This window comes from Vibrio coralliirubri (genome assembly GCF_024347375.1).
GTDB lineage: Bacteria > Pseudomonadota > Gammaproteobacteria > Enterobacterales > Vibrionaceae > Vibrio > Vibrio coralliirubri.
This window is the reverse complement of the sequence record NZ_AP025470.1, coordinates 460,193-517,863: the sequence shown is the minus strand read 5'-3', so window position 1 is coordinate 517,863 and position 57,671 is coordinate 460,193. Positions and strand designations below refer to the sequence as shown.

General features: G+C 45.4%; 51 protein-coding genes, 10 tRNA genes, 1 other RNA gene and 1 pseudogene (1 of these 63 cut by a window edge). 13 read left to right on the top strand and 50 right to left on the bottom strand.

Annotation, left to right across the window (positions count from 1 at the left end; translation table 11 throughout):
• Window positions 1–143 precede the first annotated feature (143 nt).
• From OCV20_RS02655 to pncC, 18 genes are all read right to left on the bottom strand, one after another.
• Window positions 144–1,274 carry a sodium ion-translocating decarboxylase subunit beta gene (locus OCV20_RS02655; protein ID WP_086774281.1) on the bottom strand — a complete coding sequence of 377 codons (1,131 nt, stop codon included), beginning with the start codon at window positions 1,272–1,274 and terminating at the stop codon, window positions 144–146.
• Between the two features lie 9 nt (window positions 1,275–1,283).
• Entirely contained in the window at window positions 1,284–3,068 is a 1,785-nt protein-coding gene (oadA, locus tag OCV20_RS02650; protein ID WP_050645369.1) for a sodium-extruding oxaloacetate decarboxylase subunit alpha, read from the bottom strand.
• Window positions 3,069–3,099: 31 nt separating this feature from the next.
• The gene (locus OCV20_RS02645) at window positions 3,100–3,357 is read right to left on the bottom strand and encodes an oxaloacetate decarboxylase subunit gamma (protein ID WP_004741884.1); all 258 of its coding nucleotides are present in this window, start codon (window positions 3,355–3,357) and stop codon (window positions 3,100–3,102) included.
• A 375-nt stretch (window positions 3,358–3,732) separates the two neighbouring features.
• Window positions 3,733–3,809 (bottom strand) — tRNA-Arg (locus tag OCV20_RS02640).
• An 81-nt stretch (window positions 3,810–3,890) separates the two neighbouring features.
• Window positions 3,891–3,967: transfer RNA gene (locus OCV20_RS02635), tRNA-Arg, on the bottom strand.
• Between the two features lie 57 nt (window positions 3,968–4,024).
• Window positions 4,025–4,101: transfer RNA gene (locus OCV20_RS02630), tRNA-Arg, on the bottom strand.
• A 58-nt stretch (window positions 4,102–4,159) separates the two neighbouring features.
• Window positions 4,160–4,236 (bottom strand) — tRNA-Arg (locus tag OCV20_RS02625).
• Window positions 4,237–4,315: 79 nt separating this feature from the next.
• Window positions 4,316–4,392 (bottom strand) — tRNA-Arg (locus OCV20_RS02620).
• 80 nt (window positions 4,393–4,472) lie between these two features.
• Window positions 4,473–4,549: transfer RNA gene (locus OCV20_RS02615), tRNA-Arg, on the bottom strand.
• Between the two features lie 67 nt (window positions 4,550–4,616).
• A tRNA-Arg gene (locus OCV20_RS02610) sits at window positions 4,617–4,693 on the bottom strand.
• A gap of 89 nt (window positions 4,694–4,782) precedes the next feature.
• Window positions 4,783–4,875: transfer RNA gene (locus OCV20_RS02605), tRNA-Ser, on the bottom strand.
• Window positions 4,876–4,919: 44 nt separating this feature from the next.
• Window positions 4,920–4,996 (bottom strand) — tRNA-Arg (locus OCV20_RS02600).
• A gap of 43 nt (window positions 4,997–5,039) precedes the next feature.
• Window positions 5,040–5,132: transfer RNA gene (locus OCV20_RS02595), tRNA-Ser, on the bottom strand.
• Between the two features lie 474 nt (window positions 5,133–5,606).
• A complete protein-coding gene (gene csrA, locus OCV20_RS02590; RefSeq protein ID WP_004415691.1) occupies window positions 5,607–5,804 on the bottom strand; it encodes a carbon storage regulator CsrA in 198 nt (65 codons plus the stop codon).
• 92 nt (window positions 5,805–5,896) lie between these two features.
• Window positions 5,897–7,078 (bottom strand): aspartate kinase, encoded by a 1,182-nt coding sequence (locus OCV20_RS02585; RefSeq protein ID WP_086774282.1) that lies wholly within the window; start codon window positions 7,076–7,078, stop codon window positions 5,897–5,899.
• Window positions 7,079–7,298: 220 nt separating this feature from the next.
• Window positions 7,299–9,881, bottom strand: coding sequence for an alanine--tRNA ligase (alaS, locus tag OCV20_RS02580; protein WP_086774283.1), 2,583 nt, complete (start codon window positions 9,879–9,881; stop codon window positions 7,299–7,301).
• Between the two features lie 332 nt (window positions 9,882–10,213).
• Complete coding sequence (recA, locus tag OCV20_RS02575) at window positions 10,214–11,254, bottom strand: recombinase RecA (protein WP_017056586.1); 1,041 nt, start codon at window positions 11,252–11,254, stop codon at window positions 10,214–10,216.
• 139 nt (window positions 11,255–11,393) lie between these two features.
• Entirely contained in the window at window positions 11,394–11,888 is a 495-nt protein-coding gene (pncC, locus tag OCV20_RS02570) for a nicotinamide-nucleotide amidase (RefSeq protein WP_086774300.1), read from the bottom strand.
• 124 nt (window positions 11,889–12,012) lie between these two features.
• On the opposite strand from pncC, the gene mutS reads away from it, so the two are divergent.
• Window positions 12,013–14,574, top strand: a complete 2,562-nt coding sequence (gene mutS / locus OCV20_RS02565; protein WP_086774284.1) for a DNA mismatch repair protein MutS — start codon at window positions 12,013–12,015, stop codon at window positions 14,572–14,574.
• Window positions 14,575–14,713: 139 nt separating this feature from the next.
• On the opposite strand, the pseudogene OCV20_RS02560 reads toward mutS, so the two are convergent.
• From OCV20_RS02560 to rlmD, 13 genes and pseudogenes are all read right to left on the bottom strand, one after another.
• A pseudogene (locus tag OCV20_RS02560) lies at window positions 14,714–15,471 on the bottom strand (sigma-70 domain-containing protein).
• Between the two features lie 98 nt (window positions 15,472–15,569).
• Window positions 15,570–16,484: a murein hydrolase activator NlpD gene (gene nlpD / locus OCV20_RS02555; protein WP_050620526.1), complete on the bottom strand. Its 915-nt coding sequence runs from the start codon at window positions 16,482–16,484 to the stop codon at window positions 15,570–15,572.
• A gap of 34 nt (window positions 16,485–16,518) precedes the next feature.
• Window positions 16,519–17,145: a protein-L-isoaspartate(D-aspartate) O-methyltransferase gene (locus OCV20_RS02550; RefSeq protein ID WP_017059029.1), complete on the bottom strand. Its 627-nt coding sequence runs from the start codon at window positions 17,143–17,145 to the stop codon at window positions 16,519–16,521.
• Window positions 17,146–17,889 (bottom strand): 5'/3'-nucleotidase SurE, encoded by a 744-nt coding sequence (surE, locus tag OCV20_RS02545; RefSeq protein ID WP_086774285.1) that lies wholly within the window; start codon window positions 17,887–17,889, stop codon window positions 17,146–17,148.
• Window positions 17,890–17,970: 81 nt separating this feature from the next.
• The gene (truD, locus tag OCV20_RS02540; protein WP_086774286.1) at window positions 17,971–19,017 is read right to left on the bottom strand and encodes a tRNA pseudouridine(13) synthase TruD; all 1,047 of its coding nucleotides are present in this window, start codon (window positions 19,015–19,017) and stop codon (window positions 17,971–17,973) included.
• 22 nt (window positions 19,018–19,039) lie between these two features.
• Window positions 19,040–19,519 carry a 2-C-methyl-D-erythritol 2,4-cyclodiphosphate synthase gene (gene ispF / locus OCV20_RS02535; RefSeq protein WP_004739053.1) on the bottom strand — a complete coding sequence of 160 codons (480 nt, stop codon included), beginning with the start codon at window positions 19,517–19,519 and terminating at the stop codon, window positions 19,040–19,042.
• 2 nt (window positions 19,520–19,521) lie between these two features.
• Window positions 19,522–20,223, bottom strand: a complete 702-nt coding sequence (ispD, locus tag OCV20_RS02530) for a 2-C-methyl-D-erythritol 4-phosphate cytidylyltransferase (RefSeq protein ID WP_048605788.1) — start codon at window positions 20,221–20,223, stop codon at window positions 19,522–19,524.
• Window positions 20,223–20,504, bottom strand: a complete 282-nt coding sequence (gene ftsB, locus OCV20_RS02525; protein WP_010435786.1) for a cell division protein FtsB — start codon at window positions 20,502–20,504, stop codon at window positions 20,223–20,225. The genes ispD and ftsB overlap by 1 nt, the downstream gene beginning before the upstream one ends.
• Window positions 20,505–20,747: 243 nt before the next feature.
• Window positions 20,748–22,046 (bottom strand): phosphopyruvate hydratase, encoded by a 1,299-nt coding sequence (gene eno / locus OCV20_RS02520; RefSeq protein WP_017059033.1) that lies wholly within the window; start codon window positions 22,044–22,046, stop codon window positions 20,748–20,750.
• Between the two features lie 81 nt (window positions 22,047–22,127).
• Complete coding sequence (locus OCV20_RS02515; RefSeq protein WP_048605791.1) at window positions 22,128–23,768, bottom strand: CTP synthase; 1,641 nt, start codon at window positions 23,766–23,768, stop codon at window positions 22,128–22,130.
• 150 nt (window positions 23,769–23,918) lie between these two features.
• On the bottom strand, window positions 23,919–24,716 hold the full coding sequence (mazG, locus tag OCV20_RS02510) for a nucleoside triphosphate pyrophosphohydrolase (protein ID WP_086774287.1): 798 nt from the start codon (window positions 24,714–24,716) through the stop codon (window positions 23,919–23,921).
• Between the two features lie 229 nt (window positions 24,717–24,945).
• A complete protein-coding gene (gene relA / locus OCV20_RS02505) occupies window positions 24,946–27,168 on the bottom strand; it encodes a GTP diphosphokinase (protein WP_050620522.1) in 2,223 nt (740 codons plus the stop codon).
• A gap of 134 nt (window positions 27,169–27,302) precedes the next feature.
• Window positions 27,303–28,622 carry a 23S rRNA (uracil(1939)-C(5))-methyltransferase RlmD gene (gene rlmD, locus OCV20_RS02500; RefSeq protein WP_086774288.1) on the bottom strand — a complete coding sequence of 440 codons (1,320 nt, stop codon included), beginning with the start codon at window positions 28,620–28,622 and terminating at the stop codon, window positions 27,303–27,305.
• A gap of 165 nt (window positions 28,623–28,787) precedes the next feature.
• Between rlmD and barA the strand changes: the two genes are divergently transcribed.
• Window positions 28,788–31,601, top strand: a complete 2,814-nt coding sequence (gene barA, locus OCV20_RS02495; RefSeq protein WP_086774289.1) for a two-component sensor histidine kinase BarA — start codon at window positions 28,788–28,790, stop codon at window positions 31,599–31,601.
• Window positions 31,602–31,726: 125 nt separating this feature from the next.
• Here the strand turns inward: barA and acpS are convergent, their stop codons facing one another.
• From acpS to rpoE, 11 genes are all read right to left on the bottom strand, one after another.
• A complete protein-coding gene (gene acpS, locus OCV20_RS02490; protein WP_017059039.1) occupies window positions 31,727–32,107 on the bottom strand; it encodes a holo-ACP synthase in 381 nt (126 codons plus the stop codon).
• A gap of 78 nt (window positions 32,108–32,185) precedes the next feature.
• On the bottom strand, window positions 32,186–32,923 hold the full coding sequence (pdxJ, locus tag OCV20_RS02485) for a pyridoxine 5'-phosphate synthase (RefSeq protein WP_048605801.1): 738 nt from the start codon (window positions 32,921–32,923) through the stop codon (window positions 32,186–32,188).
• A complete protein-coding gene (gene recO / locus OCV20_RS02480) occupies window positions 32,920–33,648 on the bottom strand; it encodes a DNA repair protein RecO (protein WP_050644141.1) in 729 nt (242 codons plus the stop codon). The genes pdxJ and recO overlap by 4 nt, the downstream gene beginning before the upstream one ends.
• A 102-nt stretch (window positions 33,649–33,750) precedes the next feature.
• Window positions 33,751–34,722 (bottom strand): GTPase Era, encoded by a 972-nt coding sequence (gene era, locus OCV20_RS02475; protein WP_017059042.1) that lies wholly within the window; start codon window positions 34,720–34,722, stop codon window positions 33,751–33,753.
• A complete protein-coding gene (gene rnc / locus OCV20_RS02470; protein ID WP_017059043.1) occupies window positions 34,715–35,392 on the bottom strand; it encodes a ribonuclease III in 678 nt (225 codons plus the stop codon). Before rnc ends, era begins: the two co-directional genes overlap by 8 nt.
• A gap of 26 nt (window positions 35,393–35,418) precedes the next feature.
• Window positions 35,419–36,315: a signal peptidase I gene (lepB, locus tag OCV20_RS02465; protein WP_017066013.1), complete on the bottom strand. Its 897-nt coding sequence runs from the start codon at window positions 36,313–36,315 to the stop codon at window positions 35,419–35,421.
• A gap of 245 nt (window positions 36,316–36,560) precedes the next feature.
• Window positions 36,561–38,354: a translation elongation factor 4 gene (lepA, locus tag OCV20_RS02460; RefSeq protein WP_048615653.1), complete on the bottom strand. Its 1,794-nt coding sequence runs from the start codon at window positions 38,352–38,354 to the stop codon at window positions 36,561–36,563.
• A gap of 137 nt (window positions 38,355–38,491) precedes the next feature.
• Entirely contained in the window at window positions 38,492–38,962 is a 471-nt protein-coding gene (locus OCV20_RS02455; RefSeq protein ID WP_086774290.1) for a SoxR reducing system RseC family protein, read from the bottom strand.
• Window positions 38,959–39,921 (bottom strand): sigma-E factor regulatory protein RseB, encoded by a 963-nt coding sequence (rseB, locus tag OCV20_RS02450; RefSeq protein WP_086774291.1) that lies wholly within the window; start codon window positions 39,919–39,921, stop codon window positions 38,959–38,961. The genes OCV20_RS02455 and rseB overlap by 4 nt, the downstream gene beginning before the upstream one ends.
• Complete coding sequence (locus tag OCV20_RS02445) at window positions 39,918–40,541, bottom strand: sigma-E factor negative regulatory protein (protein ID WP_048605810.1); 624 nt, start codon at window positions 40,539–40,541, stop codon at window positions 39,918–39,920. The genes rseB and OCV20_RS02445 overlap by 4 nt, the downstream gene beginning before the upstream one ends.
• Before the next feature lie 26 nt (window positions 40,542–40,567).
• A complete protein-coding gene (rpoE, locus tag OCV20_RS02440) occupies window positions 40,568–41,137 on the bottom strand; it encodes an RNA polymerase sigma factor RpoE (RefSeq protein ID WP_086774292.1) in 570 nt (189 codons plus the stop codon).
• A gap of 389 nt (window positions 41,138–41,526) precedes the next feature.
• Here rpoE and nadB point away from each other — a divergent pair, with 389 nt between their 5' ends.
• Window positions 41,527–43,143: an L-aspartate oxidase gene (gene nadB, locus OCV20_RS02435; protein ID WP_019826282.1), complete on the top strand. Its 1,617-nt coding sequence runs from the start codon at window positions 41,527–41,529 to the stop codon at window positions 43,141–43,143.
• Window positions 43,144–43,278: 135 nt separating this feature from the next.
• On the opposite strand, the gene OCV20_RS25870 is transcribed toward nadB, so the two are convergent.
• Entirely contained in the window at window positions 43,279–43,698 is a 420-nt protein-coding gene (locus tag OCV20_RS25870) for a protein YgfX (RefSeq protein ID WP_331250767.1), read from the bottom strand.
• Window positions 43,646–43,906 (bottom strand): FAD assembly factor SdhE, encoded by a 261-nt coding sequence (locus tag OCV20_RS02425; RefSeq protein WP_004735374.1) that lies wholly within the window; start codon window positions 43,904–43,906, stop codon window positions 43,646–43,648. The genes OCV20_RS25870 and OCV20_RS02425 overlap by 53 nt, the downstream gene beginning before the upstream one ends.
• A gap of 167 nt (window positions 43,907–44,073) precedes the next feature.
• On the opposite strand from OCV20_RS02425, the gene ygfZ reads away from it, so the two are divergent.
• The 3 genes from ygfZ to OCV20_RS02410 all read left to right on the top strand — a co-directional run bounded on the left by ygfZ (window position 44,074) and on the right by OCV20_RS02410 (window position 46,281).
• Window positions 44,074–45,045 carry a tRNA-modifying protein YgfZ gene (gene ygfZ / locus OCV20_RS02420; protein ID WP_086774294.1) on the top strand — a complete coding sequence of 324 codons (972 nt, stop codon included), beginning with the start codon at window positions 44,074–44,076 and terminating at the stop codon, window positions 45,043–45,045.
• 4 nt (window positions 45,046–45,049) lie between these two features.
• Window positions 45,050–45,511 carry an aminoacyl-tRNA deacylase gene (locus tag OCV20_RS02415; RefSeq protein WP_048605859.1) on the top strand — a complete coding sequence of 154 codons (462 nt, stop codon included), beginning with the start codon at window positions 45,050–45,052 and terminating at the stop codon, window positions 45,509–45,511.
• 563 nt (window positions 45,512–46,074) lie between these two features.
• On the top strand, window positions 46,075–46,281 hold the full coding sequence (locus OCV20_RS02410) for a DUF1107 domain-containing protein (protein WP_009847660.1): 207 nt from the start codon (window positions 46,075–46,077) through the stop codon (window positions 46,279–46,281).
• Window positions 46,282–46,392: 111 nt separating this feature from the next.
• Here the strand turns inward: OCV20_RS02410 and OCV20_RS02405 are convergent, their stop codons facing one another.
• From OCV20_RS02405 to OCV20_RS02395, 3 genes are read right to left on the bottom strand one after another with little or no spacing between them, the layout of a single operon-like run.
• On the bottom strand, window positions 46,393–47,616 hold the full coding sequence (locus tag OCV20_RS02405; protein ID WP_086774295.1) for an FAD-dependent 2-octaprenylphenol hydroxylase: 1,224 nt from the start codon (window positions 47,614–47,616) through the stop codon (window positions 46,393–46,395).
• Window positions 47,617–47,627: 11 nt separating this feature from the next.
• Window positions 47,628–48,806 carry a 2-octaprenyl-6-methoxyphenyl hydroxylase gene (gene ubiH / locus OCV20_RS02400; protein ID WP_086774296.1) on the bottom strand — a complete coding sequence of 393 codons (1,179 nt, stop codon included), beginning with the start codon at window positions 48,804–48,806 and terminating at the stop codon, window positions 47,628–47,630.
• Window positions 48,807–48,830: 24 nt separating this feature from the next.
• Window positions 48,831–49,406 carry a YecA/YgfB family protein gene (locus OCV20_RS02395; RefSeq protein ID WP_048605821.1) on the bottom strand — a complete coding sequence of 192 codons (576 nt, stop codon included), beginning with the start codon at window positions 49,404–49,406 and terminating at the stop codon, window positions 48,831–48,833.
• 308 nt (window positions 49,407–49,714) lie between these two features.
• On the opposite strand from OCV20_RS02395, the gene zapA reads away from it, so the two are divergent.
• The 5 genes from zapA to serA all read left to right on the top strand — a co-directional run bounded on the left by zapA (window position 49,715) and on the right by serA (window position 53,074).
• Window positions 49,715–50,023: a cell division protein ZapA gene (gene zapA, locus OCV20_RS02390; RefSeq protein ID WP_004735366.1), complete on the top strand. Its 309-nt coding sequence runs from the start codon at window positions 49,715–49,717 to the stop codon at window positions 50,021–50,023.
• Window positions 50,024–50,034: 11 nt separating this feature from the next.
• A non-coding RNA gene (gene ssrS / locus OCV20_RS02385) (6S RNA) lies at window positions 50,035–50,218 on the top strand.
• Between the two features lie 6 nt (window positions 50,219–50,224).
• Window positions 50,225–50,824, top strand: coding sequence for a 5-formyltetrahydrofolate cyclo-ligase (locus OCV20_RS02380; protein ID WP_086774297.1), 600 nt, complete (start codon window positions 50,225–50,227; stop codon window positions 50,822–50,824).
• A 102-nt stretch (window positions 50,825–50,926) separates the two neighbouring features.
• Complete coding sequence (rpiA, locus tag OCV20_RS02375) at window positions 50,927–51,583, top strand: ribose-5-phosphate isomerase RpiA (protein WP_048605825.1); 657 nt, start codon at window positions 50,927–50,929, stop codon at window positions 51,581–51,583.
• A 261-nt stretch (window positions 51,584–51,844) separates the two neighbouring features.
• The gene (serA, locus tag OCV20_RS02370; RefSeq protein ID WP_017059058.1) at window positions 51,845–53,074 is read left to right on the top strand and encodes a phosphoglycerate dehydrogenase; all 1,230 of its coding nucleotides are present in this window, start codon (window positions 51,845–51,847) and stop codon (window positions 53,072–53,074) included.
• A gap of 112 nt (window positions 53,075–53,186) precedes the next feature.
• Here the strand turns inward: serA and OCV20_RS02365 are convergent, their stop codons facing one another.
• Both OCV20_RS02365 and OCV20_RS02360 read right to left on the bottom strand, forming a co-directional pair.
• Entirely contained in the window at window positions 53,187–53,900 is a 714-nt protein-coding gene (locus tag OCV20_RS02365) for an oxidative stress defense protein (RefSeq protein ID WP_048611414.1), read from the bottom strand.
• Between the two features lie 111 nt (window positions 53,901–54,011).
• Window positions 54,012–54,908, bottom strand: a complete 897-nt coding sequence (locus OCV20_RS02360) for a LysR family transcriptional regulator ArgP (RefSeq protein ID WP_086774298.1) — start codon at window positions 54,906–54,908, stop codon at window positions 54,012–54,014.
• Window positions 54,909–55,050: 142 nt separating this feature from the next.
• On the opposite strand from OCV20_RS02360, the gene OCV20_RS02355 reads away from it, so the two are divergent.
• Both OCV20_RS02355 and OCV20_RS02350 read left to right on the top strand, forming a co-directional pair.
• Window positions 55,051–55,680 carry a LysE/ArgO family amino acid transporter gene (locus OCV20_RS02355; protein WP_086774299.1) on the top strand — a complete coding sequence of 210 codons (630 nt, stop codon included), beginning with the start codon at window positions 55,051–55,053 and terminating at the stop codon, window positions 55,678–55,680.
• A 108-nt stretch (window positions 55,681–55,788) separates the two neighbouring features.
• A protein-coding gene (locus tag OCV20_RS02350) for an IS3 family transposase (protein ID WP_261881422.1) occupies window positions 55,789–57,026 on the top strand; the annotation gives its coding sequence in 2 pieces (ribosomal slippage) (window positions 55,789–56,161 and window positions 56,161–57,026; 1,239 coding nt in all).
• A gap of 64 nt (window positions 57,027–57,090) precedes the next feature.
• Here the strand turns inward: OCV20_RS02350 and mscS are convergent.
• Window positions 57,091–57,671: the 3' portion of a small-conductance mechanosensitive channel MscS gene (gene mscS / locus OCV20_RS02345; RefSeq protein ID WP_048605830.1), read on the bottom strand. 286 nt of this gene lie beyond the right edge of the window; the window shows 581 of its 867 coding nt (coding positions 287–867); its start codon lies off the right edge, out of view — the gene reads right to left on this strand; the stop codon is at window positions 57,091–57,093.

Here is a 57,671-nt window from a genome sequence, read left to right as displayed (position 1 = left end):
TAGTGAGCAAGCACCCTAATTAATAAAAAGAAAGGGATGCGAAAGCATCCCTTTGACTATAAACCATTTAATAAGGCGAAGTTAACCGCTCATTCGTAAATTGACGACCAATTAACGTAACGATACATGACCCAGCAAAACCACTAGCCCACGAGAGCTAATAGAATACCCGCCGCAACCGCACTACCAAGTACACCGGCTACGTTCGGGCCCATTGCATGCATCAACAAGAAGTTCTGAGGGTTTGCCTCAAGACCAACCTTGTTCACAACACGTGCCGCCATTGGAACCGCCGATACGCCAGCTGCGCCAATCAGTGGGTTGATGTCCTCTTTCGAGAAGCGGTTCAACACCTTAGCCATCAATACACCACCTGCCGTACCGATACTGAACGCGACCGCACCCAAACCTAGAATACCTAGCGTTTCTAAGTTCAAGAACGTATCCGCTTGAAGCTTAGAACCAACACCTAGACCTAGGAAAATAGTTACAACGTTAATCAGTTCGTTTTGAGCTGTTTTTGAAAGGCGATCAACCACGCCCGCTTCACGCATTAAGTTACCCAAACAGAACATACCAACTAAAGGTGTTGCTGAAGGTAGGAACAAAATCGTCATCAGTAGTACAGCAAGCGGGAAAAGAATCTTCTCTGCTTTGCTAACGTGACGAAGTTGAGCCATCTTAATTTTGCGCTCTTCAGGAGACGTTAACGCTTTCATGATTGGTGGCTGAATAATAGGAACCAAAGCCATGTAGCTATAAGCCGCTACTGCAATGGCACCTAAAAGATCCGGAGATAGCTTGCTCGCCAAGAAGATCGCAGTTGGGCCATCGGCACCACCAATGATCGCAATTGACGAAGCATCAGCCATCGAGAACTCCATTCCTGGAACATAGTTCAGCAAGATCGCGCCAAATAGTGTCGCGAAGATACCAAACTGAGCCGCAGCCCCCAGCCACAACGTTTTAGGGTTCGCAATCAACGCACCGAAGTCCGTCATCGCACCCACGCCCATAAAGATCAGCAGTGGGAAAATACCCGTTTCAATACCAATGTAGTAAACGTAGTAAAGCAAACCGCCGGGATAAGTAAACCCAGCATTTGGAATGTTTGCTAATACAGCACCAAAACCAATAGGCAGTAGAAGTAACGGTTCAAATCCTTTACGAATTGCCAAAAACAACAGTAAGCAGCCAACCAGCATCATGCAGATCTGGCCGAACTCAAAGTTCGCAATCCCTGTTTCAGACCATAAGGTCATCAATCCTTCCATGGTACTCCCTTACGCTAAGCTTAGTAGTGGAGCGCCTACAGTAACTGCATCGCCTTCTTTAACATTCAATTCTTGAACGATACCACCACGAGCAGCACGAACTTCCGTTTCCATCTTCATCGCTTCTAGGATTAGCAGAACGTCGCCTTCAGCAACCTCAGCACCCGCCTGAACGTTTACTTTAAAGATGTTACCTGCCAATGGAGCTGGAACCGCTTCAGCGTCAGACGCTGCTACTGGTGCAGCCTGAGCCGCTTGAGCTGGCCTTGCAGATGGCGCCACCGATGTCAGTTCACCTTGTGGACCAACTTCAACATCGTAAACCTGGCCATCAACCTTCACGCTGTAGCTTTCAATACCACCAGAAGTTTGCACAGGAGCGGCAGCAACTGGAGCCGCAACTTCTAGCGTTGGTGCAGGTTCAAATGCTTCAGGGTTACGACGGTTCTTAAGGAACTTAAGACCGACTTGTGGGAAGAGCGCGTAAGTCAGTACATCATCAACCGTATCTTCAGCTAGAGAGATACCCTCTGATTTCGCTTTCTCTAACAGATCCGTCGTTAACGTATCCATTTCAGACTTAAGTAAATCAGCAGGACGACAAGTAATCGGCTCTGCGCCATCCAGTACTTTCGCTTGCAGTTCAGCATCCACTTCAGCAGGTGCTTGACCGTATTCACCTTTGAGTAGACCAGCAGTCTCTTTCGTGATGCTCTTATAGCGCTCACCGGTTAAAACGTTAATAACTGCTTGAGTACCGACAATCTGAGACGTTGGTGTTACTAAAGGAATGTAACCAAGCTCTTTACGTACGCGTGGGATCTCTTCTAGCACTTCATCCATGCGATCGGCTGCGCCTTGCTCTTTAAGCTGGCCTTCCATGTTAGTTAACATGCCGCCGGGAACTTGAGCGATCAGGATGCGAGAATCGACGCCTTTTAGCTGACCTTCCCATTTCGCGTACTTTTTACGTACATCACGAAAGTAAGCCGCGATTGGTTCGATTTGGTCTAGTTTAAGATTCGTGTCGCGTTCTGTACCTTCTAACATCGCAACAACCGTTTCGGTTGGCGTATGACCGTAAGTACAGCTCATTGAAGAGATAGCGGTATCTAAAATGTCGATACCCGCTTCAACGGCTTTAACCGCTGTTGCAGTCGATAGACCGGTTGTCGCGTGGCTATGCAGTGCTAGAGGAACGTCACACGATGCTTTGATACGTGTAATCAGCTCTTCTGCTTCATACGGCTTTAATAAACCTGACATATCTTTAATACATAGTGAGTGACAACCTAGGTCCTCTAGGCGCTTAGCCAAATCAACCCAAGTATCTGAGTTGTGAACCGGACTGGTTGTGTAAGACAACGTACCTTGAGCGTGGCCACCAACGTCGATCGTTGCTTTCACTGCTTTTTCAAAGTTACGTACGTCATTCATCGCATCAAAGATACGGAATACGTCCATGCCGTTTTTATGGGCACGTTCAACAAATTTTTCTACTACATCATCCGCGTAGTGACGGTAGCCCAATAGGTTTTGACCACGCAGTAGCATCTGCATTGGTGTGTTTGGCATCGCTTTTTTCAGCTCACGCAAACGCTCCCATGGATCCTCGCCAAGAAAACGGATACACGAATCAAACGTCGCGCCGCCCCAAGTCTCAAGTGACCAGTAACCGACTTTATCCAGTTCTGCCGCAATTGGCAGCATATCTTCGATACGCATACGAGTAGCAAATAGTGACTGGTGCGCGTCACGAAGTACCACATCTGTGATAGCTAGTGGTTTAGACATGCTCATAAACTCCTTTTTAATCCTTTAAATGCTACTTAGCAGTAGACGCACGGTATTGATGAACCGCGGCCGAAATTGCTGCCACTACCTGTGGACTAACAGCTGAAGGGTTTGATTGTGATTTTTGAATTTTTTTAGGTGCTGCGATCGGCTCTGGTACTTCTTCTGGTACCAGTTTTGACATCAACCGAACGAGGTAAACCAGAATAGTTAGGAAAATAAAGACAACGGACATCCCCGTTATCATTAGAGTCGCCGCATCTCCTAGCAGGCTTCCAATATTAGTCATGTTGCTTCCTTTCTTCGTCATCCTGACATACGTACAGGATTTCAGCGAATAGTGATCCCGACCCATGGATTATCTCGATTGGTAAAAGTTTGTCAATTTTGTTTAAGGTTCTGTTACGGATAACGCACACATAAGGTTAATTATTCGCCTATCAGATCACATAAATCTGTCAAATACGTCATTTTTAGATATTTAAACTGTGACTTAAACGGGGCTTTTCTGGGAATTGATATGAGAAAGGTGGAATAACAAAGAAGTAATCAAGAACTACTTTAAATACAACAAGTTAAACAACGAACAAATTTAACATTGTCGCAACAAATTTACAGCAGACATAAAAAAAGCCTCGTATAAACGAGGCTTTTTCTAATAATGTGGCGCGCTCTGGAGGATTCGAACCTCCGACCGCCTGGTTCGTAGCCAGGTACTCTATCCAGCTGAGCTAAGAGCGCACGGTTTTAATATCAATTCATTGTTACTAACAACAGATCAATATAAGGATTTCATTCTTATAAGAAAGAAACCCTAAATAGTGGCGCGTCCTGGAGGATTCGAACCTCCGACCGCCTGGTTCGTAGCCAGGTACTCTATCCAGCTGAGCTAAGGACGCACGGTTTTCGATATCAGTATTCCCAATATCAGGAGTTCACAAGGAAACCCTAAAGAGTGGCGCGTCCTGGAGGATTCGAACCTCCGACCGCCTGGTTCGTAGCCAGGTACTCTATCCAGCTGAGCTAAGGACGCGCAGTTTTCGATATCGGTATTCCCAATATCAGGGGTTCATAAAAGAAACCCTAAATAGTGGCGCGCTCTGGAGGATTCGAACCTCCGACCGCCTGGTTCGTAGCCAGGTACTCTATCCAGCTGAGCTAAGAGCGCACGGTTTTAGTATCAATTTGTTGTAAACAACAACTCAATACAAGGATTTCTGTTCTTATAAGAAAGAAGCCCTAAATAGTGGCGCGTCCTGGAGGATTCGAACCTCCGACCGCCTGGTTCGTAGCCAGGTACTCTATCCAGCTGAGCTAAGGACGCACAGTTTTTGATATTAATTCTCGACGAACGATTTATCAATATCAGGATTCACATTCTTATCAGAACTAAACCCTAAATAGTGGCGCGCTCTGGAGGATTCGAACCTCCGACCGCCTGGTTCGTAGCCAGGTACTCTATCCAGCTGAGCTAAGAGCGCACGGTTTTAGTATCAACTTAGTCAATACAAGGACTTTCATTCTTAAAAGAAATAAACCCTTAAATAGTGGCGCGTCCTGGAGGATTCGAACCTCCGACCGCCTGGTTCGTAGCCAGGTACTCTATCCAGCTGAGCTAAGGACGCACGGTGTTCATTCATTAAGAATGAAGTTGTGAAATATATCACATTCTTCTTGCTACGAAGAAAAAAAAAGGCCATCGGCCTGTAATGAATGGCGGTGAGGGAGGGATTCGAACCCTCGATGCAGCTACAAACCACATACTCCCTTAGCAGGGGAGCGCCTTCGGCCACTCGGCCACCTCACCTAATTCATTATTCTCACATCACTTACAAGTAAGAGAAGAGAGAATGGCGCGTCCTGGAGGATTCGAACCTCCGACCGCCTGGTTCGTAGCCAGGTACTCTATCCAGCTGAGCTAAGGACGCACATTTACATTGTCTAAATTGCTAATTTTAGACTCGCAAGAAATGGCGGTGAGGGAGGGATTCGAACCCTCGATGCAGCTACAAACCACATACTCCCTTAGCAGGGGAGCGCCTTCGGCCTCTCGGCCACCTCACCGTCTTGCGGAGGCACATATTACGTTTTACCGAAAATATGTCAAACACTTTATTGAAAAAAATTGGACAAAAACACTCAACCGTTTGCTATTTAATCAAAGCGCTTGCAAATTGAACTTATAAGATTCAAATCGCGCTTTTTCCCTTAAAAATTAAGGTGAAAGATTGGCAATAATAAACAGCCGAAAACAATTATCTAATTTCTCCAGCAGCAAGTGCTACCGCTGATGGCACAATACTACGGGATTCGTATTTTCGCCATAGGGGAAGCGAATAAATCTTGAGTTTTGCCAAACAAAATACAGAGCAACCGTTCTGTTCAACCTTGTCTGTATCTCGCAGTATCACAAAGCATTCACTTCACCACTTTGAGACCGATCCGTTATCCAACCCATCTATGTCCCAATGAGTGTTTCGGTTCCCCAAGATCAAAAAAGGCTAGCAACAATGCTAGCCTCTTCTCTACGCAAAAGTATTAGTAGTTGCCAGATGCAACGTTACCATTACCTTTTTCAGCTTGAATGCGCATGTAGATCTCTTCACGGTGAACAGATACTTCTTTAGGTGCGTTAACACCGATACGTACTTGGTTACCTTTAACGCCTAGTACAGTAACTGTTACTTCATCACCAATCATCAGTGTTTCGCCAACGCGGCGAGTCAAAATTAGCATTCTTTGCTCCTTGAGTAATCTCTAAATTTATCTAGCTACGAGAGCATTATCCAACAAAAGTTATATTTTCGTAAACTATCGATTGAGTTTATTTAACCAAAATGCACTTCTTTTTTAGGATAACCCTGTGTTTCACGCGCTACGATGTATGCATTGTGTAATATGTTAGCAGCCATATCGACTTGCGTTGGTGATATCACCAAAGTTAAAGACTGCTGCTGCAATAAGTGATGCTGTACATCAATTTCGCCTTCAGACAACAATCCATGTGAACTGACCACAATTTCTTGTGTTCGGCTTCCTACCACAGTTAACAAACTAACCTGTTCACTATTACGGATTTTCTCAGCAAAAACTAGTTTTAATTTGGCACTTATGTCTTGTTTAATAATGAGTGCTGCCCGTTCTGTTTCCTCGATCACACTACAGACTTCGATACCCAACAGTTGGCAATGTGAAATGAAAGACGGTAAATCTTCATTCAAACACTCGATACGTACCATATCTCTTTGGATGGCGATGCCAGCAATGTCATTCAAACAATGATTACCCGCGATCAATGTGCCCTCGCCTTGTTCAAAGCTTGAAAGCACTCGCAATGGCACGTTGTGCTGCCATGCATATTGAACACAAGGAAGGTGCAAAACCTTAGCGCCTCGGCGAGCCATCTCTTCCATAGAAGGAAAGTCTAAAGTATCTAATTTCTGAGATTGCTTTACGACTCTAGGGTCACAAGAGTAAACACCATCTACATCAGTATAGATCTGGCATTCTTTCGCCTGCAAGGCACCCGCAAGCGCTACCGCTGTAGTATCTGAACCACCGCGGCCTAATGTTGTGATATCACCTTTCGCATTGAACCCTTGAAAGCCTGCAACAATAACAATCTGGTTGTCATCTAGCAGAGCTTGAATCGGAGCAGTATCAATACGCTCAATCGCTGCATTATTATGATTAGAATCCGTGTGTATCTTGGCTTGGTAGCCAGTCATCGATGTCGCTTCATAACCTAACTTGTGTAACGTCATTGCTAACAAGGCCATGGAAACTTGCTCGCCAGCCGTTAACAACACATCCAGTTCTCTAGCGTTTGGTACGCTATCAACTTGCGTGGCTAAGTTAACTAATCGATTTGTTTCACCAGACATAGCAGAAACGACAACCACAATCTGGTTCCCTTCATTTTTCGCTTCAATGATTTTTTCTGCTACATGATGGATTCGTTCAATTGAACCCACCGACGTTCCACCAAATTTCTGCACGATAAGAGGCATTTTCACCCGTCCTCACCTTCCCAAGACCAATGTCTATATATGACAAAAAAACACATACTCCGCGTCAGGGCGAAGCAATAAAAAATTAACCAAGGAGTCTAACTCCACCATTAGACTTCTTGGTTAATCTCAATCAAACCTTGTTTAAACACACTTCCAATAAGCAAAATAAAAGATGCCCAATCAACTGATTGGGCATCTTTGTATCAATTACTTAAGCTTAAAGACGTTCTTCTAGCCAAGTACGCACAGATTTAAGCGCTTCTGGCAGTGCTTCAACGTCTGTACCGCCCGCTTGAGCCATATCTGGACGACCGCCGCCTTTACCGCCAACTTGCTCAGCAACCATCTTAACGAGATCACCCGCTTTTACTTTGCCGATTAGGTCTTTGGTTACACCAGCAATCAAGCCAACTTTACCGTCTGCTACGTTTGCGATCAGGATGATACCGCTACCTACTTGGTTTTTAGCGTTATCAACCATAGTACGTAAGTTCTTGTTGTCTGCGCCTTCAATTGCAGCAACCAGAACTTTAGTACCAGAGATGTCTTCTACTTTGCCCATGATGTTTGCGCTTTCTGCAGCAGCCATCTTTTCTTTAAGCAGTTGAATTTCTTTCTCTAGCGATTTCGCTTTCTTAGCTGATTCAGCAAGTTTCTCTTCGTAAGCGTTAGCCTGAGCTTCTACTGCATCTAGAGCAGCTTCACCCGTTACCGCTTCAATACGACGAATACCCGCAGCAATACCACCTTCAGAAGTGATCTTGAATAGGCCGATATCACCCGTGTTGCTTGCGTGGATACCACCACAAAGTTCAGTAGAGAAATCGCCCATAGATAGAACGCGAACTTCATCATCGTACTTCTCGCCAAACAGTGCCATTGCACCTTTTTCTTTCGCTGACTCGATGTCCATGATGTTGGTTTCAATCACGTGGTTCTTACGAACTTGTGCGTTAACCAAACGCTCTACTTCTTTAATCTGTGCCGGTGTTACCGCTTCAAGGTTAGAGAAGTCAAAACGTAGGTTGTCTGGCTTAACTAAAGAACCTTTTTGAGCGACGTGCTCACCTAGCACTTCGCGCAGTGCAGAGTGAAGTAAGTGCGTTGCAGAGTGGTTTAGTGAGATAGCAGCACGACGCTCAGCGTCAACCGTTGCTTCTACTTTATCGCCCTTAGCAAATACACCTTCAACTAGCTCACCGTGGTGCGCAAATGCGTTACCTAGCTTCTGAGTATCTTGAACTTTGAAAAGACCCGACGCTGTTTTTAGTGTACCAGCATCACCACATTGACCGCCTGACTCAGCGTAGAATGGTGTCTCTTCAAGGATGATGATTGCTTTGTCGCCAGCCGATAGTGAAGATACTTCTTCGCCGTCAACGAATAGCGCAGAGATTTCACCAGCACCTTCAGTTGCTGTGTAACCACAGAACTCAGTGTTGGTGTCTACTTTGATTGTCGCGTTGTAATCAGTGCCGAATTGGCCAGCTTCACGTGCACGCTTACGCTGTGCTTCCATCGCCTTCTCAAAGCCTTCTTCATCGATAGTAAAATCGCGTTCACGAGCTACATCGTTAGTAAGGTCAGCTGGGAAGCCGTATGTATCGTAAAGTTTGAAAACTGTTTCGCCGTCAAGCTCTTTGCCTTCAAGTGCATCTAGTGCGTCATTAAGAATAACCATGCCGCGCTCTAGAGTACGACCAAAGTTCTCTTCTTCAATGCGAAGTACTTTTTCAACAAGCTCTTGCTGTTTCTTAAGTTCATCTGCCGCAGAGCCCATCACTTCAGCCAGTACACCCACAAGTTTGTGGAAGAACACGCCTTGTGCGCCAAGCTTGTTACCGTGACGAACTGCACGACGAATAATACGACGTAAAACGTAGCCACGACCTTCGTTTGAAGGCATAACGCCGTCAGCGATTAGGAATGAACAAGAACGGATGTGGTCAGCAATAACGCGTAGCGATTGGTTAGATAGATCGTCATGACCCACAACTTCCGCTGTCGCTTTGATTAGCTTTTGGAATACATCAATTTCGTAGTTAGAGTGAACGCCCTGCATGATTGCAGAAATACGCTCAATACCCATACCTGTATCTACAGCAGGCTTAGGTAGCGGTTCCATTGTACCGTCAGCGTGACGGTTGAACTGCATGAATACGTTGTTCCAGATCTCGATGAAACGGTCACCATCTTCTTCAGGAGTACCAGGACGGCCGCCCCAGATGTGCTCACCGTGATCGTAGAAGATTTCAGTACATGGACCACAAGGACCTGTGTCACCCATCGTCCAGAAGTTATCAGACTCGAACTGTTTACCGCCTTCTTTGTCGCCAATGCGAACGATACGGTCAGCAGGAACACCTACTTTCTTGTTCCAGATATCGAATGCTTCATCATCTGTCTCGTATACCGTTACCAGTAGACGTTCTTTTGGCAGTTGAAGAGTTTCTGTCAGGAATTCCCAAGCAAAACCAATCGCTTCTTCTTTGAAGTAGTCGCCAAAGCTGAAGTTGCCTAGCATTTCGAAGAACGTGTGGTGACGAGCCGTGAAACCTACGTTTTCAAGGTCATTGTGTTTACCACCCGCACGTACACAACGCTGAGCCGTAGTTGCTCGAGTGTAGGCACGCTTTTCGGCGCCTAAGAAGCAATCTTTGAATTGGTTCATACCTGCGTTAGTGAATAGCAGGGTTGGATCGTTATGTGGAACTAACGATGAACTGTCTACGATTTGGTGTTCTTTGCTCTCAAAGAACTTAAGGAACGCGTTGCGAACCTCATCAGTGCTCATGTACATGCAGCTCTTCCTGAAAATAGTCGAGTTAGAATTTTGCGGTATTGTAGATCATGGTTAAGGCTTCGACTAGTTTTCTTGTAGAAAAGACACCCTTGGGCAGGATTTTAGTTGGAATTCGATAAAATGAAGAATATTCCACTATATCTAGCCGTGGAAAAGCAGAACTAAATTGACGACCTAGTACCGAAGAATCTCAGTCAACGAAAGAGAGTTGACCAAAGACATGCTCGACGGAGCTGCTCCAATAAAAAAGCCCCGCATAAAATATGCGAGGCTTTAAATTCTTTCAAAGCGGATGCTTCTTTCAAACATCCACTCTATAAAACGTTAGCTTATAGCTCTTCGTTTTCTTCTTCTTTCTCTACGTCCTTCTCTTCAAGAACAGCAGGAGTCAGTAGTAACTCACGAAGTTTAGTATCGATCTCTAGAGCAACTTCTGGGTTTTCACGTAGGTATTTACCAGCGTTAGCTTTACCTTGGCCGATCTTATCGCCTTTGTAGCTGTACCAAGCGCCCGCTTTTTCTACTAGCTTATTCTTAACACCTAAGTCGATAAGCTCACCTTCGCGGTTGAAGCCTTTACCGTAAAGGATTTGAGTCTCAGCTTGTTTGAATGGTGCAGCAATCTTGTTCTTAACAACCTTGATACGAGTTTCGTTACCAACAACTTCATCACCATCTTTAATCGCACCAGTACGGCGAATATCAAGGCGAACAGATGCGTAGAACTTAAGTGCGTTACCACCTGTTGTTGTTTCTGGGTTACCGAACATCACACCAATTTTCATACGAATTTGGTTAATGAAGATAGCCATACAGTTAGACTGCTTAAGGTTACCCGTCAGCTTACGCATCGCTTGAGAAAGCATACGAGCCTGAAGACCCATGTGGCTGTCGCCCATTTCGCCTTCGATTTCTGCTTTTGGTGTTAGTGCTGCTACTGAGTCAATAACAAGAACGTCGATTGCACCTGAACGAGCCAGCGCATCACAGATTTCAAGCGCTTGCTCACCCGTATCTGGTTGAGAAACAAGAAGTGCATCGATATCAACACCAAGCTTTTGAGCGTAGATAGGGTCTAGTGCGTGCTCCGCATCAACGAATGCACACGTCTTGCCCACTTTTTGTGCTGCAGCAATAAGCTCAAGCGTTAGCGTTGTTTTACCTGATGATTCTGGACCGTAAACTTCTACGATACGTCCCATCGGTAGGCCACCAGCACCTAGTGCGATATCTAGAGATAGAGAACCTGTAGAAATAGTTTCTACGTCCATTGTGCGGTTATCACCAAGACGCATGATAGAACCTTTACCAAATTGCTTTTCAATCTGACCAAGGGCTGCGGCTAACGCTTTTTGTTTATTCTCGTCCATTTCTATCTCCACATAATCGGTTGTCTCAACAAGCGATCTAGAATCTATTTCTAACCCACATAGGGGTGACTAATTGGCTTTCATTATACTGTTGATTCATACAGTGTCCATACCTGTATGAAAATAATTTGTACAAATGTTACTTACCTTCCATTGATAGGTAATCATAAATAACTTGCAGGGCATGGTGCGTGGCTTGTTGGCGTACTTGTGATCTGTCGCCTGTAAATACATGCGTTTCTACTTTATCCCAGCCATTTAACGCTTTCCACGCGAAGCATACCGTACCAACAGGCTTATCTTCGGTCGCGCCACCTGGCCCGGCAATGCCACTGATCGATACAGAGATAGTCCCGTTTGAATATTGCAATGCCCCGCTCGCCATTTCTATTACGACAGGCTCACTCACGGCACCGAACTCAATTAAGGTTTTAAGTTGTACACCTATCATCTCTTGTTTGGCTTCATTGCTGTACGTAACAAAAGCGCGATCAAACCACCCAGAGCTGCCCGCAATATCGGTGACTGCACTCGCGACACCTCCGCCAGTGCAAGATTCAGCCGTCACTAACACGTGTTTGTGTTTAGCGAGTAAATGTCCAAGCTGTTCACTAAGGTCTTGAGTCATCTGCATCATCAGCTTCCCTTTATTTACTGTCATATCATTTGGATTCGCATCTTTTCGCATCAGCCGCTTTTCGCACGAAACGCTTTCACGTATCCTAAGCCGCAATAGAAATAAACGAAAGAAGTTAACTGTGAAAGCCGATCAAAAACATACTCCCATGATGCAGCAGTACCTAAAACTGAAAGCAGAAAACCCAGAAATTCTGCTGTTCTACCGCATGGGCGATTTCTACGAGCTTTTCTACGATGATGCTAAAAAAGCTTCTCAACTCCTCGATATTTCACTGACTAAACGCGGTTCATCAAACGGTGAACCTATTCCTATGGCGGGTGTTCCTTATCATGCCGTTGAAGGGTACCTTGCAAAGTTAGTGCAACTTGGTGAATCCGTAGCAATTTGTGAACAGATTGGTAATCCAGCAACTTCAAAAGGCCCTGTTGAGCGCGCTGTCGTACGTATCGTTACACCCGGTACCGTGACCGATGAGGCATTGCTTTCTGAGCGCGTTGATAACCTGATTGCTGCCATCTACCATCACAACGGTAAGTTTGGTTACGCGACACTGGATATTACCTCCGGTCGATTCCAACTCTGCGAGCCAGAAACCGAAGAAGCAATGGCCGCAGAACTGCAGAGAACCTCGCCTCGTGAGCTACTGTTCCCTGAAGATTTCGAGCCAGTCAATCTAATGGCAAGCCGTAATGGAAACCGCCGCCGCCCGGTATGGGAATTTGAATTAGACACCGCTAAGCAGCAATTGAATAAGCAGTTTGGTACTCGCGATCTGGTTGGCTTTGGCGTAGAAAGCGCGAAACTGGGTCTATGTGCGGCTGGTTGTTTGATCCAATACGTGAAAGATACCCAACGTACTGCCCTTCCACATATCCGTTCACTGACGATGGATAAACAAGATCACTCGGTGATCCTTGATGCTGCGACTCGACGCAATCTAGAGATCACGCAAAATCTTGGTGGTGGTACTGATAACACCCTTGCCGAAGTACTTGATCACACTGCGACAGCAATGGGTAGCCGTATGCTTAAGCGCTGGTTACATCAACCGATGCGCAATATCTCGGCACTCGATCAGCGCTTAGATGCGATTGGTGAGATGAAAGATTTGGCTCTATTCACAGAGCTACAGCCAACCTTAAAGCAGATTGGTGATATAGAACGTATTCTCGCTCGGTTAGCACTTCGCTCTGCTCGTCCACGTGATATGGCACGTCTTCGCCAAGCAATGGAATATTTGCCAGAGCTTGCTGAAACACTGACGCAGCTGAAGCACCCATACCTGACTCAACTTGCTCAATATGCTTCTCCTGTGGATGAGGTTTCTGTGCTACTTGAGCGTGCAATCAAAGAGAACCCACCGGTGGTTATCCGTGACGGTGGTGTGATTGCAGAAGGCTACAATGCCGAGTTAGACGAATGGCGCGACCTTGCAGCAGGCGCAACCGAATTTCTTGATAAGCTTGAACAAGAAGAGCGTGAGCGCCATGGCATCGACACGCTTAAAGTTGGCTACAACAACGTACATGGTTTCTTCATTCAGGTAAGCCGTGGGCAAAGCCACCTTGTGCCGCCACACTATGTTCGTCGTCAAACCCTGAAAAATGCAGAGCGTTACATCATTCCTGAGCTAAAAGAGCACGAAGACAAAGTACTTAACTCTAAGTCGAAAGCGCTCGCTATCGAGAAACAGCTTTGGGAAGAGTTGTTTGACTTGCTACTACCGTATCTAGAGCGCCTACAAAACATCGCCTCTTCGGTATCTCAGCTTGATGTTCTACAGAACTTGGCTGAGCGTGCAGATACCCTTGATTACTGTCGTCCAACCATGACTGAGTCTGCTGGCGTACAAATTCAGGCCGGTCGTCACCCTGTTGTTGAACAAGTGATGGACGAACCTTTCATTGCTAACCCTATCGACCTGAATGATCAACGTAAGATGCTGATCATCACAGGTCCAAACATGGGTGGTAAATCGACCTACATGCGCCAAACGGCACTCATCGCATTGATGGCTCATATCGGTTGTTATGTTCCTGCAGAAAGCGCAACCATCGGCTCTATCGACCGTATCTTTACCCGTATTGGCGCATCCGATGATTTGGCTTCTGGTCGTTCAACCTTCATGGTTGAGATGACAGAAACGGCGAATATCCTGCACAATGCAACACCAAACAGCCTTGTGCTAATGGATGAAATCGGTCGTGGTACCAGTACTTACGATGGTCTGTCTTTGGCTTGGGCAAGTGCAGAGTGGCTAGCTAATCAAATCAATGCGATGACACTGTTTGCAACGCACTACTTTGAGCTAACTGAACTGCCTAACCAACTTCCAACTTTAGCAAACGTACACTTAGATGCGGTTGAGCATGGTGACAGCATTGCCTTTATGCACGCAGTTCAAGAAGGTGCAGCTAGTAAATCTTACGGTCTAGCAGTTGCAGGTTTAGCTGGCGTACCGAAAGCGGTGATCAAGAATGCTCGTGCGAAGCTGACTCAACTAGAAGCGTTAAGTATCGAGTCGCCAACATCGAAGCCAAGCGGTGTCGATATCGCAAACCAGCTGAGCCTGATCCCAGAGCCGAGTGAAGTAGAGCAAGCGCTAGCGAATGTTGATCCTGATGATCTAACTCCTCGCCAAGCATTAGAAGAACTTTACCGCTTGAAGAAGCTGCTTTAGTTTCTTACCAAGTAGCTTGTTATTGCCGTTTGTGATTTTGATTAGACGGCATGAAATACCAAAGCCACAAACAAAAAAACGCTGACTTAAAGTCAGCGTTTTTATTTGTCTTCTATTTAGAGAAGCATCATCCGTTCAATTAGTCGTTTTCTACGTTGAACAGATTTTCCATATTGAGACCTTGCTTGATAAGAATCTCACGTAGGCGGCGAAGACCTTCAACTTGGATTTGACGAACACGTTCACGAGTCAGGCTGATTTCGCGGCCTACTTCTTCTAATGTTGACGGTTCATAACCCAGTAGTCCAAATCGACGTGCAAGCACCTCTTTCTGCTTAGGATTCAGCTCATCAAGCCAGAAAATCAACGAGTTCTTGATATCGCTATCTTGAGTTGAAACCTCAGGATCTGAATTGTTGATGTCTGGAATAATATCCAACAGCGCTTTCTCACCGTCACCACCAATTGGCGTATCAACAGAGCTCACTCGTTCGTTTAGACGAAGCATCTTACTCACATCACCAACAGGTTTATCTAGCTTAGAAGCAATTTCTTCTGCCGTTGGTTCATGGTCAAGCTTTTGTGATAGCTCTAACGACGTGAAATTTTTACCACCAAACGCAGGTTACTTTCGATCATGCGTTTACGTGCTGCTTCATCACCGCGTAGAGCTCGACGTGCGTATAGCACTTCTTCTTCAGCGGTTAGTAGTGGTGAGAAACCGATTTCGCCTAAGTAGAGTTGAGTGGCATCTAAACTTTTAGACGTAACTTCAACTTCTTCTTTTGCTTCGGTTTTCTTAGTGACTGTTCGTTTTGCTTTTCCAAGAGCTTCCGGTTCCGTGGTTGCTTGGTCAAGATCGAACTCTTCTTTGGTTACTGCATTGCTTATACTCATAACGCCTCCCCCTGGCGAAATTAGCATGACATTACAACTTCATATGTCGCTAAATGACTATGTCACTCCATACAATACGTAATTTTTGCATATTGTATTTAAGGTAAATATCGTTTTGGATTAACGGATTTACCTTGGTAACGAATCTCAAAGTGCAGCCTAACACTGCTGGCTCCAGAGCTTCCCATTGTTGCAATCTTCTGCCCTGGTTTCACACTTTGCCCTTCAGATACTAATAGTCGGTCGTTATGCGCGTATGCACTTAAGTAATTATCATTGTGCTTCACAATCACTAGATTGCCGTAGCCTCGTAGTGCATTACCCGAATAAACAACCGTTCCCCCTGCAGTAGATACTATTGGCTGACCTCGCTGTCCTGCTATGTCTATGCCTTTATTTCCTTGTTCGCCTACAGAGAAATTCTTGATTACTCTCCCTTTAGTTGGCCATAACCATTTGGATACTTTATCACTTGTTGGTTTGGTGGACGGTGTAACATTCTGTTTACCTTTAGAACCAACATACTCCTTTGATTTGGATTGTTCAACCTTCTTTGGTGGATCTTTTTTCACCACTTTGGTGGTAGTTTGAGCTGGAGCCGGTTTAGAGTTTTTGCTCTTTTGTGGTGTAGTTTTCGGTTTACTTGCCGCAGATGACGTTGTGGATGCGGCGACAGGCGCAGCAACTGCTGCTGCCGCTACCGTTGACTTACCATACGCTGGAGCATTATAGCTAGGACGCCACAACTTAAGCTTCTGCCCTGGGTGGATAGTGTAAGGAGCAGACAACTTGTTATAACCGATAAGATCTTTAACGTCTTTATTGGTGACATAGGCAATGAAGTAAAGGGTGTCGCCTTTTTTAACTTCATAGTAACTGCCACGGTAACTACCACGATCTATCGATGAGTAATTCTTGTTTAGGCTTGAAACGGGCGCAGGCGAATTCGCTGCACACCCAACAAGGGCACAGCTAAGCAGTAAAGTACTTCCTTTTAACAACTTCGAACGCATCGACTCTCTATCCACCTACACCATTAGTCTTTTATTAAGCTAGCTCACCAGGAACAAGAGGTACAAATCTCACCATCTCGATAACACTCGATAAAAACTCATCGCCGTGTCGAACGATCTTCAATAGTTGCTGTTCGTCATCACCGACTGGAATCAGTAAACGGCCGCCATCTTTCAGCTGTTGCAGAAGCGCTTGAGGAATCGACTCTGCAGCGGCGGTGACAATAATCGCATCAAAAGGGGCTTTTGAAGACCAACCTTGCCAACCATCACCGTGCTTAGTTGAGATATTGTAGAAATCGAGTTGCTTCAACCTACGCTTGGCATCCCACTGTAGCGACTTTATTCTTTCAACCGAATAAACATGATCAACAAGTTGAGCCAATACCGCAGTTTGGTAACCAGAACCCGTTCCGATCTCCAAGACACGGCTATCTTGTTGTAATTCAAGCAGCTCTGTCATTTTAGCAACAATGTATGGCTGAGAGATTGTCTGACCCTGACCGATAGGCAGCGCATTATTATCATAGGCTTGGTGATACATCGCCTGCGATAAAAAGCTCTCTCTCGGCAGTTGGTAGATCGCATCAAGAACCTTTTGATCCTGAATACCATTTTCAATCAGGAAAGTAATTAAACGCTCAGCTTGCGGATTACTCACTTACTTCTCCCCTAACCATGTTGCCATCGCACCCAGCGACTCATGCGCCGTCAGATCAACTTGTAACGGTGTTACCGACACAAAGCCATGCTCAATCGCGTAAAAATCGGTACCTTCACCGGCATCTTGCTCTTTGCCCGGAGGACCGAGCCAATAGATATCATGACCACGTGGGTCTTTTTGCTTAATCATATCTTCAGCGTGATGACGAGCACCTAGGCGTGTCACCTGAGTACCGGACAGTTGTTCTAAGGCTAAATCAGGAACGTTTACGTTCAACAAGCGATTGGTCGGGATTGGTTTTGCTAAATGTTGTTCGACAATACGACGAGCAATCGCTGCCGCTGTCTTAAAATGTTTTTTTCCCACCAGAGAAAACGCTATCGATTGAACGCCTAGAAAGTGCCCTTCCATTGCTGCAGCCACAGTGCCGGAATAAAGCACGTCATCACCAAGGTTAGCACCGTGATTAATGCCCGTTAATACCAGATCAGGCATGTCATTCTTTAGCAGTTCATTTAACGCAAAATGCACACAATCGGTCGGTGTTCCTTGTACCGAATAGGTATTTTCAGCAATCTCTTGAACACGCAGAGGCTGTTCTAAAGTTAATGAATTTGACGCACCCGAGCGATTACGGTCAGGGGCAACAATGATAACTTCAGCAAGATCACGTAGCTCATTTGCCAGCTCATGAATACCTTGAGCGTGCACACCATCATCATTGCTGAGTAAAATCTTCATCTTGTATCCTTTCTTTTGTTCCCATGCCAAACCAAGTCACTTAAATTCCAATATCAAGTGACCCAGCTCCAAGCAGAATCGTTATTGCTCGTAGGTTCTTTCTACGTGTACTTCTTCAACCAACTCACGAACGATAGCGGTTGCGAAACAACCTGCATCTAGAGAGAACTTAAGAGTGATATTATCTTCGTTCACTTCCCAAGTTAGATCGGTTGGTTTTAACGATGCTTCACGACGGTCATGACGCATGCGGTTACCGCGAATCAGCGCCATTAGGTCAGGTTCAGAATCAAGATGTTTTTGCTCTAACGCTTGAGACTCATCAGTCGTTGGCAAAGCATTATCGCCAGCCAAAGCAACAGTAACCAATGCAGATCCATTCGCGATGTCTTGGTTTACTGCTTCGATATTGTCCGCAGTTACCGTTAGTTGAGCGCCGTCTTTCATGACAATATCGCCAACTAATGCTGATGCAAATGCATCTTGCTCAATACGGTCTGACAGGATCAGGTTGTAAATCCACGAGCGAGCCGCAGAAAGGTACAAGCTGCGCTTATTCTGGTTACGAGTACGAACGTTATCACGGCCCCAACGACGAGCTTCAGATAAGTTGTTACCTTCATTACCAAAACGCTGAGCACCGAAGTAATTTGGCACGCCGACTTGAGCTACTTTTTCCAAACGTTTTACGACATCATCACAGTCTGTTACTTCAGACAAAGTCAGCTCGAATTGGTTGCCAACTAAATCACCCGGACGTAACTTTTTGTTGTGTCGTGCTGTCGCCAAGATCTCAATGCTTGGGTACTGTGCTAAGAAAGCTGAAAAGTCAGGCTCACCTTTTGGCAGGTGTACACTCAACCACTGCTCAGTTACTGCGTGACGGTCTTTTAAACCTGCCCAGCTCACGTCTTTCGACTTAACACCACAAGCTTTAGCCAGCTCGTTTGCTACGAAGCTCGTGTTTTCACCAGTTTTACGAATACGAACCATTAGGTGCTCGCCTTCACCAGTAAACTCAAAACCCAAGTCTTCATTAACGACAAAGTGTTCGGCTTTTGCTTTTAGTTTTGCTTTCGCAGTTGGTTTACCGTTTAGATAAGCCAATGAAGATAAAATATCTGACATGCTGTTCTTTTCGTGTTGGTGCTTACGCACTTTTAGTAATTAGGACCACCGCTTCACATGCGATGCCCTCTTTGCGACCTGTAAAACCTAAACGCTCAGTGGTCGTCGCTTTTACATTCACATTGCTAATGCTGGTTTCTAGGTCTTGAGCAATAGCTTGGCACATAGAGTCTATATGAGGCGCCATCTTTGGAGCTTGCGCCATGATAGTAATATCAGCATTACCAATCACGTAACCTTGTTCTTTTACTCGACGGTAAACATCTTTCAGTAGTTCACGGCTATCCGCGCCTTTCCATTCGTCATCGGTATCAGGGAAATGACGACCAATATCACCCGCAGCAATCGCACCCAACAGAGCGTCACACAACGCATGAAGGGCAACATCACCGTCTGAGTGTGCAATAAGACCTTGCTCGTAAGGGATGCTTACACCACCAATAATTACTGGGCCTTCACCACCAAACTTATGTACATCAAAGCCATGGCCAATACGAATCATCATTATTCCTTATTCTGACTTAAATAGAACTCAGCAAGCGCCAAATCTTCAGGCTGAGTAATCTTAAAATTATCTGAACGCCCTGCCACTAAAGCGGGCGATAAACCTTTCCATTCAAAGGCTGAGGCTTCATCAGTAATTGAAGCTCCTTGTTGCAACGCCTCACTTAATGCCTTCCACAGAGGCTTTGCTCTGAACATTTGCGGCGTAAGTGCATGCCATAAATCGGCACGCTCAACGGTATGCTCAATCTGCCCTTGGGCACCACGCTTCATCGTGTCACGAACTGGAGCCGCTAAAATAGCGCCCACATCATGGCTCATTGCAGCGGAAATTAGCTTGTCGATGTCACTTAGCTGAACACAAGGTCTTGCCGCATCGTGAACCATTACCCAATCACTAAGCTGCTGCTCAGCGATATAGTTTAGCGCAGAGAGTACAGAATCTGCTCGCTCGCTTCCGCCTGACACTCTGATCACTTGTGGATTCTGGTTAAGTGCTAGCTCAGGGTAGTATGGGTCATCATCGCTGATCGCAACGACAATTTGAGCGACTTGTGGGTGAGACAGTAATTTCTCAACGGTGTGCTCTAAAATTGTTTTACCGTGAATCTTGAGATATTGCTTAGGGCGGTCTGCCTTCATTCGGCTACCGACGCCCGCTGCAGGTACAACGGCAATCACGCTTTGAAGTTGAGTCGACATTAATGGGATTCCTCGCCAATGATGCGATAAAACGTTTCGCCTTCTTTGACCATTCCAAGTTCATGACGTGCGCGTTCTTCTATCGCGTCTAAGCCTTGGCGTAGATCGTCAATTTCAGCAAACATTTCTGCATTTCGAATATGCAGCTTTTCATTTACTTGCTGTTGAACTTGGATTTCGTTGTTCACACCGTAGTAATCAGAGATACCATTTTTACCGAGCCACAGTGTGTGTTGTAGCCAGCCAAACACTATGAGCAGTACTAAAGCAAAAATTCGCATAACACCTTTCGCCGGTTGAAAAAGAAGGAACTAGAATAAGGCACATATATACCATAATGAGCTTATTGGTGCGAGATATGTGGTGTCAGGGAATCAATAAGTCGGGGAATTATTGTTATTCGAAACCTATGTGAGATTTCCTATTCCTTCCTTCGTCAGTCTAGGGAATGACGAATTTTAGACAAAAAAATGCCCCGCATAAGCGAGGCATTTAAAAAGCTTAGATTAACAATTCGCTAGGAATTATTGACCTTTAACTTCTTTAAGACCGTTGTAAGGAGCTTTAGAACCTAGAGCTTCTTCGATACGGATAAGTTGGTTGTACTTAGCAACACGGTCAGAACGGCTCATAGAACCAGTTTTGATTTGACCTGCAGCTGTACCTACCGCTAGATCAGCGATAGTTGCATCTTCAGTTTCGCCAGAACGGTGAGAGATTACTGCAGTGTAGCCAGCGTCTTTAGCCATCTTGATAGCAGCTAGAGTCTCTGTTAGAGAACCGATTTGGTTGAACTTGATAAGGATAGAGTTAGCTACGCCTTTCTCGATACCTTCAGCAAGAATCTTAGTGTTTGTAACGAACAGGTCGTCACCAACGATTTGAAGCTTGTCGCCTAGAAGTTCAGTTTGGTGCTTGAAGCCATCCCAATCTGACTCGTCAAGACCGTCTTCGATAGAAACGATTGGGAAGTTGTTCGCTAGCTCAGCTAGGTAGTGGTTGAACTCTTCAGAAGTGAAAGTTTTACCTTCGCCCTTCATGTTGTAGATGCCAGCTTCTTTGTCGAAGAACTCAGATGCTGCACAGTCCATAGCAAGAGTAACGTCTTTACCTAGTTCGTAACCAGCAGCTGCAACAGCTTCTGCGATAACTTCTAGAGCTTCAGCGTTAGACTTAAGGTTAGGAGCGAAACCACCTTCATCACCAACTGCAGTGCTGTAGCCTTTAGACTTAAGAACTTTAGCTAGGTTGTGGAATACTTCAGCGCCGATACGTAGACCTTCTTTAAGAGTTTTAGCGCCAACTGGTTGGATCATGAACTCTTGGATGTCAACGTTGTTATCTGCGTGCTCACCACCGTTGATGATGTTCATCATTGGTAGAGGCATAGAGAACTGACCAGCAGTACCGTTTAGCTCAGCGATGTGCTCGTATAGAGGCATGCCTTTCGCAGCAGCAGCAGCTTTTGCGTTAGCTAGAGATACAGCTAGGATAGCGTTCGCGCCGAACTTAGACTTGTTATCAGTACCGTCTAGGTCAAGCATGATTTGGTCAACGTCAGCTTGTGCTTTAGCGTCAGTACCAACTAGAGCTTCAGCGATTGGGCCGTTTACAGCTTCAATAGCTTTAAGAACACCTTTACCTAGGAAACGTGATTTGTCGCCGTCACGTAGCTCAAGAGCTTCGCGAGAACCAGTAGATGCGCCAGATGGAGCAGCAGCCATACCTACGAAACCGCCTTCTAGGTGTACTTCAGCTTCTACAGTTGGGTTACCACGTGAATCGATGATTTCACGACCTAGAACTTTAACGATCTTAGACATTGAATGTTTCCTTCTCGTTGAATATATAAATGTCAAATTTAAAGGTAGCAGCACAACTTACGCAGCTACCTGTATTCCTTTTTACTTCTCTAACTCGCCGCGCTGGAACTCGCCAGCCGCTTTAACGAAACCTGCAAACAATGGGTGACCATCGCGAGGTGTTGAAGTGAACTCTGGGTGGAATTGAGCAGCAACGAACCATGGGTGGTTCGGGTTTTCAATAACTTCAACCAGTTTCTTGTCCGCAGATAGACCCGATACTTTTAGGCCCGCTTTTTCGATTTGTGGACGAAGATTGTTGTTCACTTCGTAACGGTGACGGTGACGTTCATGGATCGTCGCGCTACCGTATAATTCGTAAGCTTTCGTCCCTTTCGCTAGGTGACAAAGCTGTGAACCAAGACGCATTGTGCCGCCAAGGTCAGATGTTTCTGTACGCTCTTCAACTTTACCTTCGCCATCAGTCCACTCAGTGATAAGACCAACAACTGGGTACTTAGTTTCAGTACAGAATTCAGAAGAGTGTGCCCCTTCCATTTTCGCAACGTTACGAGCGTACTCGATAAGTGCGACTTGCATACCTAGACAGATACCTAAGTACGGTACTTTGTTTTCACGAGCGTATTGAGCAGCAAGAATCTTACCTTCAACACCACGGTCACCAAAACCACCAGGAACTAGGATTGCATCTAGGCCTTCTAAAACTTCTACGCCACGAGACTCAACGTCTTGTGAATCTACGTATTTAATATTAACGCTTAGGCGATTTTTCAAGCCCGCGTGTTTTAGCGCTTCATTTACTGATTTGTATGCGTCTGGTAGTTCAATGTACTTACCAACCATACCAATCGTCACTTCACCCGTTGGGTTAGCTTCTTCGTAAATTACTTGTTCCCATTCAGACAGGTCTGCTTCTGGAGCTGTGATGCCGAAACGCTTACATACAAGTTCATCAGTGCCTTGAGCTTTAATAAGCTGAGGGATCTTGTAGATAGAGTCAACATCGCGCATAGAAATAACTGCATTTTCTTGCACATTACAGAACAGAGCAATTTTCTTACGCTCGTTCGAAGGAATGTTGCGGTCTGAACGACAAACTAGGATGTCTGGCTGAATACCGATAGACAGTAGCTCTTTTACAGAGTGTTGCGTTGGCTTAGTTTTCACTTCGCCTGCAGCTGCTAGGTATGGCACTAGAGTAAGGTGCATGAACATTGCGCGTTCACGGCCTAGTTCTACTGCTAGCTGACGAATCGCTTCCATGAATGGTAGAGATTCGATATCACCAACCGTACCACCAACTTCAACGATCGCGATATCGTGGCCAGATGCGCCAGAAATTACACGCTCTTTGATAGAGTTAGTGATGTGTGGGATAACCTGAATAGTTGCACCTAGGTAATCACCGCGACGCTCTTTAGCGAGTACGTCTGAGTAAACACGACCTGCAGTGAAGTTGTTACGCTTAGTCATCTTGGTGCGAATGAATCGCTCATAGTGACCAAGGTCAAGGTCTGTTTCAGCGCCATCTTCCGTAACGAACACTTCACCGTGCTGAGTCGGGCTCATAGTGCCTGGATCAACGTTGATGTAAGGGTCAAGCTTCATCATAGTCACTTTAAGACCACGAGCTTCTAAAATAGCCGCAAGAGATGCTGCAGCAATACCTTTACCTAGAGAGGATACAACCCCGCCAGTAACAAAAATGTAATTTGTCGTCATGTTTAACCTGAAATTGGTTGAATGAGGGAAATGGACTACTTCTGGACGGGATGAAAATATACCAGAAGCCCCTTATCGCCACAACGTGAAATCTATCACACTGCTATTTTTTATTTTTTGCTTCAAATCAATTCATGATAAAAGCTTTGGTTATCTTTTCTCCGCCACCTTGACTTCATCCCACATGGAATCAAGCTGTTGTAGTGAAAAATCGGTCAAAATTTTATCTTGCTGACGAACTTTTTGTTCCACCCCTTTAAAGCGACGTGAAAACTTCAGATTGGCTTTATTGAGAGCAGACTCTGGATTTTTACCCAAATGTCGCACCAAATTGACCGTCGCAAACAGCAAGTCTCCCAACTCTTCTTCAACCAAATCTTCGTTTGGCGTCACTTGAAGTGCTTCTTCCAGCACCTCATCAACTTCCTCTAAAACCTTATTCGCCACAGGGCCAATAGAGTCCCAATCAAAGCCATATTTCGCTACCTGTTTTTGAATCTTTGTAGCACGTGAAAGCGCAGGTAGAGAGTTTGGTATTGAGTCTAGAATACTTTCTTGAGTTTTGCCTGCCTGAGCTTTTTCTTTGGCTTTTTCAGCTTCCCAGTTGGCATTAATTTCTTCATCGCTCTCAAACTCGGTATCAGAAAACACATGCGGATGGCGGCGCGTTAGCTTCTCATTGATGCCATCGACCACATCAGAGAACTCAAACAGCCCCTGCTCTTTCGCGAGCTGGCTGTAAAAAATCACCTGAAACAACAGGTCGCCCAACTCTTCTTGTAGGTTCGGCCAATCTTTGTTGTGAATCGCATCCACCACCTCGTAGGTTTCTTCGATAGTATGCGGCACAATTGTTTCAAAATTTTGTTTCAAATCCCAAGGACAGCCACCTTCTGGATCGCGCAGCTTAGTCATGATCTGTTCAAGTTGTTCAATCGGGTGATTCATCGCTTTCTTCCTATTCACTGTCTTTGATTTTTAAATTTATAACGTCTTCTAAAACTAAAAAAGGTGAGCAGCCAAAACCACTCACCTTTGTTGATACTGTCTAATTCTCTAAATAATTGAAACTGTGGCTAGGCGACAAGCAAGCGAGACTCCTGAGCATAGCTTGCCTATGTGATTGAGCGAGTGCGCGCAGGCAACAACGCCATCAGCTTCAAGTATGACGAGAATTTTAGCCTAGGCGTTTTACGCTCATCACATCTTTGATTTGCTCAACTCGGCTGGTCACGCGACTCAGAATTTCAATATTAGTCACTTCCAAATCGAAATCCATTACCGATAGCTGACGTTTGTAATCGATGCGGCTCTTCATTGTGGTCACGCTGATCTTCTCGTTCGAGAACAGTGAGGTGATGTCTTTCAACAAGCCATTACGCTCTAGTGCTTCAACACGTAGCGTTAGGATGTATGAACCAACAAAGCCATTGCCCCAAACAGTATCAATGATACGTTCTGGCGCGTGCATACTAAGCTCGCCTAGTTGTTCACAGTCAGCGCGGTGCACTGAGATACCGCGGCCTTGAGTGATGTAACCTTTAATCACATCACCTGGGATTGGCTGACAGCAACGCGCTAGATGCGTCATTAGGTTATCAACGCCCTCAACCACTACCGCATCTTTCTTCGGACGACTCTGTTGTGCTGGCTTGTTTTCCGACTCAAGCAGTTTCTCTAGCGCTTTCTTGTCTTCTTCTTCCGCCGTAGGCTTATTCACCAACGCATTGATGTGATTAACCACTTGGTTAATACGTAAGTCGCCACTGCCAATACCAGCATAAAGCTCATCTGGCGTGTTGACGTTAAAGCGTCTCAGAGCGTATTGGTCGGCATCTTTTAGAGTTGCACCCACTTTCGCTAGTTCTGCCTCAAGGATGTCTCGACCCGCTTCGAGGTTCTTCTCTCGGCTTTGTGCACGGAACCAAGCGTTAATCTTCGCGCGAGCACGACCTGAATGAACAAAACCTGTGGTTGGGTTTAACCAATCACGTGATGGGTTCGGTTCTTTCTGAGTAATGATTTCAACCTGATCACCCATCGATAATTTATGAGTGAACGGTACGATACGGCCTGCTACTTTGGCACCGATACAGCGGTGTCCAACCATCGAGTGGATGTGGTAAGCGAAGTCCAATGGGGTTGCACCCATAGGTAAATCGACCACATCACCGCGCGGTGTAAAGGCATATACGCGATCATCGAATACTTGGCTACGAACTTCATCCAGCATCTCGCCAGAATCCGACATCTCTTCTTGCCAATCGATAAGTTTGCGCAACCAAGTGATTTTCTCGTCGTAACCACTGCGTCCGCTTGAAGCACCTTCTTTGTACTTCCAGTGCGCAGCTACACCAAGCTCAGAGTCTTCGTGCATCTGCTTGGTACGGATCTGAATCTCAATGGTCTTGCCTTCTGGTCCCAGAACCACGGTGTGAATAGACTGGTAACCATTTGGCTTAGGGTTCGCCACGTAGTCATCAAATTCACTTGGTAGATGTTTGTATTTGGTATGAACCACACCTAGGCCGGCATAGCAGTCTTGGAGCTGGTCGGCGATGATACGTACCGCACGTACGTCAAAGAGCTCATCGAAGTCCAAGCCTTTCTTCTGCATTTTACGCCAGATGCTGTAGATGTGTTTTGGTCGACCGCTGACTTCAGCATTGATGCTTGAACGGTTCATTTCCGCCGTTAAGTCGTCAACGAAGTCTGTGATGTATTGTTCACGTACGATGCGACGCTCAGACAGCTGTTTAGCAATCTGCTTGTAGGTGTCTGGCTGTTGGTAGCGGAATGCGTAATCTTCGATTTCCCACTTAAGCTGACCAATACCTAAACGGTTAGCGAGCGGAGCGTAGATGTTAGAACACTCTTTTGCTGCCGCGCGACGCACAGCATCAGGCGCTTTTTTCACCTCAATAAGGTTACAGATTCGTTCAGCGAGTTTGATGACTACGCAGCGGAAGTCGTCGACCATTGCCAGTAACATGCGGCGAACGTTATCAACTTGACCCGAGGCAGCACTGCCTTCAAGAGTCACGTTTAACTGGCCTAAAGCCGCCATTTCTTCAACGCCATCGATCAACTTTACGGTTTCTTTACCGTAGCTTTCTTCAAACGCTTCGCGCTCAAAAACGCCGCTTGAGACGACGGGGAAAAGTTGCGCTGCAATTAAAGTGGCACGGTCCATGGACAGCGTAACCAAGATTTCGATCATCTCGCGGCCACGCCAAAGCAAGAGCGACGCTTGCTCGTGATCTTTTAGTAGCTCTTCACAGTGACGATAAACTTTGATCAGTTTATTCGAGGTCTTTGCGTCTTGATTCAGTGACGCAATCCAACTTTCTAGCTCAAACTGTTCGCTTGGGTTTAAATGTGCGCTTCGTACCGCAACCATCATGCCTTCCTAGTTATTATGTTTTATACCCAATTCAATATGACTAACTGGTTCCAAGTTAGTTCGACCATATTGATATCAGCGCAGGCTTCCCTGCGCCTTTGTGATTCATTTGAAGCCTTGTTTAAGGGCCTCTAAGCCTTGATAAAGAGAGCCATCGATTCTAGATGACTGGTGTGTGGGAACATGTCCAACATACCCAGTTTGGCTAATTGATAGCCTTGTTTTTCTAAGCTCTCAGAATCTCTAGCTAGAGTAGCAGGATTACACGAAACATAAACCACACGCTTCGCTCCTAACGCTGAAATTTGATCAACGATCCCACTCGCTCCCGCACGTGCCGGGTCAAGCAATACTTTATCGAATTTCTCTTTTGCCCAAGGCTGTGAAGATAAGTCTTCTTCAAGGTTAGCTTGGTAAAACTCCGTATTGCCTAACTGGTTTAACGCTGCATTAGATGTGGCTTGCTGAACCATTTCATCAACGCCTTCTACACCAACCACAAACGCCGATTGTTGCGCGATAGGCAGACTGAAGTTACCTAGGCCACAAAACAGGTCGAGCACTCGCTCATCTGCTTGAGGCTCTAGCCACTCAATCGCTTGAGCTACCATCTGCTGATTCACTTTCTGATTGACTTGGATAAAGTGGTTTGGCTCAAAAGGTAAGGTAACACCTGTTTCGCTGTAGCTAGGCGCATCACCAACCAGACGGACCAACTTATCGGTTTCAGGCATCGAGTACAGCGTAGCGTCTTCTTCTTTTGCTAACGCAATCAGCGCTTGCTCATCTTTTTCAACCAAAGGCTTAAGGTGACGTAGCACCATAACAGGGCCAGTATCGCCCAACACCAATTCAACGTGTCCTAAAGACGTAAGGTTGTTGAAAGTGTTCAGTAAATTTTTCAGTTTTGGCAGCAATACATTGAGGCGAGGATCAAGCACGGCACAGTCGGTGATATTTTCAATCTGCTTACTCTGCTTCTTACGGAAACCAAACTGAAGCTGCTGTGTCTTTTTATCAACAAATAGGCTGATACGTGCGCGACGTCGATAACCGGTTTCATCACCAATAATAGGTTGTGCAACTTCAGTGTTAGCCGTTTGGTATTGGCTCATCAGATGGGTCAGAGATTGCGATTTATGCTCAACCTGAGAAGAGTAACCTAGGTGTTGAAGGTGACAGCCACCACACTGATTAAAGTGCTTACAAAACGGCTTTAAACGCTGCTCGCTCGGCTTCAATAACTTGATGAGCTTAGCTCGCGAAAACTTACTTTTGCTCTCAGTAAGTTGAATAACCACCTGCTCACCGGGCAATGCGCCATCAATGAAAACCGGTTTATTCTTTTGATAAGCGATGCCAGCGCCATTGTGATCCATTCGTTCAACCAAAACCGATTGATGCTTGGTCTCGAGTTGAGTTTTCTTTTTTGGTTGGAAAAAACGTGCCATTGCTTGTGCCTAATGTATCTTTTAATAAGTAATTGGTATCCAGGACTCACTATTATGTCTTGGAATCATTGTCGAACGTCACGGCTTTGATTAAGCTTACCGTTCACTTAACCGCCATTGTGTGCGTTATTTTCCCATATCCAGACCTCGATGTAATTAAAGAACATGACCAGATATGGCTTAAGAGCCCGTGTAATTACCTTAACTCTAGCTCCAACCCTGATTATTGGGCTGCTATTGAGTGCATTTTTCTCATTTAACCGCTATCAAGACCTTGAGGGTCAGGTGGTTAACACTGGTACTAGCATCATTGAACCACTTGCGATTGCGAGTGAATCAGGCATGAAGCTCGAAAGTCGAGAGTCTGTTCGTCAGCTTATTAGCTATGCGCATCGAAAAAACTCTAAGCTGGTGCGCAGTATCGCGGTGTTTGATGAACGTCATGAGTTGTTTGTAACCTCAAACTTCCATCCCGATTTTGAAAGCCTAACCTACCCCAAAGATAAACCGATCCCACATTTAAGCTCATCGAATCTGCTCGATAACACGCTGATCCTGCGGACGCCTATCATCGCCGAAGGCCAGTACATCAATTCAGCCAACGGTCAGTCTCAAGCCAATCAAGCGATCGGCTATATTGCGATTGAATTAGATCTGTCATCACTTCGATTACAGCAATATCAAGAAGTGTTCTCTGCCTTCTTGGTGTTGATTCTCGGGCTTGGTTTATCGGGCGTGTTTGCGTTCCGCTTAATGCACGATGTAACTCAACCGATCACGCACATGAAAAATATGGTCGACCGAATTCGTCGTGGTCACCTAGATGTACGTATCGAAGGTAAGATGCATGGTGAGCTAGACTCGCTGAAAAACGGTATCAACGCGATGGCGGTATCGCTATCAGAATATCACGTTGAGATGCAGCACAGTATTGACCAGGCCACATCAGACTTGCGTGAAACCCTTGAGCAACTAGAGATTCAAAACGTTGAGTTAGACATCGCGAAGAAGCGTGCTCAAGAAGCCGCTCGTGTTAAATCTGAATTCTTAGCGAATATGTCTCACGAACTGAGAACGCCTCTGAACGGTGTGATTGGCTTTACTCGTCAGATGCTCAAGACTCACCTATCGAACAGTCAAACCGATTACCTGCAAACCATTGAACGCTCAGCAAACAACCTACTTAGCATCATCAACGATATCTTGGACTTCTCGAAACTTGAAGCAGGTAAATTAGCCCTAGAAAACATCCCATTTGAGTTCCAAGCCAGCCTTGAAGAGGTAGTAAACCTTCAAGCAACCAACGCTCATGAGAAAGGCCTAGAGCTGACACTGAAGATCGATCCTAAAGTACCGCCAGGCGTGGTGGGTGATCCACTGCGTATTCAACAAATCCTGACTAACCTAGTGGGTAACTCAATTAAGTTTACCGAGCGCGGCAACATTGATATCAGCGTTGAGCTTCGCTCACAAAGCGAAGACAACATCGAGCTACAATTCATGGTCCGCGATACGGGTATTGGTATTTCTGAGCGTCAACAAGCTCAGCTGTTCCAAGCCTTCAGCCAAGCCGACGCAAGTATCTCTCGTCGTTATGGCGGTACAGGCTTAGGTCTGGTTATCACACAAAAACTGGTCAGCCAAATGGGCGGAGAGATCAGTCTAACCAGTCGTCTGCACCAAGGTTCCACCTTCTGGTTCACCTTGAGACTATCAACGACTGATATGCCGATGACAGAGCTGATTGAGACGCAGTGTCTGCAAGACAAACAACTGCTGCTTATCGAGCCAAACATGCAAGCGGCATCGATTACTCAGCAAATCCTAACTCAAGAAGGCTTAGTGGTAACGTATCGTTCGGTGATGCCAGACGAGACCACCTCGTATGACTACGTTCTGCTTAACCTAGCCGCCAACCAAGAATATCAATTTGATACCGTGAGTGGTTGGGCGATAGGTGCGAAGAAGATTGCTCAAAACGTGATTATTGGTACACCAAGTACCGAGCTAGCGTTAGGTGAGCAACTAATGAAAGAGGTCGATGTTCAGTGCATCACTAAACCTCTTTCTCGTAAGAAGCTGCTGCAAACTCTGGTATCGAATCAGGCACCAACCTTGATTGCACCAGCGATTGAAACACATTCAGAAGAGAAGCTTCCGCTTACGGTATTAGCGGTCGACGACAACCCAGCCAACCTAAAACTGATCACCGCACTGCTCAAAGAGCGAGTAGAAACCGTCATCAGTTGTACCAGTGGTCAGCAGGCAATAGACAAGGCTACAGAGACGCCATTTGATATAATCTTCATGGATATTCAAATGCCACAGATGGACGGTGTGACCGCCTGTCAGAACATCAAAAAACTGGCGAACAATGCGAACACACCAGTGATAGCCGTGACCGCGCATGCAATGGTTGGCGAACGAGATCGACTGCTTGAAGCGGGCATGGATGACTACCTAACCAAACCGATTGAAGAGCATGTTTTACAGCAGGTTCTTATTCATTGGAGCTCGACCTCTGAGGTTGAGCACATCGAAAAAATAGATCCGGACCACCCAGCGGTCTCTGCTGAAGTCGACAACGGTCCGGTGTCAGAAACTGAAGCCAGCGTACACACAAACATCATCATTGATTGGCAAGCTGCGATGAAGCAGGCCGCCAATAAAGAAGACCTCGCACGCGATATGCTGCAAATGCTCGTAGACTTTATTCCAGAGGTGTATGAGGCAGCAGACAAAGCGATAGAAGACAGTGACTACCCAGTTGAAGAGCTGATACACATCATCCACAAGATGCATGGCAGCAGCTCGTACAGCGGTGTACCAAGACTAAAATCGGTATGTGCGACGATAGAGAAAGAGCTGCGTTCAGGCACTTCTGTTGAAGACATTGAACCGGAGCTTTTCGAGCTTCAGGATGAATTAGATAAGGTTCAAGCAACCGCGATTCATTACTTGAAACCGACGAAGACCTAGCGGGCACTTGTTACTCACCAGTATTCGTTATAGGGTTTGCCCGCTAATAAAAAAGCAGAGCTCATGAGCTCTGCTTTTTTCTGTCTAGAGCCAAGAGCACTAGATATAAAGTAGCGATAATCTGTTTACGATTCGAGTAACACCGTTGCCACTGCGTAGTGACGCTCATCCGAGATAGTCAGATGAATTGATGTTGTGCCGTTCGCCTCTGCGATTTCACGCGCTTTTTTATGCAGGCTCAGAACTGGCTTGCCATGCTCATCGTTTGAAATCTCAAAGTCGTGGAAAGTCACACCCAGCGCGATCCCCGTGCCCAACGCCTTAGATGCCGCTTCTTTGGCAGCAAAACGTTTTGCAAGGTAACGCCCTTTTTGCTTGAGTTGCTGGAATACTTCAAATTCAGAATCGGTCAAAATACGCTGAGCAAAAGCGTCACCACTTCGTGATAATGCCTTTTCAACACGCTCAATTTCTGCGATATCTGTACCTAATCCAACAACAGCCATGCTTACCCTACTACTAAACTTCTATCTATTAATTCTACTAATTCGTCGCTTACGACTTAACGCTTACGGTTTAGAAAACTAAGCGTTGTTGCGTGCTGTTTCCATCACGGCTTTCATGTCTGCAACGGCTTTGTTCAAACCATCAAACACTGCACGTCCCATGATCGAGTGACCGATGTTCAGCTCGTAGATCTCAGGAAGAGCCGCAATCGGTGCAACGTTGTGGTAAGTCAGACCATGACCCGCATTGACTGTGATACCAAGATCGTCCGCGTAGCTTGCGCCTGCAGCAATCTTTTTCAGCTCGTCTTGTTGGTCTTCCTCTGTTTTAGCATCGGCGTAATGACCAGTGTGCAGTTCAATGAACGGTGCGCCACACGCTTTTGCTGCGTCGATTTGCTCACGGTCAGCATCGATAAACAGAGACACCTTAATGCCAGCAGCAGACAGTTTTTCCGTCGCCGCTTTGATCTTTTCAAGTTGACCAACCACGTCCAAGCCACCTTCAGTGGTTAGCTCTTCACGCTTCTCTGGAACCAGACAAACAAACTCAGGATTAGTATCGAGGGCAATTTGAACCATCTCATCCGTTACTGCCATCTCCAAATTCATACGAGTTTGAAGTGTTTCAGCCAGAATACGTACATCGCGGTCAACGATATGACGACGGTCTTCACGCAGGTGAACAGTAATGCCGTCAGCACCCGCACGTTCAGCAATTTCAGCTGCGTGTACTGGATCTGGGTATTTAGTACCACGTGCATTACGTAGTGTTGCAATATGGTCGATATTAACGCCTAAAAGGATTGAGCTCATTTTCCAATACTCCGTGCTCTAGAGAGGGCTATTGTTGGCATAAATAGCTCTCTACTTTTTAATGGTTTGCCGCCAAGATACGGCTTTAAGGCTATGCGTGTAAAGCGTTTTGCCGCTTTTAACTGCTCTTTAGTGATAAACCTACGTTCACTGATTGCGATAAGTTCATCGCCCATAAAAGTCAGGTTGTCTCGACGCACCGAAGCGATGAAACCTTTCTGCTCTCGATAGCGATAAGTCATGCTCGGATCGATCGCTTCGCCAGTGCCCGCGCAGTGTAAAAAGTCGACGCCATAACCCATAGCGGATAATAGAGCCAGCTCAAAGCGACGCAGTGCTGGCTCAGGGTTATCATTATGCGCCAGCTCTGTTAAAGCATGAAGATAGTCGTGAAAAAGCGCAGGCATCGGTACTTCTGCCATCAATACCCGACCAATAAGCTCGTTCACGTACATGCCTGAATACAGATTAATACCGGCGAGAGGAAGCCCCAAGCTAATCGCTTCAGCTTGGCGTAAGGTTTTCATCGAACCATTACCAGACCACTTCAGCAGTAGCGGCGTAAAAGGTTGTAATGCACCTTTCAAATTGGAACGCTTGCTGCGAGCGCCTTTAGACATCAACGTCACCCGACCGAACTCTTCGCTGAAGACGTCCAAGATCAGGCTCGACTCACTGTATGGTCGACGGTGCAACACAAAGCATCGCTGTAACCCTTCGCTCAATCACTTACCCTTATTACAGATACAAAAAGAGAGAGTTTGCACTCTCTCTTGGATTTATCTTCAGTTCAACTTTCTTAATCTCAGAAAGTGACGTTCAATATATTATAGATCGTCGATGTAGCCTAACGAGCGAAGTGCACGCTCATCATCAGCCCAGCCAGATTTAACCTTGACCCAAGTCTCTAGGTAAACCTTACGGCCGAATAGCTCTTCCATATCGATACGCGCTTCACGACCAATCGTTTTGATCTTCTCGCCCGCTTTACCAATCACCATTTTCTTCTGACCTGTACGCTCAACAAGAATCAGTGCATTGATGTGGAAGCCATCGTTATCTGGGTTGTAATCGAAACGTTCGATTTCAACCGTTACCGAGTAAGGTAGCTCATCACCCGTAAAGCGCATCAGCTTTTCACGGATAATTTCAGAGGCCATAAAACGTTGCGAGCGATCAGTCACGTATTCTTCAGGGAAGTGGTGTGTCGCTTTAGGTAAATGTTCACGTACGTGCTTACGCAGTACATCAATGTTTTTACCTTGCTTCGCTGAGATTGGCACTACATCAATGAAGTCCATCTTCTTAGAGACTTCCATCATGTGCTGCATCACGTTAGTACGGTCTTGAACGTTATCTACTTTGTTGATGCAAAGTACAACTGGGAAGTCAGTCTTCTTCAGTTTGTTCAGAACCATCTCATCGTCGTCAGTCCAGTGAGTACCATCGACAAGGAAGAATACTAGGTTCACATCACTCAGTGAGCTGTTCGCCGCACGGTTCATCAAGCGGTTGATGGCACGCTTTTCTTCAATATGAAGTCCAGGAGTATCAACAAAGATCGCTTGGTAATCACCCTCAGTTTCAACGCCCATAATACGGTGACGTGTCGTCTGTGGTTTACGTGATGTAATAGAAATCTTCTGACCCAGAATATGGTTCAGAAGCGTCGACTTACCTACGTTTGGGCGACCGACAATAGCGATGAAGCCACAGTGTTGGTTTTCCGGTAGGCCTGTTTTTTTGCTATCAGATGAAAAGAATGCATCGATATCGAAATCTTGGTTGTTATCAGACATTGCTTAGTTGCTCTAATGCTGTTTCAGCAGCCGCTTGTTCTGCCTTGCGGCGGCTAGTGCCTTTACCGATAACAGGTTTATCCACACCTGCCACTTCACACTCAACCGTAAACTCTTGGTTGTGTGCTTCACCTTTAATATTAGTCACTGTGTAGACAGGTAGGGGATTTCTTCGACCTTGCAAAAACTCTTGTAGGCGAGTTTTTGGATCTTTTTGAGATACTCCAGGCTGAATAGCATCTAGGCGAGATTGGTACCAGCTTAAAATAATGCCGCGAACCGTCTCGGTATCACTATCTAAATAGACAGCGCCGATGATCGCTTCAACCGCATCCGCTAGAATAGAATCACGACGGAAACCGCCACTCTTCAACTCACCTGGACCTAATTTTAAGTAATCTCCTAGTTCGAATTCACGACCTAGTTCTGCCAATGTATGACCACGTACTAATGTTGCGCGCATGCGGCTCATATCACCTTCGTTTACCTTAGGGAAACGGTGGTAAAGATCATCAGCGATAACAAAACTTAAAATTGAATCGCCCAGAAACTCAAGACGTTCGTTATGTTTACCTGCGGCGCTGCGGTGAGTCAGCGCCAAGTGGATAAGATCGGCATCATTAAACTGATAGCCAATCTTTCTCTCTAGTTTATCAATTGGAGAATTCATGCTCTCTCGATGTGTTATGTGATCGATTAATGAATCCCACCGATGCGATTAAAACGCACACCAGTAGGAATCCATGTTGGAAGTACACTGTCTGAACCGCGTTCAAACTCGAAGCTGATCCAAATAGCAACGGCCTTACCAACAAGGTTTGCTTCAGGGACAAAGCCCCAGTAACGGCTATCTGCACTGTTGTCACGGTTATCACCCATCACAAAGTACTGGCCTTCTGGAACGACCCATTCGTTAACACCATTGCGAGGCTGATATGCTTGCACACGATCACGGCGTAATGGGTTAACTAAAATCTGGTGCTCTACGTCTCCAAGCTGTTCGTTCAGCTGAATCAGAGGCACACCATCTTGAATAAATTGGCTCTCTTCAACATTACTTAGTTTCACTGGTTCACAGCTACTTGTACCCTTCGCCTGAATGCAGATCTCTTTACGACTGCTGTAGCGAATCGTGTCGCCAGGCATACCAACAACACGCTTAATGTAGTCGATGTTTGGCTGAGGTGGGTACTTAAATACGATTGAATCACCGCGTTCTGGCTTGCCTGTTTCTACCAATTGAGTGCGCCATACTGGGTCTTTTAGACCGTACGCGTACTTCTCTACCAAGATGAAATCACCGACCAAAAGGGTTGGCATCATCGAGCCAGAAGGGATTTGAAACGGTTCATAGATGAATGAACGCAAGATCAAAACAAATGCAATTACCGGGAAAATGGACACACTGTTCTCAACCCACCAAGGCTGAGCCGTAACTTTTGCGCTGGTTTCAGCGTCTAGGCCATTCGATTGTGCTTCAACGTCAGCAAGTTTTTGCTGGCGCTTCTTCGCCCACACAAACTTTTCCAACGCCCATACAATACCGGTCACTAGAGTTACGATCACTAAGATAAGCGAAAATGTATTAGCCATTGATATCCCTTAAATTTCATTTCTTTAAAAATAACGAAAGTGAAAGAGTATAACCCTTTCACTCTGCTTAATATTTCTAATCTGTATCAATCATGCTGACTAAATGCTGGGGAGATTACGCAGGAAAAATCGTTTAGTTCGAGGCGCAAAGTGCAGTGACTAGTGGGCCTAATTGCAATCTTTGCAACAAAGAAATAAACGATTTTAACCAGTAATGTTCAGCAGATAGTTAGTGCGATTGATACCTAGTCTTTACCAACATGAAGAATTGCTAAGAATGCTTCTTGAGGCAGTTCAACGTTACCGATCTGCTTCATACGCTTCTTACCTTCTTTTTGTTTCTTAAGAAGTTTCTTCTTACGACTGATATCACCACCGTAACATTTTGCGATTACGTTCTTACGCAATTGTTTCACTGTAGAACGAGCAATGATGTGGTTACCAATCGCTGCTTGAATCGCGATATCGAACATCTGACGAGGGATGAATTCTTTCATCTTCTCTACCAGTAGACGACCACGAGACTGAGCAATATCTTTGTGCGTAATGATCGCTAGTGCATCAACCGTTTCGCCATTCAGCAGTACGTCTACACGTACCATGTTTGATGGCTCGTAACGTTGGAAGTTGTAATCCAAAGATGCGTAACCGCGAGACGTTGACTTCAGACGGTCGAAGAAGTCTAGAACAACTTCTGCCATAGGAAGGTCGTACGTTACAGCAACTTGGTTACCGTGGTAAACCATGTCGACTTGTACGCCACGCTTCTCAACACACAGTGTGATTACGTTACCTAGGTAATCCGAAGGTACCAGGATATTACAGCGTGCAATTGGCTCACGAATTTCTTCTAGGTCATTAACCGCTGGCAGTTTAGCCGGGCTATCAACGTACAGAACTGTTTTATCTGTTTTTACGACTTCATACACTACTGTTGGAGCAGTCGTGATTAAGTCTAGGTCATATTCACGCTCTAGACGCTCTTGGATGATCTCCATGTGAAGCATTCCTAAGAAGCCACAACGGAAACCAAAACCAAGTGCTGCCGAACTTTCTGGTTCGAAGAACAGTGACGCATCGTTCAGGCTTAGTTTGCCTAGTGCATCACGGAAGTTTTCGTAGTCATCAGATGAAACAGGGAACAGGCCTGCGTATACCTGAGGTTTTACTTTTTGGAAACCAGGTAAACGTTCAGTGCTGCCGCCTTTTGCAAGCGTCAGCGTATCACCAACTGGTGCACCTAGGATGTCTTTAATACCACAAACAACCCAACCTACTTCGCCAGTATTTAGCTCTGTCGTGTCGATTTGCTTAGGCGTGAAGATACCTAGACGGTCAACACCCCAAACTTGGTCTGTCGACATTACTCGAATCTTGTCGTTCTTCTTCAGCTTACCGTTTTTAATACGAACCAAAGAAACTACGCCAAGGTAGTTATCGAACCAAGAGTCAATGATCAACGCTTGTAGAGGCGCTTCAGGATCACCTTCCGGTGGTGGGATTGCCGTTACGATGTTTTCTAGAACATCATCAACACCCAAACCTGTTTTCGCAGAACAGCGAGTCGCTTCCATCGCATCGATGCCAACGATCTCTTCTATTTCTTCAGCAACACGCTCTGGTTCAGCTGCAGGTAAGTCAATCTTGTTCAAGATTGGCACTACTTCCAGTTCCATTTCGATTGCTGTGTAACAGTTTGCTAGAGTTTGTGCTTCAACACCTTGGCCAGCATCCACTACAAGTAGTGCGCCTTCACAAGCCGCTAGAGAACGAGATACTTCGTAAGAGAAGTCTACGTGTCCAGGAGTGTCGATAAAGTTAAGTTGGTAAGTTTCACCATCTTTAGCTTTGTAATCTAAAGTCACACTCTGCGCTTTAATTGTAATACCACGCTCGCGTTCTATATCCATAGAATCGAGGACTTGAGCTGCCATCTCACGTTCACTTAATCCTCCACAAACTTGGATTAAGCGGTCAGAAAGGGTCGACTTACCGTGGTCGATGTGGGCGATAATCGAAAAATTACGAATGTGCTTCATAGGCTTGGTGTGACTAAACTCTTTGAATAGGGATAATAAGAAAGCCGCGACGCGTCCAATCTACAGTCAGCATTGGTGGCGGCATTTCAATCAAGTTGGCAGATTCTACCCAATTTAAGGGCAAGAAGCATCATAAATTAGACGAGAGACTCACCTAGGATTCGAATCAAGACGACTTCTTGCTTGGATTTGTCTTCCATGGGTTTGGCTAACCGCTTCGCTAAGGCAATCCCACCAGCAGTAAACAGTGCTGCACTTAAGATAACAATGCCCTCCCCCCATTGGAGTAAGGGTTGTAACAAGAGTTGTCCAAAACCAGCACCAATCATCAGCATGAAAAGTGGGATGAGATAAACAATCGCCGCCGACTGAAGTAGGCTTTTTTCTGGAAAGCCAATTTCTACGATTTGTCCTGCTTTGACTAAGCTTTTGGTTTTAAGCTGCCAAAACAAAGATTTATTGCCAACAGCCTTGGTCACAATACCCGTACCGCAGCTTTTTTGAGAAGAACAGCTGCTACAACTGGTTTGTTGTTCGCAGCTCAATTGAACAAAGTATTGCTTACCTTTTTGTTCAACCGAGCTAACGGTCGCCAGCGCGGTCATCATTGCGCTTGTACCGATTTATTGAATGTAACTGACTGAGCAATACGTTTTGCAGTTGCCGGCGGAATGTCACCAACCACTGAGATCTCTTTGTCGCCAATCACTAAGCTGTGCAAGGTTCTACGCCCTTGACGTACTAGCTGCCCTTTCAATGAATGCTCGTCTTTTTCAGCGATATAAACCGAAAAGCTAAACAATCCATCACTGAAAAGCTGACTTTCAACCATTTTATCGGTCGCAGCCATTTGATAGCGGCTAAGCTCTTTTGACTTAAACCCTTCAGGAATCCAAGACGCTTGCCAGTTAGTTTCACTCACTAAGCCTTCCGGCAATGATAAAACTTTCGGCAATTGAGCTTGGTTCAAGCCACCCATTGCCTCCGCTATCTTATCGTTCACCACGTAAGAGATAGTGCGGTACTGTTCAAGCACTTCGCCATCACGATCCAAAAGGTCGGCACGCAAAGGAAGACTCGTTTTTTCGTCGACCCAAACCACGTAAGAGTAGCGAAGGCCGTCTTTCGGCACGACACGCAGCACTTGAGTTGTGCTGCCTGCTTCACGAGAGCGCCCAACTTTCACAAAGTCGTAGTACTGATTCAGAGATTCGATATCTCGATTAATCATCGGAATAACAGGCGCAACCATGCTGCCAGACTGAATCGTAAATGGCTCTGTACCCGGTTCGATGTAGCTAACTTCGTTGCCACGTCGAATGACTTCACGAACAGGGCCACTTAGATAAACAAGGTGTGCAAGTTGTTGGTCGTCGTTAACCGCATGGCGATAAACAAGAGGCTCAATACTGCTCTTCTTTATCAAAATGTAGGAGAGTTCGTAATTTAGATGCTGACTGGCCTCGTTCATTTGATGCAACAAGGCCTTTGCAGTGGTTTCCTCTGCAAAGGTTGTTGGAGACATCAAGCTGAACAGTGTCAGTGCACTGACCAGGATTTTCTTCATTCAATGTCCGATTCTAGATGTGCATCTTGCATTGGCGATGCATCACTGTTTAATCTTAGCTGCAGCTCATAATCTTCTAACATTGCATGAACGCGTTTGCGCTGCTCTTGCAAGTTAGCTTCAGATGCTGGTTTCTCAACAGAGTCACGCGTTAAGCTTACTGGTTCCGCAGAACCCGCAAATGGAATCGTCTGGAGTACAGGCAACTGCTCTGGTGCTGCAGGATCGCTGCCACCATATTGTTGAACACCTAATACAACAGCTAATGAAACACACGCTGCCACGGCAACTTGTCCAAACTGTTGTAACCACGCCGGAAGCTGACGCTTCGCTTGCTGAGGTTTAGGTTGCTCTTCAATTGGAGCAACAGTAGGTTCAACATTCACTTGGTGCAGGTTCGACATTGAACCATGTGCAGGCTCGTTCTCAAGCGCTGCCGCTACACTATTAGCAATGTTCCACTCTGGAGTTTCTGGCGCATCCCCACGCATAACATCACCAATTAAATGGTAACTCTGCCAGGTATCCATGCTTTCTTGATCGGATTCGAGATCTACAATGAGAGCTTTATCGATCGTTTCACCATCCATGAGTGCCGAAAGCTTTTCTTTATCAGCCATTATTTTCACCATAATTATTACAAGTTCTAGCGTTGCAAAAGAGGTTTAATTTTCTTTTCCACCGCTTCACGAGCTCGGAAAATACGCGAACGTACGGTTCCTACAGGGCAATCCATTACTTCTGCAATCTCTTCGTAGCTCAAACCTTCGAGCTCTCGCAACGTCATTGCAGTTTTTAAGTCTTCTGGTAGCGCTTCAATCGCTCCAAAAACGACTTGTTTCAATTCTTTTGACAGCGTTAAGTTCTCAGGGTTCGATATTTCTTTTAACGCGCTGCCTGTTTCGTAATATTCTGCATCTACATCTGTTGCTGGCGGCCTACGGCTTTGGGCAACGATATGGTTTTTAGCGGTGTTCACGGCAATTCGGTACAACCATGTATAGAAAGCACTCTCGCCACGAAAGTTAGGTATCGCGCGGTAAGCTTTAATAAAAGCTTCTTGTGCTACATCAGGTACATCACCGGAATTATTCACGTATCGAGAGATAAGATTACAAACTTTGTTTTGATACTTAACCACTAGTAAGTTAAATGCCTGCTTATCTCCACTCTGAACTCGCTCAATCAACACTTGATCGGTTAGCTGCTCGTTCATTCGAGCGGGTACTCCTATTGTTATAACCCTCACCTTCACAGATATGGGTACTAATTATGCGAAATGTAGTATTGACACCACCGTCTACAAGAGCACTATTGTGACTAAGCCAAATACCGAAAGTTCCAACTTTCTTAAAATTATTTGCCATTATTGTTTCACAATGTGATGTAATAAAAATAGCTATCCCTATCAATTTGGGGAAACTTGAGCAAAAGCAATGGTATTGAGCAATTAAATATTTCTAGATAGCTGTCTATATATTGATTTTGCATAGCGTTTAAGGATGACTCTGGAGAGATTATAACAGTCTTACCCAAACTCCTAAAACAAGACAAAGTCAATTGAGAGTGGACAACTCGACTATAGCCCGGGATTTAATAAGTTTTATGAACGCAAACCGTGAACATCAGTGTGATGTATTAGTGGTAGGAAGTGGTGCGGCAGGCTTGTCATTAGCCTTACGCGTAGCAGAACATGCAAAAGTAATTGTATTAAGCAAAGGACCACGCAGCGAAGGATCGACGTATTACGCACAAGGTGGTATCGCCGCGGTGTTCGATGAGTCGGACAGTATTGAGTCTCATGTAGAGGACACTCAAATAGCTGGGGCTGGGTTATGCGAAGAAGATACAGTTCAATTCATTGCCGAAAATGCGAAAGAGTGTGTGCAATGGCTGATTGATGGTGGTGTTCCATTTGATAAAGATGAGAACAGCACAGAAGGCCAACCAAAATATCACCTCACTCGTGAGGGTGGCCACAGTCACCGCAGAATTCTGCACGCTGCCGATGCAACTGGCATGGCGATGCAAACCTCACTACAAGATAACGTCAACAACCACCCAAATATCGAGATCTTCGAGCGCCACAATGCGCTGGATTTGATCACGGAAGATAAGATTGGTGGTTCAAAAGACAAGGTGATCGGTGCCTACATTTGGAACCGTAACCAAGAACATGTTGAAACCGTGCGCGCTAAGTTTGTTGTATTAGCAACAGGCGGCGCTTCAAAGGTTTACCAATACACCTCTAACCCAGATGTTTCTTCAGGTGATGGTATTGCTATCGCTTGGCGTGCGGGTTGTCGTGTGGCAAACCTTGAGTTCAACCAGTTCCACCCAACTTGTTTATTCCACCCAGAAGCACGTAACTTCCTATTAACGGAAGCACTGCGTGGTGAAGGTGCCTACTTGCGTCGTCCAGATGGTTCTCGCTTTATGAAGGACTTCGATGAGCGCGGTGAACTGGCTCCACGTGATGTGGTTGCCCGTGCAATTGACTTCGAAATGAAGCGCTTGGGTGCCGACTGCATGTATGTTGATATCAGCCACAAGCCTGAAGAATTCATCACAACGCACTTCCCGATGATCCATACTCGCTTGATGGACTTGGGCATCGATATGACCAAAGAGCCGATCCCTATCGTTCCAGCTGCTCACTACACGTGTGGTGGTGTCATGGTGAATAAGCAAGGTCAAACCGACCTAACGAACTTGTATGCGATTGGCGAAGTGAGCTACACCGGCTTACACGGTGCAAACCGTATGGCTTCTAACTCATTGCTTGAGTGTGTGGTTTACGCATGGGCAGCAGCAAAAGATATCGTTGAGAACATCGACCAATCTCAATTGTGTGCAGAACTGCCAGCATGGGATGAAAGCCAAGTCACCAACAGTGATGAAGAGGTGATCATTCAACACAACTGGCACGAACTGCGCCTGTTCATGTGGGACTACATGGGCATTGTTCGAACGGATAAACGACTAGAGCGCGCATTGCGTCGTATTCAGATGCTGCAACAAGAAACTCATGAGTACTACAGCTACTTCAAAGTTTCGAATAACTTATTAGAACTGCGTAACTTGCTACAAGTGGCAGAACTAATGGTTCGTTGTGCAATGCAACGTAAAGAGAGCCGCGGCCTTCACTACACGTTGGATTACCCTGAACTTGCTGAAGACAGTGGCCCAACGATTCTGACGCCAGAGAAACGCCAATCATAATAATGGGTTAAACGTGCTTAGCGAATTAGCCGTCAGCGGAAAATGATTAAACGAAAGGGAGCCGAGTGCTCCCTTTTCTTTTGTCTAACGCTTTCTTTTATCTAATACTTTCTTTCATCGAATAGTTTGGCTTCTCTAGCGTGCTCGTTGTAAGTTCGCCAGAAAATGACGATATTCGCGCTCGCAACAGCTGTCCCGCCAAAGCAGTACCGAATACCCGCATTCAAACTGCAATTTAACGAAGAACTGCGCCCAGATTCTATCAACGGACTTGAGTCGGTAAGTTCGGTCATTGAGTCGAATATCACCATCCTCTTTGTAATCAAAACGCCCATAGGCATTATTTAGAATCACATGGTTGTTTCTGAACAAGCGGATCATTATAGCTAAGCAATAAAGGCTGGCGGCAAGTGGAATAGAAGACAGGATGATGAAAAACAAAAGGCACCCAAAAATAGTGCCTTTTGCTAATAATGCGGAATACGAAGGGTTAAGCTGAAGCTTAACGAACCTTGCTGAGGTTGTGTGCGACAATTTTATCAACCATTGATGCATGGCCTAGGTTTTCACTGCGTCCGTGTCCCATTACCCAAGTAAACAAATCTGGGTCATCACACTCTAATAGAGAAACAAACTCGCGCTGTTCCTGCTCTTGCAATGAATCAAAACACTCTTCGAAAAATGGCATGATGACTACATCAAGTTCTAACATGCCGCGACGGCAACCCCATTTAATTCGTGCTTTCTGCTCTGCAGTGTACATTGGCTATCCTCACCTATAATTTTTCTTTCTCGGAGTGTAACAAGTCATACGCCCTGCAACTACTATGTGAGTCACAGTCCCTATCTAAGCTCACAAAAAAACCTAGGCTGACAAAGAAACAGAACCGGATTAACATAGAGGCAAATAAAATTCTTAGGAAAGATAAAATGGATTGGAAAAACACATTTCAGCCACTCGCTCATACGCAAAATGAATCGCTTCCAGAACTGATGATGACACACGTGTCAGACTGGAGTGCAATTACCATGATAGGCGATGACAAAAAGTCGTACCTACAGGGTCAAGTAACGTGCGATGTCGTCACTCTTCCTAATGATGAATCCACGTTAGGCGCGCACTGTGATGCAAAAGGAAAGGTATGGAGTATCTTCCGCCTGTTCCATCACAATGGCGGTTACGCGCTCATGCAGCCTAAATCTGCGATTGAAGTAGAACTGGTCGAAATCAAAAAATACGCCGTGTTCTCTAAGGTTGATATCGAGCAAACGACAGATGTTGTTATCGGTGTGATGGGCGCATCTGCGGATCAATACATTGATTCAATTTCAGAAAGCCAAGGTAACGTGCGTGCTATCTCTGGTGGCACAGCGGTTAAAGTCTCTGACAATCGCTGGGCGTTGCTTATTACGGAAGAAGTTGCTGCAACTTTAGTCTCAAGTAGTCCAGCAGAAAAAGTATCAGAAGCACTTTGGCAATATCATGAAATTCTAGATGCTCAGCCTAACCTATCGAAAGCAGAGCAAAACGAGCACATCCCTCAAGCGCTTAACCTGCAAGCGATTGGCGGAATCAGCTTTTCAAAAGGCTGCTACACAGGTCAAGAAACGGTAGCTCGTGCCAAGTACCGTGGCATGAACAAGCGTGAGATGCGTATTGTTTCAGGAACGACAGCAGAAGTATTGTCTCTAGAGCACCCTATTGAACTAGAGCGTAGCGTGGGTGAGAACTGGCGTGGCGCAGGCCGACTATTAAATGTCTATCAATTTGCGGATAACCAAGCGATGGGTTTGATGGTACTGCCAAACAACCTTGATGACGATGTTCAGCTTCGACTGACCGCGCAGCCTGATCAAACATGGAATATCCTGCCACTGCCGTACAGCCTTGACGACGAGTAACCACGTGGAAACGCTGATTACACAATGGCTGGATCAACAGCAGGTGAACTATCGCCTGCTGATGCAAAGCAAGCCAACCACCAGCATTGAAGAAACCGCACAAGAGCGAGGCATCGACGCCTCTCAAATGGTGAAGTGCATCCTGCTCAAGGATATGGGCAACCAGTATGCGTTAGCCTGTACTGCTGGCGATCGCTCTGTCGACCCCAAGAAAGTACGCTCGGTATTGAATTGCCGTCGAATGACCTGCGTGTCGCTCGCTGATGTTGAAGCGATCACTGGCTTTAAAGTGGGTTGCGTTGGCCCGCTTGCTCTAAAGAGACACATGCCGATCATTTTTGATCCTTCCATTCAGAACAACTCGACCGTGACCATTAGCTCCGGCGATCGAATGGCTGGCGTTGCGCTGGATCTCAATGATCTTATGGCGCTATGTGCACCGACTGTCGCGGACATCAGTCGATGATCGTTTCGATCAGATCATGCTTCGCAAACTTCATTTAAATATTTCATTGAGTACATTTTTAGTGTGAACTTCGTCATAAGAAGAACACACCATTAATAAATAGTTACTCAAAATAAAAGCATAAGTAGTCACAAAGTTAAATTTGCGTTATTGTAAATTTACTGACTAGCTATTAAGCAAATCAGTGCAAGTGAATCCACTGAGTAACATCAGTATCCACTTTTGTGTAATGCATCTGTGACTATTCGCCCGTTTTAGACGGGCTTTTTTTTTGTCCGAAATTTACAATTTGATTACACAAACCAAAAAATCCCGCCTATTCTTATACTTGTAACATTATCACTGCTTAATACCGAACAGGAAAGTTCACGGCAGTTCACTACTCAGTATTATTTTGGGGAGGAGCTCACGTAAAAATAGATATTTACTGAAGAAAGTGCTTAGAACAGCACAAATATCTAATTAACGTCAACTCTACTGCATATTACTCCATGCTTATCACAATTATTATCTCGGAGTTTTTCTATAATATGCAGGCTAGGTAAATATAAGGATAATTAAGAATGAGACTGTTTAAGCGCTATACACCGAGTATGATTGCTAAACATGTAAGTCGACTTTTCAAAGGACGAATCTACATTTACGGCGTAGGAAAATTTGAGTTTGATAACGGTAAGCTAGTGCTACCAGACCGAGCAGAAAAACGTCACTTTCAAACCGTGAAAGAAATAAATAGTGAAATCATGAAACTGCGCTGCGCGTACGCATGACCTAATTATCTACAGAATTAAAAACAAAAAGGGTTGGCATTATGCCAACCCTTTTTTCGTACCAAGTTTAGTATCAATGATGATTCGATAAATCACCAGAACACTATGTCACTATCGATGAATCACTGGACGCTTAGCTAAGTCAGGAAGATTGCCTGACAAACCCAATGCGCGCTTCATGATCTCATCTTTCGCACCCGGTAATTGTCCCGCAAGCTTCATACCAATGCCACGAATCAACTTCTTGGCTGGGTTATCGCCTTCAAACAGATCTTTAAAGCCCTGCATTGAAGCAATCATTTTCGCCGCCTCTGCTTTTCTCCAGCGCTCGTAGCCGCGAAGATTACGCTTGGTGCCAATGTCTTCACCCGCAGACCATAGCTTTAACAGCTCTTGCGCTAAGCTTGCTGCGTCTAATAGGCCAAGGTTCACGCCCTGCCCTGCTAATGGGTGAATGGTATGAGCAGCATCACCAACCAAAGCCACACGCTCTACCGCAAAGTCACGTGCATAACGCATACGCAGTGGGAAGGCAAAACGGTCACCAACCACTTCGCACAATCCAAGCTTCGAGTCGAACTCTGCCGTTAGCTGCTTATTAAAATCAGCATCCGACATAGATACCAGCTTCTCGGCACGGTTTGGTTCCGTAGACCAAACAATCGAGCTCATGTTACTTGGTTGCATTGGTAGGAATGCCAATGGGCCTTGAGGCGTGAATATTTGACGAGCAACGCTGTGGTGCGGCTCTGTGGTTTTGATGTTCGCGACAATCGCACTGTGTCCGTAATCCCAATGTGTTAGTGGGATATCTTGCTGCTTACGAACCCAAGAGTTTGCGCCGTCTGCTCCCACAACTAACTTAGCTGTCAGTGCTTGACCATTGTCCAATGTTAACCAAGCTTCACTTTCACCAATCGCCATCGTTTTACACGTTGCGGGCATGTACAGGCTGACATTGTCTTGCTTCTTAACCTGGTCAAGCAGTGCTAGTTGAATCACACGGTTTTCAACGATATGACCAAGATTAGGCTGAGCCAAGCGTGTCGAGTCAAACTCAATACGAGCAAAGCTGTCTTGCTCCCACACTTCCATCGCTTGATAAGGTGCAGCGCGTCTTTGTTCGATACCTTGCCATGCGCCTAAGTTACGAAGAATCACTTCACTAGAACGACTCAACGCGGATACACGTACATCAGGCAGCTCACTCAGCCCTTCGCTGGGAGCCCTGCCTTCAATGACAGCAATTCTTAAGTCACTGTCTTTTAGGGCAGCAGCGAGCGCTAGGCCAACCATGCCACCACCAACAATCGCGATATCAACACTTTGCATCATTATTTATTACCTTATCTTTCTACTAGGCCAAGCGTATGACGCAAAAGTGGACCTTTAAGTGGTGGAAGGTTATCTATTACGGCTAACCCAAGATTACGCCCAATGCGAGCGGTCATATAATCATTTGAGAACAGGTGAACTAGGCTTGAAGTCAATGTGATCGTGGCTTCTCTGTCTTGTTCTCTACGCTTTCTAAAGTTAACAAGACCATTGTAACGACCCACATCATCTAGTTGAGTACACAACTCTTCTGCCAAGGAAGCCACATCTCGAATACCTAGGTTAAAGCCTTGCCCCGCAATTGGGTGAAGCGTTTGAGCAGCATTACCAACAATGGCAAATCGATGAGAGATATTTTGTTGTCGGTGACGAAGAATGAGAGGGTAGCTCGCACGCTTGCCGACTTTCTCTAATCGGCCAAGTCGCCAGCCAAAGTCACTCTGCAGCTGCTCAAGAAATTCATTGTCGTTTAGCGTCATCACTTTTTGTGCTTGCTCTGGTGTTAAACACCAAACCAGAGATAAACGGTTGTCACTCATTGGTAATAGAGCAACTGGCCCATGATGGGTAAAACGCTCAAATGCGCGACCTTGGTGAGGTTCACTCGCCACGATATTGGCAATCACAGCGACTTGCTCAAAGTCGTGCTCACTCAATGAGATATTGAGCTGTTGGCAACAGGTTGAGATTGCACCGTCAGCAGCAACCAATAACTTAGTGGTTACTGTTTGCCCACTTGTCAGTTCAATCGTCGTCAACGCTTCTTCACGTTCAACTTTACTGACAGACTCAGGGCAAAGCATGGTAATGGCCGTTTCTGATTCAAGTTTCTGTTGATAGATTCGACCCACATCTGCTAACTCGACCACGTAGCCAAGCGCATCTACAGCAAGCTCTTCACTGTAGATGTCTGTCATTCCGGCATGCCCGCGATCCGAAACATGGATATCTTTAATCGGGGTCGCGACCGGAGCGATAGATTGCCATAAGCGCAAAGAATCCAGGATCTGCACCGTGCCATAGGACAAAGCAATCGAACGAGAATCAAACCCAGGGTGAGCTTGATGATCAACCTGATAAGGCTCCACTACCGCAATCGACAGTGAACCTTGGCTTAGGTGATTCAAAGCAAGGGCTAAGGTTGCCCCTGCCATTGCGCCACCAGCAATTACAACATCATACTGAGCCATCATAACCTCAAACCGGCCAACGAATTAATGAATGGTAGGCGCCGCATCTTCAGATGGGCGAGCACCAAATTCAGCATGAATCGTTAGTGCACACGCTTTTACGTGCTCAATAACGTGTTCTAGAAGCTGCGCTTGCTCTTCCATATCATCTTCTTCGTCAATGCCAAGCTTTGCCATCTCTTCAAGATCAGCTAATGCTTCTTTTGCACTGTCAGACGCTTTATTCAATTGAGCGCCAACCAAGCCTAAGCCAGAAATGAAATGGTTAATCCAATCAGACACACCATCAGCCAAGTCAAATAGGCTTGCGCTTGCGTCTTCGTCAGGCAGCAACATAGACAATTCCATACCCGAACCTGTGATTTCACTGGTCGTTACTTTCAGTGTCGCTTCCGCTAGCGTTAATGCGCGATCTGGCCAACCCATGCCTTCATTGGTGTAATCGAAGATCAGTGGTTGCCAGCTTTTATCTGCAAGGCTTAAGCCTCCGCTTAACATACCCGTTAATAAACCGTGCATCTCAGCAGGGGTTACGGCTAGACTTGCCGATTGAAGTTCAGTCGCAACCGTTAGGTAGTCAGGTAAAGTAGTTTCGCTCATCAGATAGCTCGCTCAGTTATTCTTTATATCGATAGTATAATCGTACCACTTCACCCCAATTCTGGTAAGCATCGATCCCCAGCAATTGAAGGATGACTGACTACCAATTGTTCAATTTGCTGAATTACTGTGTGCTCAAGCTCTCATTTACAAACAGTCACTCTGAAAAGCTTGAATCTTAATAGCGGTTTACCTATAGTTTCTCCCTCAGAGGAGATTGCTTCCTCATCGGTACTTGCACTTTTTCTTTCTCAAAAAATGGCGAAGGGCAACAGCCTTAAAATAGCGCGTTAAAGAGTTCATCCATCATGAGTAATCAAGCGGTAGACGTTGAAATATTAGGAAAACTGACTCGAGTAAATTGTCCACCTGGGCAAGAAGAGTCATTGATTGCAGCGGCGGCCGATCTTGATAATCGATTGAAAGAGATGGCTGAACGTACTAAGGTAACCAATGAAGTGAAGCTGCTGACTATCGCAGCTCTGAATATTTGCTACGAATTACAAACCAAGAAGTTTGAAGCAAATGATGAACAAAACGCACTGACCGAGCGAATGGAACAGCTCACGACATCACTTTCAGATGTCCTCAGTAAAGTTAAGCACGGACAGCAATAGCGTACACAAAATTTACCCTGGAGTGTTTGTCAGAGGATTCACGTCCCCGAGCCGATAAGCAATCCCTAAGGGTTAGTACTTGAGTGCTATTGAGCATGCTCGGCCCGACCGAGAAGCCTACGGTAATCATTGCTGATCCGCCTTGAACTCGCTGGTTCAAGGGCCATCTATTCTCAACGGCACTTTGGGGTATCCCTTCTTATGAAGACGCTCACACGCAGCGAATTTCGCAAACAGATCCGTATCAAACGCAATGCCTTATCTGGCGACCAACAAACTCAGTCCGGTATCGACTTAGTTAAGCAGTGCATGCAGCTTGATGAAATTCAGTCTGCTCAGCATATTGCCCTCTATATTTCTATCGATGGCGAACTCGATACCCAGCCTTTAATCGAATGGTTATGGGCGCAAGGTAAGCAAACTTATTTACCAGTATTGCACCCCTTCTCTGCCGGACACTTGCTGTTTCTGCACTACTCGCCAACCACACCGACGGTCTTGAATAAGTACGGTATTGTCGAACCTCAGCTCAATCAAATGCTGGTTAAACCTTGTCAGCAACTCGACCTTATTCTTACGCCCCTTGTCGGCTTTGACTCTCATGGCCATCGTTTAGGTATGGGCGGCGGATATTACGATCGCACCTTAGCGAAGTGGTTCGAGACGGGCGAAGGCGCAACTCCTATTGGTTTGGCTCATGATTGCCAACATGTTGGTACCCTACCGATTGAAGAGTGGGACATTCCGTTACCTAAAATCGTGACTCCGAGTAAAACTTGGCAATGGGAAAACAACCATTAAAGCGCTATAATCGCGCCGCAAACGTTAACCTCGATATATAAACGTTAACTTCAATACGCGAACGATTAATTCAAAGCGCAAGACCTTATTCAGGAGAATGGCATGACTCAAGATGAAATGAAAAAAGCAGCGGGCTGGGCAGCACTTCAATATGTTGAAGAAGGCAGTATTGTAGGTGTAGGTACTGGCTCTACAGTAAATCACTTCATCGACGCACTTGGCACAATGAAAGACAAAATCAAAGGTGCGGTTTCAAGCTCTGTAGCCTCGACTGAAAAATTAGAAGCACTAGAAATCAAAGTATTTGAGTGCAACGACGTATTCAAACTAGACATCTATGTTGATGGCGCAGACGAAATTAACGCTTCACGCGATATGATCAAAGGCGGCGGCGCTGCTTTGACTCGTGAAAAAATCGTAGCAGCTATCTCTGACAAGTTTGTGTGTATTGTTGACGGCACTAAAGCAGTTGATGTGTTGGGTAAATTCCCACTGCCTGTTGAGGTAATCCCAATGGCACGTTCATACGTGGCACGTGAGCTGGTTAAGCTTGGTGGTGACCCAGTTTACCGCGAAGGCTGCACAACCGATAACGGCAACGTGATCCTAGATGTGTACGGCATGGCGATCGAAAACCCGAAACAACTAGAAGATATCATCAATGGTATTGCTGGTGTGGTGACGGTTGGTCTGTTCGCTCACCGTGGTGCTGATGTGGTTATCACAGGCACGCCTGAAGGTGCAAAAATCGAAGAATAAATAACAGAAGATTGAGTTTTTCTGTTACTTCATTACATACGGTGCCCTAGGGCGCCGTTTTTTTTGCTTTATTGCTGTAAAATTATGTCTTATTCCGTAATTTTCTTACCCAAAACATTTTTTTTTTGTTACTTTATTGTTCAGAAGACGCACAGGGAAAACGTTTGTCTCCTAACAAAGTGGTGAATTTGTTCCCCTTTCAGCCATTTTGTAGCACGTGCGCCGCATTTGCCCAACCTTTCCATTTTAAGGACGAGAACAATGGCCAAAGTTTCACTGGAAAAAGAAAAAATAAAAATTCTACTTCTAGAAGGTCTTCACCCTTCTTCTGTAGAAGTACTGCAAGCCGCTGGTTACACAAACATTGAGTACCACAAAGGCTCGCTGCCGGAAGATGAACTTCTTGAAGCAGTTAAAGATGCTCACTTCATTGGTATTCGTTCTCGCACTAACATCTCCCAAGAAGTTATTGATGCAGCTGAAAAGCTGGTTGCCGTCGGTTGTTTCTGTATTGGTACTAACCAAGTCAACCTTCAAGCAGCAGCAAAACGCGGTATCCCTGTGTTCAACGCACCGTTCTCAAACACTCGAAGCGTTGCTGAGCTGGTTCTTGGTCAGGTTCTATTACTACTACGCGGTATCCCAGAAAAGAACGCTCTTGCTCACCGTGGCATCTGGAAAAAGAGTGCAGACAACTCTTACGAAGCTCGTGGTAAGCGTTTAGGTATTATTGGCTACGGTCACATCGGTACTCAACTGGGTATTATTGCTGAAAACCTTGGCATGCGTGTTTACTTCTACGACATTGAAAACAAACTGTCTTTGGGTAACGCAACGCAAGTTCATACCATGACGGAATTACTGAACAAGTGTGACGTAATCTCTTTGCATGTGCCTGAAACCAACGAAACAAAAGACATGATGGGTAAAGAAGAGTTCGAGCGCATGAAGCCTGGTTCTATCTTTATCAACGCAGCTCGTGGCACGGTAGTCGATATTCCTGCTCTGTGTGGCGCTCTGGAATCTGGTCACCTTGCAGGTGCGGCGATTGATGTTTTCCCAACAGAACCAAAAACCAATGCAGACCCGTTTGAGTCTCCATTAATGCAGTTCGATAACGTGATCCTAACGCCTCACGTGGGTGGTTCAACTCAAGAAGCACAAGAAAACATTGGTGTTGAAGTTGCTGGTAAGCTAGCGAAATACTCTGATAACGGCTCTACGCTATCAAGTGTTAACTTCCCAGAGGTATCACTACCACTGCATACTGGAACGTCTCGTTTATTACACATTCACGAAAACCGTCCAGGCATCCTAACTCAGATCAACACCATCTTCGCTGAAGAAGGGATCAACATCGCGGGTCAGTACTTACAGACTGCGGCTGATATGGGTTATGTCGTTATCGATGTAGAAGCCGATCGCTCTGAAGAAGCGCTGCTTAAACTGAAAGAGATCGAAGGCACAATCCGTGCTCGTCTTCTTCACTAATCATCGTACTCAAAATGCATAAAAAAGGCTCTCATTATGAGAGCCTTTTTAGTATTTGGCCTATTGCAGGTAATTAGATCATCATGATCCAAAACCTTCTATAGCACTGTCATTACTCTTCGATCTGGTAGATCACATTCACGCGATCACGAATGGTGATCGTTGAGTCTTCATAAGAGTTCGATTCTGTTCTTGCATCCATCGCCATTGAACGCATGAGTACAGGCTGAGAAGATTGGGCGTTGTAGTCCACGCGCCATACATCACCCAACTCACGTTCAAAACCACTCGCTAATGATTTAGCTTTTGATGTCGCATCTTTAATGGCTTCTAAACGCGCTTGCTCTTGATATTTAGCTTGGTCGCGAACTTGCAGCTGGATGTTGTCGATCTGATTAATGCCCTGCCCGATAGCAATATCCATGTACTCGTTCAGATTAGCGAGTTCATTGACTTGAACGGTCACATTACGTGAGGCGCGGTAGCCAACCAGTTCCGGTTTGCCATCTTTCGGGTAATGATATTGAGGAGATAAATACAGGTTCGAGCTGTGAACACTCGCCTCATCAACACCTGCTTGATGCAGCTTATTTAGAAAGCCTGTCACGACTTTATCAACGGTATTTTTAGCCTGTTCAGCAGTCATCGTCGATTCCACGACTCTCACAGAGAATGTCGCCATATCAGGTGTCGCGATCACTTCACCATAGCCTGTCGTTGAAATATGAGGAAAGGATGGAGAGTCAGCCAATGATGGAAAACTCACAGCACTCAACGCCGCAGTAAGAGTAAGAGACGTTGCTAACATCTTTGGTACAAGCTTCATTAGGTATGACCCATGCTAAACAAATGTACTTTCATCATAGAGCAATTTATCGTTTAGCCAATCCAGAGCACGCACTTCTAACAGAACTTTGACGCTGAAAAAACCAACAGTTTACTGAGGTAAGTGATTGTGAGCAAAACTTAATATCGCTTGGGATACCTCTTTTAATACCCCACTCTCAAGCTGCCAATGGTGCCAATAGATGCGATAAGACAGAAGAAAGCCAGGGGTAATATCAATCAGAGCACCAGACTCGAGCTCATCGATAATCTGTAATCGAGGAATCAAGCAATAGGCGACACCCGACAACGCTAAGCGCACAAACGCTTCTGAACTGCCGACCGTATGATTAATCACACTGTCTCTCGGGACGTTAAAATGATCATGCAGAAACTTCTTATGCAGATCATCGTATTGATCATAGGAAACCGCAGGCGCTTTGCTTAAGGTGGCGTAGTTTACGCCCTCTGAGAAGTAACGCTGATGAAAGTCAGGGCTAGCCACACACACATAATCCATCCTACCGAGATAGTCGACACTGCAGCCAGGAATCGCTTGAGACTCCAAACTGATTGCACCGGCCACCTCGCCACTTTTAATCTTTTCAATGGTTCTCGACTCACCATGAATCGCAAGGTTCAACTCGACTTGGCGAGACTTCATAACATCCGACAAAGCTGGTAGTAACCATGTCGCCAAACTATCAGCGTTAGTCGCTATAGATATCGATAGTGGTTGAGTACCCTCTTCATTCATTAACTCAGGCACAAGTTCGTGCTCTAACAAACGAACACGGCGATATAAGCCCAGTAATTTTTTACCCGCAGGCGTTGGCCTAGGCGGGCTTTCTCTCACTAAGGCAGGCTGAGCCAACCACTTTTCCAGCTGTTTGATGCGCTGAGATACCGCCGACTGGGAAATATATAACTGCTCAGCAGCCCTTTCGAAGCTACGTTGTTTTACTACGGCATCCAGTGCTTCTATCCATTTATAATCCAATCCGCGCATCAATTTGCTTCCTTTTTAAGCTAACTCATCACCACATTAGCAACTCTAATAATAGATTAAAATCATTAATTATACTTATTTAAAGGGTCGGAGTATCTTCGCCATATAGCACGTAAATATCGTTAAATAAGTGGAGGTTAAAATGAGTTTTTGGGTTTTATTACAAGGTTTTGGTCTAGGGGCAAGCATGATTATCCCTATTGGCGCGCAGAATGCGTACGTCCTAAATCAAGGGATAAAACGCAATCATCATTTAACGACAGCAACGATTTGTAGCCTGCTCGATACTCTGTTTATCTCATTGGGTATTTTTGGCGGCGGAGCAATATTGTCGCAAAATGAATTACTGCTTACCTCCGTGACATTAGGTGGCATCGCTTTTCTGACTGTGTATGGTTTGCTATCACTACGCAGTGCATTCAAAGTGCGCACCAGTGATGAATCGAAAGGTGAGGTATTGGCGCGTGGCAAGCGCACCGTTATTTTAGGAGCATTGGCAGTAACAGTATTAAACCCACACCTCTACTTGGATACCGTGGTAATTCTTGGATCCATTGGTGGGCAATTTGAAGGCAACGACAGAATTGCGTTTGCTATGGGGACTATATTGGCTTCGTTCGTCTGGTTTTACTCCTTATCACTGGGTGCGGCAAAGCTAGGCCCGACACTATCTAAACCTAAGGTTAAGAAAGGCATCGATATCGCGGTAGCAACCATGATGTTCGCCATAGCAGCTGTGCTTACCAATGGGCTTATTGAACAATACTGGTAAATCTGTTTTTCTTAGAAAACCAACAAAAAAGGCGGATAACCTAAGTTATCCGCCTTTCCTTATAAAAGTGTCCCGTCCTGAAATGTGTTTACACATTGAGGACGAATTATGACTACTTCAAATAATACCTACGTTAAGCGCACTCAGCGTGATTACACACTAGGCTTTAAATTACAGGTTGTCGCCGCTGTAGAAAGAGGCGACATGACATATAAACAGGCCCAAACCATTTATGGTATCCAAGGCCGCTCAACCGTTTTAACCTGGCTTCGAAAGCACGGGAAGATGAATTGGGCGCAAAATCCAAGGATAAATGTCATGCACCAATCACCTAAGCCTAAAGAATCACCGGCACAGAAAATAAAACGTCTTGAGAAAGAGTTGGAAGACGAAAAAATCAAGAATCTCTTCTTAAATAGAGTGGTTGATATTCTTGATGCTGAGCACGGAACCAGTCTCAGAAAAAAGTATCTAGCCAAGGAGCAAGAAGCCTTCAAAAACAAGAAGGAATAAGTTTAGTTCGAGTATGTAGGCTATGCGGCATAACGAGGCAGAGTGTTTATCAAAGAGAAAAGCGAGCTCATCATCGTCAGTTAGATCTTAAACCGATTAAAAAAATGGTGTTGGATATTAGGCGTTATATGCCTCGGGTTGGTACTAGGAAGCTGTATTTTTTGCTTAAACCCAAACTACAAGAACAAGGTATCAAGTTAGGCCGAGATGCGCTTTTCAACTACTTACGCGCTGAACGATTATTGGTAAGACCTAAGCATAGTTTTACAAAAACGACCAATAGTAGACATTGGATGAAAAAATACCCGAACTTATTAAAGGATTACCAGCCATGTGGTCCAGAGAGTGTGTTGGTGAGCGACATAACCTATGTTCAATCTGATGAAGGAGTTCACTACCTATCATTGGTTACGGATGCGTTTAGTCGAAAAATAATGGGCTATGAGCTGAGCAATGAAATGAAAGCGACGGATGTCGTGAAAGCGCTAGATATGGCTATCAAAGGGCGTCGATATCATCGTTCTTGTATCCATCATTCAGATCGTGGTCTGCAGTATTGCTCAGGTGTATATCAAGATAAATTGAAAACTAGCGGCATAATGCCTTCGATGACAGATGGTTATGACTGCTACCAAAATGCCTTAGCAGAAAGAATAAATGGGATCCTGAAACAAGAGTTCTTACTTGATAGGTGTAAGAATCTTGAGGAACTTAAACAACTAGTAAAAGAGTCTATCAATATCTATAACAATATGAGGCCGCACCTCAGTCTCATGATGAAAACTCCAAATGAGGTGCATGAAAAAAGCCAACAGCTGGCGCTGTTGGCTTAGTAGAAATACTGTCAACGTATTTTAGGACGAGACAAAGCTTATAGTTATAAAAACTAACTAGAAATTAAGCTTCTACTTTATTCATGTGTACATCCATTTGCGGGAATGGAATTTCGATACCTTCGTTATCCAAGCCTTCTTTGATTGCTTGCATAAGGTCAAAATACACATCCCAGTACTCTGCTGTGTTAACCCATGGGCGAACAACAAAGTTAACTGAAGAATCAGCAAGTGTATGAACACCAACTTGAACACCAGGCTCTTTCAGTACACGCTCATCAGATTCACAAATCTTAGTCAGTAGCGCTTTTGTCTTTTGAAGATCAGCGTTGTAAGAAACACCAATCATCAAATCAATACGACGAGTATTATGACGAGAGTAGTTAGTAATTGGGCTACCGATAACGCTACCGTTTGGTACCACTACCATTTTGTTATCTGGCGTTGTTAGAACAGTTTGGAAGATCTGAATTGAATCAACTGAACCTGCTACACCACCAATTTCCACATAGTCACCAGACTTGAATGGACGGAATGCAACGATAAGTACACCAGCAGCAAAGTTAGAGAGTGAGCCTTGTAGTGCAAGACCAACGGCTAAACCAGCCGCACCAATAACAGCAACTACAGATGCCGTTTGAACAC

What these genes read in the sequence shown, in the direction of transcription:
- rnc (WP_017059043.1), bottom strand. Translation starts at nt 35,392, where the DNA reads ATGAATTCTCCAATTGATAAACTAGAGAGAAAGATTGGCTATCAGTTT.
- OCV20_RS02655 (WP_086774281.1), bottom strand. Translation starts at nt 1,274, where the DNA reads ATGGAAGGATTGATGACCTTATGGTCTGAAACAGGGATTGCGAACTTT.
- nadB (WP_019826282.1), top strand. Translation starts at nt 41,527, where the DNA reads ATGAACGCAAACCGTGAACATCAGTGTGATGTATTAGTGGTAGGAAGT.
- nlpD (WP_050620526.1), bottom strand. Translation starts at nt 16,484, where the DNA reads ATGCGTTCGAAGTTGTTAAAAGGAAGTACTTTACTGCTTAGCTGTGCC.
- OCV20_RS02360 (WP_086774298.1), bottom strand. Translation starts at nt 54,908, where the DNA reads ATGCGCGGATTGGATTATAAATGGATAGAAGCACTGGATGCCGTAGTA.
- OCV20_RS02645 (WP_004741884.1), bottom strand. Translation starts at nt 3,357, where the DNA reads ATGACTAATATTGGAAGCCTGCTAGGAGATGCGGCGACTCTAATGATA.
- OCV20_RS02380 (WP_086774297.1), top strand. Translation starts at nt 50,225, where the DNA reads ATGAAGACGCTCACACGCAGCGAATTTCGCAAACAGATCCGTATCAAA.
- barA (WP_086774289.1), top strand. Translation starts at nt 28,788, where the DNA reads ATGACCAGATATGGCTTAAGAGCCCGTGTAATTACCTTAACTCTAGCT.
- recA (WP_017056586.1), bottom strand. Translation starts at nt 11,254, where the DNA reads ATGGACGAGAATAAACAAAAAGCGTTAGCCGCAGCCCTTGGTCAGATT.
- OCV20_RS02410 (WP_009847660.1), top strand. Translation starts at nt 46,075, where the DNA reads ATGAGACTGTTTAAGCGCTATACACCGAGTATGATTGCTAAACATGTA.
- rpoE (WP_086774292.1), bottom strand. Translation starts at nt 41,137, where the DNA reads ATGAACGAGCAGCTAACCGATCAAGTGTTGATTGAGCGAGTTCAGAGT.
- oadA (WP_050645369.1), bottom strand. Translation starts at nt 3,068, where the DNA reads ATGTCTAAACCACTAGCTATCACAGATGTGGTACTTCGTGACGCGCAC.
- pncC (WP_086774300.1), bottom strand. Translation starts at nt 11,888, where the DNA reads ATGCAGATGACTCAAGACCTTAGTGAACAGCTTGGACATTTACTCGCT.
- OCV20_RS02355 (WP_086774299.1), top strand. Translation starts at nt 55,051, where the DNA reads ATGAGTTTTTGGGTTTTATTACAAGGTTTTGGTCTAGGGGCAAGCATG.
- mazG (WP_086774287.1), bottom strand. Translation starts at nt 24,716, where the DNA reads ATGAATCACCCGATTGAACAACTTGAACAGATCATGACTAAGCTGCGC.
- rseB (WP_086774291.1), bottom strand. Translation starts at nt 39,921, where the DNA reads ATGAAGAAAATCCTGGTCAGTGCACTGACACTGTTCAGCTTGATGTCT.
- OCV20_RS02405 (WP_086774295.1), bottom strand. Translation starts at nt 47,616, where the DNA reads ATGATGCAAAGTGTTGATATCGCGATTGTTGGTGGTGGCATGGTTGGC.
- truD (WP_086774286.1), bottom strand. Translation starts at nt 19,017, where the DNA reads ATGTCAGATATTTTATCTTCATTGGCTTATCTAAACGGTAAACCAACT.
- OCV20_RS02585 (WP_086774282.1), bottom strand. Translation starts at nt 7,078, where the DNA reads ATGCCTCTTATCGTGCAGAAATTTGGTGGAACGTCGGTGGGTTCAATT.
- rpiA (WP_048605825.1), top strand. Translation starts at nt 50,927, where the DNA reads ATGACTCAAGATGAAATGAAAAAAGCAGCGGGCTGGGCAGCACTTCAA.
- OCV20_RS02515 (WP_048605791.1), bottom strand. Translation starts at nt 23,768, where the DNA reads ATGACGACAAATTACATTTTTGTTACTGGCGGGGTTGTATCCTCTCTA.
- OCV20_RS02445 (WP_048605810.1), bottom strand. Translation starts at nt 40,541, where the DNA reads ATGGCTGATAAAGAAAAGCTTTCGGCACTCATGGATGGTGAAACGATC.
- eno (WP_017059033.1), bottom strand. Translation starts at nt 22,046, where the DNA reads ATGTCTAAGATCGTTAAAGTTCTAGGTCGTGAAATCATCGATTCACGT.
- acpS (WP_017059039.1), bottom strand. Translation starts at nt 32,107, where the DNA reads ATGGCTGTTGTTGGATTAGGTACAGATATCGCAGAAATTGAGCGTGTT.
- pdxJ (WP_048605801.1), bottom strand. Translation starts at nt 32,923, where the DNA reads ATGAGCTCAATCCTTTTAGGCGTTAATATCGACCATATTGCAACACTA.
- ispD (WP_048605788.1), bottom strand. Translation starts at nt 20,223, where the DNA reads ATGTCGACTCAACTTCAAAGCGTGATTGCCGTTGTACCTGCAGCGGGC.
- era (WP_017059042.1), bottom strand. Translation starts at nt 34,722, where the DNA reads ATGTCTGATAACAACCAAGATTTCGATATCGATGCATTCTTTTCATCT.
- serA (WP_017059058.1), top strand. Translation starts at nt 51,845, where the DNA reads ATGGCCAAAGTTTCACTGGAAAAAGAAAAAATAAAAATTCTACTTCTA.
- lepA (WP_048615653.1), bottom strand. Translation starts at nt 38,354, where the DNA reads ATGAAGCACATTCGTAATTTTTCGATTATCGCCCACATCGACCACGGT.
- OCV20_RS02455 (WP_086774290.1), bottom strand. Translation starts at nt 38,962, where the DNA reads ATGATGACCGCGCTGGCGACCGTTAGCTCGGTTGAACAAAAAGGTAAG.
- ubiH (WP_086774296.1), bottom strand. Translation starts at nt 48,806, where the DNA reads ATGGCTCAGTATGATGTTGTAATTGCTGGTGGCGCAATGGCAGGGGCA.
- relA (WP_050620522.1), bottom strand. Translation starts at nt 27,168, where the DNA reads ATGGTTGCGGTACGAAGCGCACATTTAAACCCAAGCGAACAGTTTGAG.
- rlmD (WP_086774288.1), bottom strand. Translation starts at nt 28,622, where the DNA reads ATGGCACGTTTTTTCCAACCAAAAAAGAAAACTCAACTCGAGACCAAG.
- OCV20_RS02395 (WP_048605821.1), bottom strand. Translation starts at nt 49,406, where the DNA reads ATGAGCGAAACTACTTTACCTGACTACCTAACGGTTGCGACTGAACTT.
- OCV20_RS02425 (WP_004735374.1), bottom strand. Translation starts at nt 43,906, where the DNA reads ATGTACACTGCAGAGCAGAAAGCACGAATTAAATGGGGTTGCCGTCGC.
- csrA (WP_004415691.1), bottom strand. Translation starts at nt 5,804, where the DNA reads ATGCTAATTTTGACTCGCCGCGTTGGCGAAACACTGATGATTGGTGAT.
- ygfZ (WP_086774294.1), top strand. Translation starts at nt 44,074, where the DNA reads ATGGATTGGAAAAACACATTTCAGCCACTCGCTCATACGCAAAATGAA.
- lepB (WP_017066013.1), bottom strand. Translation starts at nt 36,315, where the DNA reads ATGGCTAATACATTTTCGCTTATCTTAGTGATCGTAACTCTAGTGACC.
- ftsB (WP_010435786.1), bottom strand. Translation starts at nt 20,504, where the DNA reads ATGCGAATTTTTGCTTTAGTACTGCTCATAGTGTTTGGCTGGCTACAA.
- alaS (WP_086774283.1), bottom strand. Translation starts at nt 9,881, where the DNA reads ATGTACATGAGCACTGATGAGGTTCGCAACGCGTTCCTTAAGTTCTTT.
- OCV20_RS25870 (WP_331250767.1), bottom strand. Translation starts at nt 43,698, where the DNA reads ATGCATCAATGGTTGATAAAATTGTCGCACACAACCTCAGCAAGGTTC.
- zapA (WP_004735366.1), top strand. Translation starts at nt 49,715, where the DNA reads ATGAGTAATCAAGCGGTAGACGTTGAAATATTAGGAAAACTGACTCGA.
- OCV20_RS02365 (WP_048611414.1), bottom strand. Translation starts at nt 53,900, where the DNA reads ATGAAGCTTGTACCAAAGATGTTAGCAACGTCTCTTACTCTTACTGCG.
- ispF (WP_004739053.1), bottom strand. Translation starts at nt 19,519, where the DNA reads ATGATTCGTATTGGCCATGGCTTTGATGTACATAAGTTTGGTGGTGAA.
- surE (WP_086774285.1), bottom strand. Translation starts at nt 17,889, where the DNA reads ATGAAGATTTTACTCAGCAATGATGATGGTGTGCACGCTCAAGGTATT.